Source organism: Chitinophaga filiformis (assembly GCF_021646545.1).
Taxonomy (GTDB): Bacteria; Bacteroidota; Bacteroidia; order Chitinophagales; family Chitinophagaceae; genus Chitinophaga; species Chitinophaga filiformis_A.
Window position 1 is genome coordinate 115,343 of the sequence record NZ_JAKIRP010000007.1, and the last position, 57,671, is coordinate 173,013.

At 45.8% G+C, this 57,671-nt stretch carries 48 protein-coding genes (1 of these 48 cut by a window edge); 23 read left to right on the plus strand and 25 right to left on the minus strand.

The features are described from left to right. On the plus strand, positions 1–509 hold the 3' portion of the coding sequence (locus tag L3C95_RS18490; protein ID WP_236389697.1) for a helix-turn-helix domain-containing protein. Its footprint begins 397 nt before the window's first position; the window shows 509 of its 906 coding nt (coding positions 398–906); the start codon falls outside the window, past its left edge; its stop codon occupies positions 507–509. Positions 510–592: 83 nt separating this feature from the next. Beyond that, positions 593–1,480, plus strand: coding sequence for a subclass B3 metallo-beta-lactamase (bla, locus tag L3C95_RS18495; RefSeq protein WP_236389699.1), 888 nt, complete (start codon positions 593–595; stop codon positions 1,478–1,480). 134 nt (positions 1,481–1,614) lie between these two features. Here bla and L3C95_RS18500 read toward each other — a convergent pair whose 3' ends face one another. Then, entirely contained in the window at positions 1,615–2,712 is a 1,098-nt protein-coding gene (locus L3C95_RS18500) for an endo-1,4-beta-xylanase (protein ID WP_236389701.1), read from the minus strand. A 321-nt stretch (positions 2,713–3,033) separates the two neighbouring features. Here L3C95_RS18500 and L3C95_RS18505 point away from each other — a divergent pair, with 321 nt between their 5' ends. Both L3C95_RS18505 and L3C95_RS18510 read left to right on the plus strand, forming a co-directional pair. Further along, positions 3,034–3,555, plus strand: a complete 522-nt coding sequence (locus L3C95_RS18505; RefSeq protein WP_236389703.1) for a hypothetical protein — start codon at positions 3,034–3,036, stop codon at positions 3,553–3,555. A 72-nt stretch (positions 3,556–3,627) separates the two neighbouring features. Next, positions 3,628–4,143 (plus strand): hypothetical protein, encoded by a 516-nt coding sequence (locus tag L3C95_RS18510; RefSeq protein WP_236389705.1) that lies wholly within the window; start codon positions 3,628–3,630, stop codon positions 4,141–4,143. Between the two features lie 114 nt (positions 4,144–4,257). Here the strand turns inward: L3C95_RS18510 and L3C95_RS18515 are convergent, their stop codons facing one another. The 8 genes from L3C95_RS18515 to L3C95_RS18550 all read right to left on the minus strand — a co-directional run bounded on the left by L3C95_RS18515 (position 4,258) and on the right by L3C95_RS18550 (position 18,084). Next, on the minus strand, positions 4,258–6,024 hold the full coding sequence (locus tag L3C95_RS18515) for a RagB/SusD family nutrient uptake outer membrane protein (RefSeq protein WP_236389707.1): 1,767 nt from the start codon (positions 6,022–6,024) through the stop codon (positions 4,258–4,260). A 5-nt stretch (positions 6,025–6,029) separates the two neighbouring features. Continuing rightward, positions 6,030–9,044 (minus strand): SusC/RagA family TonB-linked outer membrane protein, encoded by a 3,015-nt coding sequence (locus L3C95_RS18520; protein WP_236389709.1) that lies wholly within the window; start codon positions 9,042–9,044, stop codon positions 6,030–6,032. Between the two features lie 608 nt (positions 9,045–9,652). Continuing rightward, a complete protein-coding gene (locus L3C95_RS18525; RefSeq protein ID WP_236389711.1) occupies positions 9,653–11,092 on the minus strand; it encodes a TolC family protein in 1,440 nt (479 codons plus the stop codon). Further along, on the minus strand, positions 11,079–14,252 hold the full coding sequence (locus L3C95_RS18530) for an efflux RND transporter permease subunit (RefSeq protein WP_236389714.1): 3,174 nt from the start codon (positions 14,250–14,252) through the stop codon (positions 11,079–11,081). The genes L3C95_RS18525 and L3C95_RS18530 overlap by 14 nt, the downstream gene beginning before the upstream one ends. Before the next feature lie 27 nt (positions 14,253–14,279). Further along, complete coding sequence (locus tag L3C95_RS18535) at positions 14,280–15,362, minus strand: efflux RND transporter periplasmic adaptor subunit (RefSeq protein WP_236389715.1); 1,083 nt, start codon at positions 15,360–15,362, stop codon at positions 14,280–14,282. A gap of 156 nt (positions 15,363–15,518) precedes the next feature. After that, positions 15,519–15,875: a hypothetical protein gene (locus L3C95_RS18540; protein ID WP_236389717.1), complete on the minus strand. Its 357-nt coding sequence runs from the start codon at positions 15,873–15,875 to the stop codon at positions 15,519–15,521. A gap of 251 nt (positions 15,876–16,126) precedes the next feature. After that, a complete protein-coding gene (locus L3C95_RS18545) occupies positions 16,127–17,203 on the minus strand; it encodes a porin (RefSeq protein WP_236389720.1) in 1,077 nt (358 codons plus the stop codon). Positions 17,204–17,415: 212 nt separating this feature from the next. Continuing rightward, positions 17,416–18,084, minus strand: a complete 669-nt coding sequence (locus tag L3C95_RS18550) for an NAD(P)H-dependent oxidoreductase (RefSeq protein WP_236389722.1) — start codon at positions 18,082–18,084, stop codon at positions 17,416–17,418. Between the two features lie 101 nt (positions 18,085–18,185). Between L3C95_RS18550 and L3C95_RS18555 the strand changes: the two genes are divergently transcribed. After that, complete coding sequence (locus L3C95_RS18555; RefSeq protein ID WP_236389723.1) at positions 18,186–18,569, plus strand: winged helix-turn-helix transcriptional regulator; 384 nt, start codon at positions 18,186–18,188, stop codon at positions 18,567–18,569. Here the strand turns inward: L3C95_RS18555 and L3C95_RS18560 are convergent, their stop codons facing one another. From L3C95_RS18560 to L3C95_RS18580, 5 genes are all read right to left on the minus strand, one after another. Then, complete coding sequence (locus L3C95_RS18560) at positions 18,570–19,481, minus strand: ADP-ribosylglycohydrolase family protein (protein WP_236389726.1); 912 nt, start codon at positions 19,479–19,481, stop codon at positions 18,570–18,572. 117 nt (positions 19,482–19,598) lie between these two features. Next, complete coding sequence (locus L3C95_RS18565) at positions 19,599–19,790, minus strand: hypothetical protein (RefSeq protein ID WP_236389729.1); 192 nt, start codon at positions 19,788–19,790, stop codon at positions 19,599–19,601. A gap of 284 nt (positions 19,791–20,074) precedes the next feature. Further along, positions 20,075–20,614 carry a hypothetical protein gene (locus tag L3C95_RS18570; protein WP_236389734.1) on the minus strand — a complete coding sequence of 180 codons (540 nt, stop codon included), beginning with the start codon at positions 20,612–20,614 and terminating at the stop codon, positions 20,075–20,077. Positions 20,615–20,916: 302 nt separating this feature from the next. Continuing rightward, positions 20,917–22,728: a RagB/SusD family nutrient uptake outer membrane protein gene (locus L3C95_RS18575; RefSeq protein ID WP_236389739.1), complete on the minus strand. Its 1,812-nt coding sequence runs from the start codon at positions 22,726–22,728 to the stop codon at positions 20,917–20,919. An 11-nt stretch (positions 22,729–22,739) separates the two neighbouring features. Continuing rightward, complete coding sequence (locus L3C95_RS18580; protein ID WP_236389741.1) at positions 22,740–25,850, minus strand: SusC/RagA family TonB-linked outer membrane protein; 3,111 nt, start codon at positions 25,848–25,850, stop codon at positions 22,740–22,742. 603 nt (positions 25,851–26,453) lie between these two features. Between L3C95_RS18580 and L3C95_RS18585 the strand changes: the two genes are divergently transcribed. Next, the gene (locus L3C95_RS18585; RefSeq protein WP_236389745.1) at positions 26,454–27,884 is read left to right on the plus strand and encodes a T9SS type A sorting domain-containing protein; all 1,431 of its coding nucleotides are present in this window, start codon (positions 26,454–26,456) and stop codon (positions 27,882–27,884) included. A 165-nt stretch (positions 27,885–28,049) separates the two neighbouring features. Here L3C95_RS18585 and L3C95_RS18590 read toward each other — a convergent pair whose 3' ends face one another. Then, the gene (locus tag L3C95_RS18590; RefSeq protein WP_236389746.1) at positions 28,050–28,784 is read right to left on the minus strand and encodes a hypothetical protein; all 735 of its coding nucleotides are present in this window, start codon (positions 28,782–28,784) and stop codon (positions 28,050–28,052) included. Between the two features lie 733 nt (positions 28,785–29,517). Between L3C95_RS18590 and L3C95_RS18595 the strand changes: the two genes are divergently transcribed. The 5 genes from L3C95_RS18595 (at position 29,518) to L3C95_RS18615 (ending at position 35,742) form a co-directional block, all read left to right on the plus strand. Then, positions 29,518–29,910 carry a hypothetical protein gene (locus L3C95_RS18595; protein WP_236389750.1) on the plus strand — a complete coding sequence of 131 codons (393 nt, stop codon included), beginning with the start codon at positions 29,518–29,520 and terminating at the stop codon, positions 29,908–29,910. A 483-nt stretch (positions 29,911–30,393) separates the two neighbouring features. Further along, complete coding sequence (locus L3C95_RS18600) at positions 30,394–32,271, plus strand: DUF4859 domain-containing protein (protein ID WP_236389752.1); 1,878 nt, start codon at positions 30,394–30,396, stop codon at positions 32,269–32,271. A 1,320-nt stretch (positions 32,272–33,591) separates the two neighbouring features. Continuing rightward, complete coding sequence (locus L3C95_RS35255) at positions 33,592–33,891, plus strand: hypothetical protein (protein WP_410683392.1); 300 nt, start codon at positions 33,592–33,594, stop codon at positions 33,889–33,891. Between the two features lie 164 nt (positions 33,892–34,055). Next, on the plus strand, positions 34,056–34,664 hold the full coding sequence (locus tag L3C95_RS18610; protein ID WP_236389754.1) for a DinB family protein: 609 nt from the start codon (positions 34,056–34,058) through the stop codon (positions 34,662–34,664). Between the two features lie 367 nt (positions 34,665–35,031). Continuing rightward, on the plus strand, positions 35,032–35,742 hold the full coding sequence (locus L3C95_RS18615) for a hypothetical protein (RefSeq protein ID WP_236389755.1): 711 nt from the start codon (positions 35,032–35,034) through the stop codon (positions 35,740–35,742). Positions 35,743–35,957: 215 nt separating this feature from the next. On the opposite strand, the gene L3C95_RS18620 is transcribed toward L3C95_RS18615, so the two are convergent. Continuing rightward, on the minus strand, positions 35,958–36,947 hold the full coding sequence (locus L3C95_RS18620) for a hypothetical protein (protein ID WP_236389758.1): 990 nt from the start codon (positions 36,945–36,947) through the stop codon (positions 35,958–35,960). A gap of 661 nt (positions 36,948–37,608) precedes the next feature. On the opposite strand from L3C95_RS18620, the gene L3C95_RS18625 reads away from it, so the two are divergent. The 3 genes from L3C95_RS18625 to L3C95_RS18635 all read left to right on the plus strand — a co-directional run bounded on the left by L3C95_RS18625 (position 37,609) and on the right by L3C95_RS18635 (position 39,450). Next, entirely contained in the window at positions 37,609–38,235 is a 627-nt protein-coding gene (locus L3C95_RS18625; protein WP_236389761.1) for a DUF4157 domain-containing protein, read from the plus strand. Between the two features lie 180 nt (positions 38,236–38,415). After that, a complete protein-coding gene (locus tag L3C95_RS18630; protein ID WP_236389763.1) occupies positions 38,416–38,829 on the plus strand; it encodes a hypothetical protein in 414 nt (137 codons plus the stop codon). A gap of 51 nt (positions 38,830–38,880) precedes the next feature. Continuing rightward, entirely contained in the window at positions 38,881–39,450 is a 570-nt protein-coding gene (locus L3C95_RS18635; RefSeq protein ID WP_236389770.1) for a Crp/Fnr family transcriptional regulator, read from the plus strand. 206 nt (positions 39,451–39,656) lie between these two features. Here the strand turns inward: L3C95_RS18635 and L3C95_RS18640 are convergent, their stop codons facing one another. The 5 genes from L3C95_RS18640 to L3C95_RS18660 all read right to left on the minus strand — a co-directional run bounded on the left by L3C95_RS18640 (position 39,657) and on the right by L3C95_RS18660 (position 44,744). Beyond that, the gene (locus L3C95_RS18640; RefSeq protein WP_236389773.1) at positions 39,657–40,448 is read right to left on the minus strand and encodes an ATP-binding cassette domain-containing protein; all 792 of its coding nucleotides are present in this window, start codon (positions 40,446–40,448) and stop codon (positions 39,657–39,659) included. Next, positions 40,445–41,224, minus strand: a complete 780-nt coding sequence (locus tag L3C95_RS18645) for an ABC transporter permease (RefSeq protein ID WP_236389775.1) — start codon at positions 41,222–41,224, stop codon at positions 40,445–40,447. The genes L3C95_RS18640 and L3C95_RS18645 overlap by 4 nt, the downstream gene beginning before the upstream one ends. Positions 41,225–41,297: 73 nt before the next feature. After that, positions 41,298–43,064, minus strand: a complete 1,767-nt coding sequence (locus L3C95_RS35125; protein ID WP_317207696.1) for an OmpA family protein — start codon at positions 43,062–43,064, stop codon at positions 41,298–41,300. A gap of 46 nt (positions 43,065–43,110) precedes the next feature. Further along, a complete protein-coding gene (locus L3C95_RS18655) occupies positions 43,111–44,103 on the minus strand; it encodes a hypothetical protein (protein ID WP_236389786.1) in 993 nt (330 codons plus the stop codon). 11 nt (positions 44,104–44,114) lie between these two features. Continuing rightward, the gene (locus L3C95_RS18660) at positions 44,115–44,744 is read right to left on the minus strand and encodes a hypothetical protein (RefSeq protein ID WP_236389788.1); all 630 of its coding nucleotides are present in this window, start codon (positions 44,742–44,744) and stop codon (positions 44,115–44,117) included. A gap of 791 nt (positions 44,745–45,535) precedes the next feature. Here L3C95_RS18660 and L3C95_RS18665 point away from each other — a divergent pair. From L3C95_RS18665 to L3C95_RS18690, 6 genes are all read left to right on the plus strand, one after another. Then, positions 45,536–46,111 (plus strand): Crp/Fnr family transcriptional regulator, encoded by a 576-nt coding sequence (locus tag L3C95_RS18665; RefSeq protein WP_236389792.1) that lies wholly within the window; start codon positions 45,536–45,538, stop codon positions 46,109–46,111. Between the two features lie 121 nt (positions 46,112–46,232). Then, positions 46,233–46,754, plus strand: a complete 522-nt coding sequence (locus L3C95_RS18670) for a YceI family protein (RefSeq protein WP_236389793.1) — start codon at positions 46,233–46,235, stop codon at positions 46,752–46,754. A 27-nt stretch (positions 46,755–46,781) separates the two neighbouring features. Continuing rightward, positions 46,782–47,000, plus strand: coding sequence for a tautomerase family protein (locus L3C95_RS18675; protein WP_089831844.1), 219 nt, complete (start codon positions 46,782–46,784; stop codon positions 46,998–47,000). 6 nt (positions 47,001–47,006) lie between these two features. Then, positions 47,007–47,741 (plus strand): SDR family NAD(P)-dependent oxidoreductase, encoded by a 735-nt coding sequence (locus L3C95_RS18680; RefSeq protein WP_236389796.1) that lies wholly within the window; start codon positions 47,007–47,009, stop codon positions 47,739–47,741. A gap of 1 nt (position 47,742) precedes the next feature. Beyond that, a complete protein-coding gene (locus tag L3C95_RS18685; protein WP_236389799.1) occupies positions 47,743–48,198 on the plus strand; it encodes a nuclear transport factor 2 family protein in 456 nt (151 codons plus the stop codon). A 7-nt stretch (positions 48,199–48,205) separates the two neighbouring features. Then, a complete protein-coding gene (locus L3C95_RS18690; RefSeq protein ID WP_236389800.1) occupies positions 48,206–49,288 on the plus strand; it encodes an NAD(P)H-dependent flavin oxidoreductase in 1,083 nt (360 codons plus the stop codon). A 67-nt stretch (positions 49,289–49,355) separates the two neighbouring features. Here the strand turns inward: L3C95_RS18690 and L3C95_RS18695 are convergent, their stop codons facing one another. Further along, positions 49,356–50,252: an alpha/beta fold hydrolase gene (locus L3C95_RS18695; RefSeq protein ID WP_236389801.1), complete on the minus strand. Its 897-nt coding sequence runs from the start codon at positions 50,250–50,252 to the stop codon at positions 49,356–49,358. A gap of 152 nt (positions 50,253–50,404) precedes the next feature. On the opposite strand from L3C95_RS18695, the gene L3C95_RS18700 reads away from it, so the two are divergent. Next, positions 50,405–51,589 (plus strand): acyltransferase family protein, encoded by a 1,185-nt coding sequence (locus L3C95_RS18700; RefSeq protein WP_236389803.1) that lies wholly within the window; start codon positions 50,405–50,407, stop codon positions 51,587–51,589. Positions 51,590–51,672: 83 nt separating this feature from the next. Here the strand turns inward: L3C95_RS18700 and L3C95_RS18705 are convergent, their stop codons facing one another. Next, a complete protein-coding gene (locus L3C95_RS18705) occupies positions 51,673–54,066 on the minus strand; it encodes a discoidin domain-containing protein (RefSeq protein ID WP_236389804.1) in 2,394 nt (797 codons plus the stop codon). A gap of 571 nt (positions 54,067–54,637) precedes the next feature. On the opposite strand from L3C95_RS18705, the gene L3C95_RS18710 reads away from it, so the two are divergent. After that, positions 54,638–55,090, plus strand: coding sequence for a DUF2059 domain-containing protein (locus L3C95_RS18710; RefSeq protein WP_236389806.1), 453 nt, complete (start codon positions 54,638–54,640; stop codon positions 55,088–55,090). 47 nt (positions 55,091–55,137) lie between these two features. Here L3C95_RS18710 and L3C95_RS18715 read toward each other — a convergent pair whose 3' ends face one another. Then, positions 55,138–56,367, minus strand: coding sequence for a CehA/McbA family metallohydrolase (locus tag L3C95_RS18715; RefSeq protein WP_236389818.1), 1,230 nt, complete (start codon positions 56,365–56,367; stop codon positions 55,138–55,140). Positions 56,368–56,659: 292 nt separating this feature from the next. On the opposite strand from L3C95_RS18715, the gene L3C95_RS18720 reads away from it, so the two are divergent. After that, complete coding sequence (locus tag L3C95_RS18720) at positions 56,660–56,797, plus strand: hypothetical protein (protein ID WP_236389821.1); 138 nt, start codon at positions 56,660–56,662, stop codon at positions 56,795–56,797. A 56-nt stretch (positions 56,798–56,853) separates the two neighbouring features. On the opposite strand, the gene L3C95_RS18725 is transcribed toward L3C95_RS18720, so the two are convergent. Beyond that, positions 56,854–57,594, minus strand: a complete 741-nt coding sequence (locus tag L3C95_RS18725) for an SDR family NAD(P)-dependent oxidoreductase (protein WP_236389822.1) — start codon at positions 57,592–57,594, stop codon at positions 56,854–56,856. Positions 57,595–57,671: the final 77 nt, after the last annotated feature.

Below are 57,671 nucleotides of genomic sequence, written 5' to 3' on the forward strand. Positions count from 1 at the left end.
ACGAAGAAGCGGCGGAAATGATGGTGACTTTTAATAAGATGTTTACTGAAATTGGCAGCGAATACAAATACAAGTACGACGTACTCCGCAACCTGGCCTTCGAATTGATCCATACGGCCCTCAAGATGCGGCCGGCATTGACGGTGGACGACCAGGAACGTTCCAATGCCCACGACAGGATCGTTTCACTCTTCCAGGAACTGCTGGAACGCCAGTTCCCTATTGAGTCGCCCAGGCAGCAGATTCATTTGAAGTCGGCGGGTGAATTTGCAAGCCAGTTAAACATCCATATGAATCACCTGAACCGGGTGCTGAAAGCTGCAACAGGAAAAACGACGAGTCAACTGATCGGAGAAAGGATCGCACTGGAGGCCAGGGCATTGCTCAAACATACTAACTGGAATATTTCAGAGATTGCCTGGTGTCTTGGCTTTGAAGACCCTTCTCATTTTATAAAAGTCTTTAAGAAGAATAGCCAAATTACTCCTAAAGGTTTCCGTGGTGAATGATATCCTCACTTGATAACGAAGCGCAGAAAATATCTGCGCCTTATCAATCGATGAAATATCTTTGCCGCCTACAATTCTAACAAATGCCAAAGATCTCGTTGAAAAACACCTTCCTCGCCACAGCCCTTTCACTTTCTGCGCTGATGGCCAATGCCCAGCATGTACATGAACCCAATCTCGACAAACCCGAATGGTCTGCACCATACCAGCCATTCCGGATAGCCGGCAACCTGTATTATGTAGGCACTTATGACCTCTGTAGTTATCTCATTACTACGCCAAAGGGGAACATCCTTATTAACACCGGTCTGGCTGCCTCTGCTCCAATGATTAAAGCCAATATTGAGGCATTAGGTTTCAAACTGTCTGATACAAAGATACTCCTCACCTCTCAGGCCCACTTCGATCATATGGGCGCCATGGCTGCTATTAAGAAGATGACAGGCGCTACATTAATGCTGGATGCCGGCGATTCAGCCGTGGTACGGGATGGGGGAAAGTCCGATTATGCTATGGGCGACAATGATACCATGCTGTTCCAGCCGGTGGAAATAGACCGTATCCTGCATGATAAGGATGTGATCAAACTGGGGGATATGCAGATCACTATGCTACATCATCCCGGTCATACCAAAGGCTCCTGCAGTTTCCTTTTTGATGTGAAGGATGATAAGCGCTCTTATAAAGTATTGATCGCAAACATGCCAACTATCATCACAGAGCGGAGCTTCTCTGACATACCAGCCTATCCTGCAATAGCCAGCGATTATGCATACACGCTGAAGGCAATGAAAGGGCTCAGCTTTGACCTCTGGGTTGCTTCACACGCCAGCCAGTTTGACCTGCATAAAAAGCATCAACCAGGCGATGCCTACAATCCGGCCGCCTTCATGGACCGAAAAGGATATGATGCACAACTGGCTGATCTGCAGAAAGATTATGACAAAAAAATGAATACCACAGGTAAATAAAAAGTTACCGCCGGAACTGTACCATGGTACGGTTCCGGCGGTAACTTTTTATTGCACGTAACTTCTTATGCCGTCCCCAGGCCGCCCCCCTTTCAGCTAGCGGAAAAACGTGAGAGAATGATGATGGCTAAACGTTAAAAGCTGACCACTGCTGTAAAAGCCTTCTTGGGCTGCAGGTTCCTGTCAAACAATAAAGGATAATCTTTCCTTCCCTCTACCGGGAAATTATCCAACCAGCTGCGCCTGTCAGACAGGTTCCAGAATGTCACGCCTGTCAGGGAATTTTTATACTTGCGGAATACTGCGAAACATCTCCGGTATTGTTCTGCCTGGCCATTCTCCCTTTCCGGACTAAAGCTGGTATCCGCATCACTGCCCTTCCGCCCTCTGGCTTCATGCTCTTTTGGATATACGGAAATATCCAGTTCTGTTATCTGCAGCGGCAGCTTCAAAGCGGCAAAGTCGGCAAAGGTCTTTTCCAGCTGCTCTTCCGAAGGTTCATTGAACGCCCAGTGTCCCTGCAAACCTATCGCCTGTACAGGTACTCCCTTCGCCCGCAGGTCTTTCACCATCCTGATGATCTTCGCTCGCTTTACCGGGTCTATCTCATTGTAATCATTATAGAACAGTAGGGCCCCCGGATCGGCTTCATGCGCCCACTGAAAGGCTTTTTCTATAAATTCCGGCCCGCATATACGCAGCCACGCGGAATTGCGGTAAAACTCTTCCTTTTTATCACTGATCACCTCATTCACCACATCCCAGGCATAGATTTTACCCTTGTATCTTGTCACCACCGTTGTAATATGGTCCTTCAGGCGTTTCAACAATACTGCTTTAGACACCGTGTCTCCTTTGTCATCTTTGAAGATCCATGCCGGCACCTGATTATGCCAGCAGAGTGTATGTCCCCTGACCTTCAATTTATTTCTGAGCGCAAAGGCCACAATAGAGTCGCCTCCCCTAAAATTGTACTCATTCTCCCGCGGATGAATAGGCCCCATTTTCATATCGTTCTCGGGAGTAACACTGTTGAACTGGCTGATGATCAGCTGTGCCTCACCACCCTGCAGGATGCGGGGAGAAACGGAAACGCCTACAGGGAAAAAGGACCGGTAATAGTCTTTCAGCCCCTGGCCGGATACTTTCTGCCCCAGGCAGGAAAGCGCAACAAAAATGCCTGACAGCAATAACTTTGTAATGTTTCGGGAATGTACTTGTCTGAACTTCATAACGTTTTAATTTTCCAGATATATAAACCCGTCGCGGGTATTAATTGCAGGGCAATCAAACAACGGGAACTTAAACTTCCATACGTGGTTACGATAAATGCTAAAGGATGGCCCGGTCCTCTACCCTGATAGGCACAAGCCCTGGCAGCCATCAATTGTAAATTTGACCTTTAATTTTTGAACAGTCAAATTTTTTCCATGGATGATTTCAGCCGCTGCTTCCCCTGTCTGATTCAGCCATCGCCCCCGGTCTGTACCGGCAACAGGTGCATACTAATTGCACATCTAAACGTATATTTGGACAAACTATATTCTTATACTATGAAGTCAATATTAACCGCAACATTTGCACTGTTACTCAGCATATCCGCATTTCTCGTACAGGCTCAGGACCGCCCCGAGTTCCCTGAGCTGAAAGTAAAGGAAGATTACGCGAAATCAGAGGCCCTGTTCCAACAGGTAACAGAATGGCTTACAGAGACCGACCTGGATACACAGGAAGCACTCCGTATGCGGTCTAATGCCTTTATGATGCAATGGGTGATGGGCTCCCCTACCGTGACTGTTGGAATAGGCGATCATCTTATGGTCTTATTTGAAAAGAATCCTCAGCTGCTCGCCATTTATATGGCCAATTACGCCAGTTTCTGTATCAGCAACAAGGAAAATAAAAGTACCCTTGAACCTGCCAAAGCAGGCCTGCAGGCAGTGGTGAAAGTATATAAGAAAGGAAAAGGTGTTAAAAAGAACAAGGCACTTGAAAAACTGGTAGCAGCCGTGGACAACAATGAGCTGGATAACTATATTACCGAGCACATAAAAGAAGAATCCAAGGCCCACTAACAGCCATTCGCCCCCCTTATTGTTGTTCATTCCATAATTGATTAACTTCCGGCCATATTGTCGGAACAACATATGAAATTACGAGACGAACTGCTGAAAGAGGCCAGCAAAGAAAATTGCATGCGCGTCGTACGCTGGATCGGTAATTCAGAAGAACGGTTTGCCCAGCTGGTAGATCTGTTTATCAACGAGGAATACCGTGTGGTACAACGGGCCGCATGGCCTCTAAGCTATGTGTTGCAGGATCATCCTGAACTTGCCGCCAAACATCTGCCGGTGCTGCTGGATAACCTGGACAATCCGGCCGTAGGATCTGCGGCAAAGCGGAACACCATCAGGGCCTTACAAACAGTTCCTATTCCTGAAAAATATCATGGCGTAGTGATGAACCATTGCTTTAATTACATCAGCTCTCCGACGGAGAAACCGGCAGTGAAGGCCTTCTCACTGACTGTTCTCGAAAACCTTTCGAAGATCTACCCGGACATTAAAGGAGAATTGAAATTTATCATTGAGGATGCTATGGATAATGAAAGCCCGGCATTTGTATCGAGAGCTAAAAAGATACTGGCGAGGATGTCGAAATGATCAGGTGAACGCTATCGAACAGTTCTGTCTCAGATATACTTCTTTAAAAGCAAATGGCTCACCAAGGCGAGCCATTTGCTTTTATGTTGAACCAACTTTCTCAGTCAGCCTTCATTAATATTTATCATTCTGCTGGAATATCTTAGTCGCGTCCATTGTAGACTGCGGAATCGGATAGATCCTGCGGAACGGCTGTGATACCGGCTTAGCTGAACCTGCGAGGGCAGCTTCGAATTTACCGAAACGGATGGATTGCTTCCTTCTCTGCATTTCCCAATACATTTCATAAGCAATCTCATTGTACAGGGTCTGCTCGGTCAGGGCAGTCAAAGCAACACCAGGAACGTTGTTGTACAGCGCCTCACGGGTTCTGGTGGTACGCAATTTATTGATATCTGCCAGTGCCAGATCTGTCTGACCGTTACGGAAATAAGCTTCTGCACGCAGACAGTACATACCACCCAGACGGATCAGCGGAATATCTACATTGCTGGTACTATTATCCTTTTCAGGATCGAACTCATATTTGAATATACGTACACCACGGTTGATCTGTGCCTGTGAGAACACAGATTGTGCCGGGTTATCAAAGTTGAGCTCAGGCGTAAAGTCCATTGCCAGTGTAGTGTTCTTTTCGCAGAAAAGTTTTGAAACTTTGATACGGTTAGCCGTCATTTCGAAACCAGTACCGGACAGTTTCGGTCCGTACTGCTGCCCTACCTGGAAACCGCGGTTGAAGTGGAACCATGGCAGACTGGCGCTGTTTGCCACGAGGCTGGTTGCAGGCACGCTTGTGTCAGAACCGTCGTTCATGAACCAGGTTCCGTCACTGTACTGATAGTGTCTGGCAAACCTTGGATCTTCATGATTGCCATCCCAGGTTTGGTAGAACTCAGGCGTAGTACAAACCGCGTTGGTACCCCTGTTAGCAGGTGAAGGCTTCTGATTTCTTTCCACCGGCATGTACGCGAAGTCGTTATCGCTGCTGCGCAGGTTATTGATATCCTGAGATACAACGAATACCAGTTCAGGTGCGCCGTTGTTGTCTATATCAAAGTTCTTGAAATAGTTAGTTTCCAGGTGGAACTGTGAATTGTTGATGATCTGGGTAGTGTAATAGATCACCTTATCCATATCAGTACCATTGTTGTCAACCGCTGCTTCCTTGAAGTTAAAGCCACCAGTAGCATAACGGTCTTTGAACACTGCGCGGTTCATGTACATATCTGCCAGCAGACCATACGCAGCCTGTTTGGTGAAACGTCCGTTGTGTGTGGATTGCTCTTTCAGGTTAGCCAGGTCAGGCAGGATGGTTTCCATCTCTTTGATCAGATCATCGATGGCTGTAGCGGCCTTTCTTACCTCCAGCTGAGCGTTTGTGTTATATGGATCTCTGTAGGGAGCCTGTCCGTAAAGGTCCAGTGTATGGTAAGTATAAAATGCCAACAGGGCTCTTGCCTCAGCGAGGAACAGCTTCTTATTGGTAAAATCAGGCTTGCTGTTGATAGTGCTGATAGCAGTCAGCGATTTGGTAATACCTGCGTTCAGGTTGTTCCAGGTGTTGGTCACCAGCGAGTTATCAGGTCCCCAGGTGAACTCGTGAATAGCACGGTATACACCGCCATCGCCCCAGTCACTACCGCGGGTAGGCAGCATGGCTTCATCGGTTGAATACTCCTGTAATCCGAACACGTTAGCATGATCCACAAAGGTAGCGTCACCCATTTGCCCGTATGCCGCAGCCAGTGCGTTTTCAGGATTTGAATTGTTAGATCCCAGTACCTCGTCGATCACTTGTTCCTTCAGGTCTGTACATCCCACCATGGTCACGGTGAGCGCTATGCAAGCTAATTTATGCAGTTGTAATGATTTCATTCTCATAATCTCTAAAATTTAACGGTTGCACCTAACAGGAATGTTTTTGCTGCCGGATAGGTAGTATAGTCAACACCCAGGGACTGGTTTCCACCTACTGTCTTGGTAGTGTTCACCAGCGGATCATAACCGGAATAACCGGTGATGGTCATCAGGTTCTGTGCGCTCACATATATGTTTAATGATCTCAGCCATGCCTGTTTAGCCAGGGTCAAAGTGTATCCCAGACGCAGGTTGCTTAAACGGATGAAGTCAGATTTCTCCAGGTATAAGGAAGACAGCTGTACCTGGTTGGCAAGGTTTGCACCGTCTTCGTAATACTTCCGCAATACGTTACGGTCAGATGCCAGGCTGTTGATGTTCAGGTCAAGAGCAGTGTTGTTCACCAGGTATCCGCCGGTTTGTCCGATGAAAGAGAAGCCCAGGTCAAATGCCTTGTAGCGCATCTGGCTGTTGAGACCAAAGTTAAAGTTAGGAATAGCACCCTCGAAGATCTGCCTGTCGTTGGTATTGATCACACCATCGCCGCTTTTATCTTCAAAGATATCCTTACCGTCCTTGTCATAACCCAGGTGTTTCAGCATGAAGAATGAACCAGCTTCGTAGCCATTCTTATAGATGTTGGCATTCACACCAGAAAGGCCCGGACCGGAAATGCTACCTGAGTACAGTTCAGAAACAGGCAGGTCTTTAATTGTATTAGACAGTGTAGATCCGTTCACATCGAGCGACCAGCTGAAGTTCTTCGTACGGATCAGCGTAGTTCCCAGCGTGAATTCAAAACCTTTGTTCACGATCTGCGCATCTACGTTCTTCCAGACAGTGGTGGTAGGGCTCAGCGGACCAGAAGGAATGTTCAGGATAGGATCTTTAGTGGTCTTGTTGTAGTATTCGAATGAACCATACAATTTACCTTTCCAGAGATCGAAGTCAGCACCGATGTTGTACTGCTCTACCAGCTCCCATTTCAGACCTGGGTTAGCGGTACGGTTTACGAGCACACCGTTGATCAGTGTATGGTCATCATACAGGTAGTAACCTGCCGTTGGTGACAGTGAATAGCTTGCCTGGGTGATCTTGTTGGTCACTTCCTGGTTACCGGTCTGACCCCAGCTGGCGCGGAGTTTCAGGTCCTGGATAGCGCTGATGTCTTTCAGGAAGTCTTCGCGGGAAAGGGTCCAGCCCAATGCGAAGGATGGGAAGTAACCGTATTTGTTATCTTCACCAAAACGGGTAGAACCATCCGCACGTAAGGACGCTGTTACCAGGTACTTGTTGTCGTAGTTATAGTTCACACGTCCGAAGAAAGACTGCAGTTCGTTTTCCTGTGCATAACCGCTTGGTGCAGTTGGTGTTCCGGAATAACCTGGGTTGTACTCAGGATCTACGCCTTCACCCTGTTTGGTGATACCCTGTGTACCAAAGGCAGTTCCCGCAAACTGGAACTTCTGGTAAGAGAAACCGCCCATTACTTCCAACTGGTGTTTGTTGAAAGAACGGTTGTATGTCAGGTACTGGTCCAGCAAAGTGGTGAGTGATGACAGGTTGTTCTGTACATAAGCCCCCAGTGGCGTTCTGTCCGTGATGTTCGGATAGATGGTGGAGTTACGCTCAGAGGTAGACTTGTCAATACCGTAGTTGATGCGGTAGTTCAGGCCTTTTAAGATCCTGAACGCAGCTTCAACGTTACCCAGTACGCGGAAGGTATTGGTCTTATCTTTATAGATGCTCAACAGGTACGCCGGGTTGTAGTGGGCGTTCATGTTGAAATTGGTGTAGTTGCCGGCAGAATCGAACACAGAACGTGTAGGATTTGCCATTAAAGCATGAATGATCAGCTGACCATCAGAACCTGCGGTATTACCGTTAGGGATACCGGTTTCGTCGATGTTACTGGCTGTCAGGTTCATCTTAACAGTCAGACGTTTGTCGTCGAAGAACCCTTCTTCAGCGTTCAATCTTGCGGTTGTCCTTTTGAAGGTGCTGGTTTCCACGATACCATCCTGGTCCATGTGAGACACTGATGCGAGGAAGCTACCGGTATTGGAGGTCTTGGCAAAAGACAGGTTATGGTTCTGTACAAATGCGTTACGGTAGATCACATCCTGCCAGTCAGTGTTACCGCCATGGTCGTAGACCGGATCCTTAATTGCCTTACGGTATTCGTCAGCAGAAAGCACGTCCAGCTTCTTGATAACAGAAGAAGTACCGATATAGGTATCATAAGTTAAGGTAGGAGCACCTTTGCTACCACGTTTGGTAGTGATCAGTACAACACCGTTAGAACCCCTTGCACCATAGATAGCTGCCGCAGAGGCGTCTTTCAGGATGGTGATGGTTTCGATATCGCTGGTGTTCAGGAAGTTCAGCGGGTTTTTAGGTTCAGAGCTACCCAGACCGAAGTTAGGACCGCCTGCGCTCACGTTATCGTTACTTAACGGCACTCCGTCAACAACGAAGAGTGGTGTACTACCGCTACGGATAGAGCCCACACCACGGATGAACACATCCACCCCGGCGCCTGGTTCACCGCTGGACTGGGCGATACGCACACCGGATACTTTACCCTGGAGCATGTTATCAACAGAGACGTTGACACCCTGCTTTATATTATCAGCTTTCAGCTGCGTCAATGCACCTGTAACGTCGGCTTTGGTCTGGCTACCATAACCCACTACTACCACTTCTCCCAGCTGGCTGCTGCTTGCGGCCAGCGTAATGCGCATAAATGAGCCGCTGGCTGCCACTTCCTGTTGGGTGAAACCGATAGAGGAGATGACTAATTTTTCGCCTTCGGCGGCCTGCAGAGAGAACTCCCCGCGTTCGTTGGTGGTTGTCACCCGTTTGGAAGACAGTGACTTCACAGATGCACCTGGTATAGGAGTACCGTCTGTGCCGATTACCACTCCCTTGATGGGTTCCTGCCGGATTACCCGATCATAGTTAAGATGGCTTACCGTATTAGCCACGGAAGGGCTTGCGGCTGAAAGCCATACTGCTACAATTAAAAGAAACTGATTGTTCATTGGCAATCTACTATTATGCTTGAATGTAAAAAGAAGTACTGTTTATGGCCTGTCGGCCACCCTTTCTGAGAATTGTATTATCCTGGCTAATGGTTATACGCAACGTGGTTCTGTCTGGAGGATATCCATGCAATATATAGGCTTTACAGCAAAGTCAGCGAAAATAATAAAGACAGAACGAAATATACCAGATTGTGCGTAAAAATCCCCCATAGGCTATAGTGTCTTTTAAAATCGGGTGCAATGATAAGCCGCTTTCCGCAATTTGTTGTTAACTCCAGGTTATGTTTATTTTAAAATTGTGTATTAGCAGACGCACCGGAGGGCCATTCACGGTGATAGGCCGCCGGGTCGGGCCACATGTCTATTGCCCGGCGTATAGGTCAGGAAGCCATTAGCGGCGAAAGGGTCCGGAGGGAGGCATATGTTTGTAGCCCAGGGGGTACATAGGGAAGCCATTCGCGGCGATAGGCTCCGCAAGAGCCATGTGTTTGTAGCCCGGGGCGCGACCCCTGGACCGAATGAGGTGCCCCCTCCCCAGGGCATATAAAATAAGAGAGCCGGTCAGTCATCTGCCGGCTCTCGTTGCGATTTAGACTATAGGGTTATTATCTCCAGCCCCCTCCGAGGTTCCTGTAAATATTTACAACAGCATTCAGCTGTTCCTTCTGGGTTTCAATCAGTTCGAGTTTAGTCTCCAATGCGTCACGTTGTGTCAGCAACACTTCTAAATAGTCAGCCCTGGCAGACTTGAAGAGGTCATTGGAAATATCAATGGACCTGGTCAGGGCATCCACCTGTTGCGATTTCAGCTCATAACTTTTCTTCAGGTTATTGATATTAGACAACTGCGTCGATACCTCCAGGAAGGCATTCAGGATGGTACGCTCATAGTTATATAAGGCCTGCAGCTGTCGGGCGTTGGCACTGTTAAACTCTGCCCTGATCGCGTTTTTATTAATGAGCGGCGCCGCCAGATCTGCAGCTGCGGAATACAATAACGATTCCGGAAGCCTGAACAGGTAGGATGGCTTAAATGCCTGGAACCCCACCCCCGCGGTGATACCCAGTGAAGGATAGAATTCCGCGCGGGCTACCTTTACATCCAGTTTTGCGGCTGCCAGTTCGAGCTCCGCCTGTTTGATATCAGGACGGTTGGCCAGTAACTGTGACGGGATACCGGTGCTGACCATAGGAGGCATGATACTCAGGAAATTGCTCTTATCCCGGAAAATTTCCTGGGGATAGCGGCCCAACAGGAAGTTGACCCTGTTTTCCGTTTCCCTGATGCGCTGCAGGATGTCGTACTCGAGGCTCTGCGATTTCAATACTTCCGCCTCGAATTTCTTCACGGCCAGTTCTGTTACCCTGCTGGCTTCCTTCTGTACTTTTACTATCTCCAGCGCATTTTTTTGCAGGTCGATGTTCTGCCTTACGATCGTGAGCTGGTTATCCAAAGCAAGCAATTCGTAGTAGGAATTAGCTATTTCTCCTATCAGGTTGGTCAGCACGAAATTCCGCCCCTCTACCGTAGCGAGGAACCGGGTAACCGCCGCTTTTTTGGAATTATGCAGCTTGTTCCAGATATCTACCTCCCAGTTCGCATAGGCGCCGATGGTAAAATCGGCCAGCGGGTCGGGCACCTCTTTTCCCGGAGTGATCTCCGTAGACGCGTCGCCAGCACCCTGACTGGTATATCTGCCCACTTTTTCAAGGCCTGCTCCTGCCCTCACACCTACAGAGGGCAGTAACAGTGCCTGACGGGACCTGATATCATTTCGCGCGATCTCAATCTCCTGTAAAGTGATCGCCAGCTCCTGATTGTTCTTCAGGGCTGTATCGATCAGGTTTACCAGGTCTTTATCTTTAAAGAATTCACGCCATTGTACGGCGGACATATTAGTCGTATCCTGGCTGTTGCTGTATGTCGCAGGCACGGGCTTTGCTCCAGGCGGCGCGATGATCTTCGGCACCTTACAGCCAGCCACCACCAGGCAGGCGCCCAGTGCACCAGCCCATCTCTTCTTCCTCAATTTATACATATACATTATGATCAATTTCTTCGGTTAAAGGATTCTCTTCTTCTTCTTTCACAAGCATGCGTCTTTCTGCGATCTTGCCGAATATGTAGTACAATCCGGGTATGATCAGCACACCGAAGATGGTTCCGAAAAGCATACCACCGCAGGCGGCAGTACCAATAGTGCGGTTACCGATCTTACCGGGTCCCGTAGCCAGTACCAGCGGGATCAGACCCGCAATAAACGCAAAGGAAGTCATCAGGATAGGACGGAACCTCACCTTGGAACCTTCCATGGCAGCCGCGAGTACGGACGATCCTGAACGATGCTTCTGTACGGCAAACTCCACGATCAGCACCGCGTTCTTACCCAGCAAACCAATCAGCATTACCATCGCTACCTGGGCATAAATGTTATTTTCCAGACCCAGTACTTTCAGCAGGAAGAAGGCGCCGCAGATACCCGCCGGCAGGGAAAGGATCACCGCCAATGGCAGGATGAAGCTCTCATACTGTGCAGCCAGGATCAGGTACACAAAACCAAGACAGATCAGGAATATGTAAATAGCCTGGTTGCCCTGCGCCACCTCGTCTTTCGAGATACCCGCCCAGTCTATACCAAATCCTCTCGGTAAGGTTTTCTTTGCCACTTCATCAATGACCTTGATGGCCTGACCACTACTGTAACCCGGAGCGGCAGAACCACTGATCTGCGAGGAGTTGTACATATTGTACCTGGTGATCTCCGACAAACCATACACCTTTTCCATTTTCATGAAAGCGGAGAATGGCACCATCTCATCACGGTCATTCTTTACATACAGTTTCAGGATGTCTTCAGGCAATGCCCTGTACTGAGGTGCCGCCTGTATGATCACTTTATAAGGGCGGTCAAATTTGATAAAACTGATCTCATAGTTACTTCCTATCAACGTAGAAAGCGTGTTCATTGCGTTGTCGATCGTCACCCCTTTCTGCTGCGCAATGTCGTTGTCAATACGCATCATGTACTGCGGGAAGCTGGCGCTGTAGAAGCTGAACACAGACGATAGCTCCTTGCGTTTACTCAGTTCTTTTACGAACTCGTTACTTACCGTTTCCATTTTCTTATAATCACCCGAACCGCCTTTGTCCAGCAATCGCAACTCAAAACCACCGGCGGCACCATAACCCGGTACGGCGGGTGGCTGGAAGAATTCAATATTGGCGCCTGCGATGTCTTTGGTCTTTTCTTCCAGCTCTTCCATGATCTCCAGCACAGAGTGTTTCCGCTCTTCCCAGCTCTTCAGGTTGATCAGACAGGTACCGGAGTTAGCGCCGGTTCCTTCCGTCAGGATCTCATAACCCGCCAACGCAGAAACAGACTGCACACCGTCGATCTCTTCGCAGATCTTCTGTAGTCTTTCCGCTACTTCGTTCGTCCTTTCCAGCGATGAACCGGGAGGCGTCTGGATGATGGCGTATAACATCCCCTGGTCCTCATTCGGAATAAAACCCGACGGCACGTTACCGTTCAGGTACCAGGTACAGACACAGAAAAAGGCCAGCAGACCAAAGGTCACCACTCTCCTGTTGACGATGGCGCGCAGTACCTTCATATACTTGCCGGACATTTTATCAAAGCCCCGGTTGAAGCTGTCCAGGAATTTATCTACCAGTGACTTCTTCTTATGTTTTCCATGATGATTCTTCAGGATCATCGCACACAGTGCAGGCGTAAGCGTCAACGCCACAATACCGGAAAGCACGATCGCTGTTGCCATGGTGATGGAGAACTGGCGATAGAAGATACCCACCGGCCCTGACATGAACGCCACCGGCACGAATACTGCCGACATCAGGAAGGTGATAGCGATAATCGCGCCCGCTATCTCATGCATGGCCGCTTTCGTGGCCTTCAGCGGCGATAAACGTTCTGATTCCATCTTCGCATGGACGGCTTCAATTACCACGATGGCATCATCCACCACCACACCAATGGCCAGTACGAGTGCAAACAGGGTGATCAGGTTCAGTGTGATACCGAAGAACTGCATGAACACAAACGTACCGATCAGCGATACCGGTACCGCCATTGCTGGGATCAGGGTAGAACGCCAGTCGCCCAGGAAGAGGAATACCACGATACCCACCAGTATGAAGGCTTCCACCAGCGTATGTACCACTTTCTCAATGGAGGCGTCCAGGAATTTGGATACGTCGTAGCTGATCTCATAATTCATCCCTTTAGGGAAAGAATTGGCTTTGATCTCCTTCAACTTCTCCTTTACATCCTTAATAACCTGGCTCGCATTACTACCGTATGACTGTTTCAATACGATAGCCGCCGAAGGTTTACCATTCAGGTTGGAATAGATATCGTACATCGAACTTCCAAACTCCACCTCAGCAACGTCTTTCAGACGTAGTATCTCACCATTGGGACTAGATCGCAGGATGACATTCTCATACTGTGATTTATTATTGAACCTCCCTGAATATTTCAACACATATTCGAATGACTGCGACCTTTTGCCGGAGCTTTCACCTGTCTTACCCGGAGAAGCTTCCAGGCTCTGTTCATCCAGTGCTTTCATCACTTCATCCGCAGAGATCTTGTAAGCCAGCATACGGTCAGGCTTCAGCCAGATCCTCATGGCATATTCCCTGTTACCCAGGATGTCAGCAAATCCGACACCATCTACCCTTTTTAATTCAGGCAGAATGTTGATGTCGGCGAAGTTGAAAAGAAATTTCTGGTCCGCATTCGGATCGTCGCTGTAAAGGTTCACGTACATCAGCATGCTCGATTCCACGCGGGTCACTTTCACACCCTCACGTACAACCAGCGGAGGGAGTTTATTCACCACTGAAGCCACGCGGTTCTGTACGTTGAGCGACGCCTGGTTTGGGTCGGTTCCCAGGTTGAATACTACCTGCAGGGTAGCCTCACCATCGTTACCTGCATCGGAGGTCATGTATTTCATGCCCGGCACACCGTTCACGGCCCTTTCCAGGGGAATGAGCACTGATTTTACCATCAACTCACCATTTGCACCAGGGTATTCCGCCGTAACGTTCACCTTAGGCGGTGAAATGGAGGGGAATTGCGTCACCGGTAACTGGGTAATGGCAATCGCACCCAGAAATACGATGATAAGTGATATAACTATTGAGAGAACAGGTCTCTGTATAAACTTATTAAACATGGATTCTCGCTATTAGTAATTGAACTGCTATTCCGCTTTTAACCGCAGGTGGGAAATAACCTCTTCCGGCGCCAGGTATTCGTAGCTGATCTTATCATCATCTTTTACTTTCTGAATACCTTCGAGCAGGATACGGTCACCCTGAGATATACCACTTTCAACTACATACAGGTCAGGCATCTCACCTCTTACGGTAATATTCTTTGACTTCAGTACATTGTTCTTGTCGACAACAAAAACATACTTCTTATCCTGGATCTCGTAAGTAGCTTTCTGCGGAATAACCAACGCATCTTTAAGCGGCATACTCATCATCACCTTACCTGTTTCACCGTGTCTTAAAAGCTTGTCCGGATTGGGAAATTTGGCCCTGAAGGCGATGTTTCCTGTTTCGTTATCAAATTCGCTTTCGATTACCTCTACTTCACCTTTGTAAGGCAGGGGGCGGTTGTTGGCCAGCAGCAGGTTCACTTTGTTATCGCCACGGCTCTTTGCGTTTGTCTGGTATTCCAGGTACTCAGGTTCAGACACGTTGAAATAAGCAAACATTTCGCTGTTGTCTGAGAGACTGGTCAATAGTTCACCTTCATCAATAAGACTTCCCAGTTTTTTAGGGATACGGTCGATCGTACCTGCAAACGGCGCTCTGATCTCCGTAAACGACAGGTGGAGTTTTGCGAGCGCGATCTCGGCCTTCGCCTGATCAAGCTTAGCCTGCGCCATTGCCTGCTCATTTTTGGAAACAATGTTTTTGTCGGCCAGGGTTTTGGCGTTCTGCAGTTCTATTTCTGCAGCTTTGGCTTCCGCCTCTGCCTTCAGTAACTCTGCCTCATATACTTTCGGCATGATCCTGAACAATACCTGCCCGGCTTTCACAAACTGCCCTTCATCTACATATATATTCTCCAGGTACCCCTTTTCCTGGGCCCTGATTTCAATGTTCCTGATAGAGCGTATCTGCGAAACATATTCTTTGGTAAAAGAAGTATCCATTACTACCGGGCTGGTAACGGTATACTTGTTAACTTCTTCCTTTTCTTCTTTGTGTGGCTTGCAGCTGGTGTGCCACAGTAGCGCACACAGGCTGGTGTACATGACGATTTTCTTCATGATATTAGTTAATAAACGATAGGTGTCCTGTAAGCAAAAATTGCGGGAGAATGTTCAACCGGCGATAGTAAGGTCATGCAGGTGAAAGCGGGAAATATACATCCGCCTGGCATGCATAAGGCATACCTCCGCGTTCGCTGATGTATATTATTTTGATCAGATCCTTAATACTCCCTGCAGGAGATATTTATAAGATGCCTGATCCGACAATGTTGTGGGAGATTTTAAATATCTGCGATGGTATTTTAAAGCAGATAAGGACGCATGTGCCCGGCCTCTGGCCAGTAATTTATATTTATAAGCGAAAGTATTGGGATCTTCGTCTTCGACCTCTTCTCCTATAAAGTATTCGTCTTCTGAGATGGGACGGGTATCTTTTATAACAGAACAGTTCCAATGGTTGCTAGTGAGAAGTTCCCGGTGTTTTTCCTCTGCCTCCTCCGTAGCAAGCGCGTAGCCGACGCCACTATAATATGTGCGTGACTGGGGGTTTTCAATCCCCTTTACCAGCATCAAGCACAGACATAGAAAAAATACAGCTACTCTCATTTGGGTACCAAAGCTAGGAAAAGTTTGAAACCGGCAAAAGGAAGAAGGGAGTTAAGGGCAAATTTTAAGGACATTTTAAAGTCGCCTCCCCTGCCATGGCTATATGTAATAAAAACTGTATGTTTTTAGTAAGTGCAAAACACCCCTACTTGAATCAGTAGGGGTGTTTTTTTTATATCGGGTGTGCTTTCCAGTGATAAATACAGGCAAATCTCTTAAAAAGATATTGAGAGAGAAGTCGTTAAGGAAAAGTTATCTGTCACGGGCCGGGATTCCTTTAAAAAGACGGCATCTTTAGCTGAGAAACCCCTTCCTTCTACCCGGAACAATACATTATCCATAAATGCGTAGTCCGCATTCAGGGAGTAGCCCCAGGTCTGAAATCCGTTAGGGGTACCGGTGCTTGTAATAACCCCATGTTTATCATTATAATACTCCCCTCTGGCAGCAATTGCCAATTTCGTGACAGGCGTATATCTCAATATAAGTACGGGAGAATACCAGGTATTATAACGATCGCTGCCTTTTTCCTCCTGTTCGGCGCCGATATCAAATCCTGCTGTTATGCCGAATTTTTCAACCAGCTGCATCTGTGTGTAAAAGTTATGGAAGTAGCGCATCTGCCTGATACTATCGGGTTTGTCATTGCCAATGAAGGAACTGCTGTTGAACGTAAGTTGACCAGTTGGTTTAAAAGTCACCTGGTGTCCGAATGCAGGGGTGTTGTTACCGTCTGCACGTTGTATCCGCTGCCATCCGTTGAGCACCAGTGCGCTCAGGAACCATTTTTCACTGGGCGAGGTGTAGGATACCTTCACGCCACTCTCATAATAAGGACTGTTATCAGCAGGCATACTTCTCGTCAGTGTCCAGCAATCTTTTCCAACAGCGCTCTCAAAACCGATATGGGAAGCGAAAATACCGGCGTCCACCCAGAGGTTATGGTGCTTAGCTATCTTAATACCAGCATTTGCCTCGTAGATGTTTTTTATCACCCCTGGCTCTGAAGCCATATTGGCATTTGAATAAGTACCCGTCATCAGCGCCAGGTTAGCCCTTACATTATTTTTCTCATATGCGGCCTTTATAAAGCCCAGATTAAGATTGACCTCATTATGACGGTTAAAGGAATACATAAAGTCCGGTCTTCTGTGATCTGCTGGCTTCCCAAAATCATAGGCATAGTAGACTTCAAGGTAACCGGTTATTTTTAACGGATGCTCGGGCAGGGTATCCTGCGCATATAGGTGGAAGATGTTACAGGTTAACAGTAAGCAGAATAGTTTTTTCATCGATGAATTGTCTTTTAGTTGTGTTAAGCAGCATCGGCCTCATGCCCAATGCAGCAGTCGGGACGCCCGAAAAGGCCGTCAAAATTAGACAAAACTGTCGATGTGTGCATCAGCTATAACAAATTCACTTGCTTCAACAGGGGTACCGTTGAATGTTATGTAAACAACAAAACAGGTCATCTTTAGCAAATGACCTGTTACCTTACGAGTTACTAATAAACGTCAACATCTATCGGTTGTTCATCAAAAATATGCTTCAGTCTTTTTGCCCATTCGGCCAGTTCCAGTTCTCTTTGTGCCGTCGTCTGCCGGACAGGAGCGTATACCACCTGCGGACGAAGTACATCGAAGCCTGTAAATTGCAGCATACCACGGTGGATGGGTCTAAGCACACCATACAGATCTCCATGGAGCCCATTTTTGAGATACGCGTTTTCATTAGCGCCAACGGTCAGGGATAAAAAAGCCTTCTTACCTTTGAATACGCCATTTTCATAGAATCGCTCATTGCCATAAAACCGCCCCATGGCAAAAACACGGTCTACCCAGCCTTTAAGGATCCCTGGTACGGTAAACCACCACACGGGGAACTGCCAGATCATCAGGTCACACCATTCTACCTTTTGCTGCTCTATTTCTATATCGTCAGCAAAACCAGCGGTTTCCGTTGCATGTAGTTCTTCCAGCTGCTGCTTAAAAAAGCCAGCGTCGTAAGTGGTTTTGAAATTATTTCGCCCTGACACGGGATTAAATTCCTCCCGGTAGAGGTCTGATACTTTAACTTCGTGTCCTTCTTCTTCCAGTGTTTTAATAGCCTGTTTAAACATGGCGCCATTCATACTCTGCATTTCCGGATGGGCCAACACAATTAGTATTTTCATAATTTTATGTTGATTTTTCTGTTAACGCAGCAAAGGTAAATTGCGGTCAGTTACACTGTAACAGTACGGCTGATTGTATGTCTCACACAAAATTGTAAGTAATGGGTAAACGCAAGCCAACATCCACTAATGCACACAATCTTAAGAACCTGGTTGATTTTTGCGGAGCTGTATATGCCATAGACGTGCTGGGTGGCAGGTGGAAACTGGTTATTCTTTATAAACTGGAGAAACGAACGATGCGCTTCAGCGAACTGAAGGAGCATATCCCTGATATTTCTGACCGCATGCTCACACTGCATCTGCAGGAGCTGGAGAAAAGTGGTCTGATTATCAGAACAGTGTATGCGGAAGTACCTCCCAGAGTAGAATATACTTTATCGGAAAGCGCGCGGAAATTAGCGCCTATCTGGCAGCAGCTGGAAGAATGGGGCTTGCAGCACCGTGCGGTAATGGAGGAGGCTGGGGCGGTCCATCCAGACTAACTACTTCCAGAAAGGAGCCGCCTCCACCTTTTCCGTCTGCCTAACCCATTGTTGCGGAACAGTGTCGTCGGGAGCTGACAAAACCACAATGCTTCCTACTATCGCGGCAATAGTATCTCTGTCACCTAGTCCGCTTACAGCAGTCCAGATAGCTGCGGAAAAATCAAACGTGTAATTGGCCGCACACCATAATGCAAAAGGCACAGTGTCTTGGGCTGTTAGCCTTGTTCCATTACCTAATATCGATACGATAGTTCTGATGTCATAACTTATGGGAAGCGTCGCCGCTTTCTTCAGTTTGTATTTTATATCGCTTTCCGGGGTAAGCGCCACTACAAACTCGAAAAACTGCGCAGCGGAAAATGCTCGATCTAATTTCCCTTGTACACAAAAGCACGCCGCCAATGCGACAGCTATAGCGCCGGCAATCGCTTCCTCATGAGCATGCGTAACTGCTGCTGCAAGTCTTGCCTGTTCAGTCACCTTCTCAAAATCGTCATAGAAATACGCCCCAATCGGTCCTGAGCGCATAGCTGCGCCATTGCCCATTGAGCCCATGCCATCAAAGACAGCACGGCTGACTTCAGACCAATGTTCACCTGCTGCAATGGCTTTTAAAATAGTATGAGCAGTTCCGCCATAACCACGATAATCATCCAATAGATAATTATCAGCAAATTCTTTCGCCAACAGGTCCTGATCAATATGCCCATTTTTTGATAAGATATTGTAAACGCCGATACCCATTACCGTATCATCGGTAAAAAGCCAGTCGCCTTCCTGCAATATTTTCTCTTGTATCCTATTCGAAATTGTCTCCTCACGACCAAAGAACGTTTCGCCGAAGGCGTCTCCTATAGATAATCCGAGGAGAGATTGCCTGGCAAGATCGAGTCTGTCATTATGTGTCATACCCGATCAAATTATATCTTATTTACTTAATATCAAACTATCCAACATTAAAAGCGATGCAAAACGAAACATTCCGACACACGTTCAGAATTGTATCAAAACTCAGACGATGCCTGACTAAGCCACCTTCATGACACCAGGTCCTATTGCCCAGCTACCTGCTTCCACAAGTTTTATTCTGAACTCTTCATCATTTCCCTTATCTCCAATCATAATTGAATGCGCAATATTATTAGGCGCACCCGCCATTTCCGGATCACAGTAGATCGGATCATGCGCTATTTGTTGTTCTCTCCCGGGAAAGTTCATATTGCGAACAGCTCCTACGTTAAACTTATAGATACAAAATTTGTTCGGGTCTTTGGGTCTGCCAGTCCTAGTGTTAAACTGACGCCCAATTAGCGCCCGGGACGACTCTGCAGTGCAATACCTATCCCAGTCACAGCTTAAATTGTTACCTGTAACCGGAGTATTCCTAAATGCACTGGCCCTGGGCTTATGATCTTTTGAACTGATAAAATCCACGCCTACCCGACAGAAAACGTGGTCTTCATTTGGGATAAATAGTTTTTCCATATGTTGGTTACAAACAGTTACAAACAGTTTTTCATCCAGATAGCTAAATGCTCTTTTACTTCCCTGATGTCAACATTCCCTTTAATACTATCCTCATTTGCATATCTGTCACCATAAAATGATGCTTTTTGAGGATTTCTATTATTAAAGTTAATCAGCAATCTTCCCTTAGAAGTTCTCCATTCAAGGTCCATTGACCCATCCCGTAAAGGATTTATCTCTGGAAGTTCTAAAGGAACCTTATAATGCTGATTAATATAGCTGACATATGTCCTTAAAAAGGAGGTAGCATTCTCCCAGATAGCTTTATCTATCGGCAGCGCATCTTCTTCATCCCATCCTTCTTTGAGGCTTAAGATGTACCTGGATTGGTCAATAAGTTCGTCAACTTTGGATTTGTGCGTATATGCAACCTTTATTTCACCATCCTTTAGTTCTTGTTGCGGAGGAATGGGCGCCGGATGGTGCCAGAAGCGATACAGAGGAAAATTTGCCCGGGTAAAATTTCTCCACCCCTTTAAGAGAAATGAGCTGATTGTTGTTGTAATTTCTATCATAAAACTAAATTTTCTTTTTTAGAATTACTAGAATCTAACAAACATACATCTCATTCAAAGCGAAGCGATGATAATATTCCACAATATTAAATCTATCTAAACATAAAACAAAAAATAAAATAAATTTTTTCCCAACAATTTCAAGCGCGCACCATCTTGTACCTGCTTCACAATTCCAAACCCCGAATCACCTCTGGCTAATCGTAAATAAACTAAAGCCCTCCGGTCTGTACAGCCACGCTTTTCCATACAGTAAAAAAAAGGCCCGGCAGTTTTTGCCAGGCCTTTTTGATCATCTACCATCAATAATTTGGATTCTGATAATAGCTTCCTCCTGACTCCAGTGTATTCAGGAACTCCGTGGGAATAGGCCGCACTTCATGCTGATTATCGGTAAAGAACTGACCAACATCCGGATTGGTATTCATCAGGTAAGCCTTATTCAGTTTCTTAGTTCGTTTCAGATCATAGAACCTTACATATTCCCCGCATAACTCCCGCGCGCGTTCATCCAATACCGTCTGAACCGTTACAACCCCGGATACCGGAATAGCGCCTGCCCTGGTCCTGATCTTATTGATATATTGCGCTGCATTTCCCCCTCCATTGGCGTATATATCAGCTTCTGCAGCGATCAGATAAACTTCCGGCATCCGCATCATAAACGTCGCGTTTAAGTTACCATAGCGGTTATTTGATGCATTATTCGTATAGTAGTTACTGCTATTATGCTTGCTGAGGGACGGGTAAAAGCTGAAGAAAGGATTTGTAGTTAATGTTCCTCCGCCATCCAATGGCCTGTTCACCCGGTTGTACTGCATTTTCACCGATTTCTTTGCGGCGTCATAAACATCTGCATAATCCACGATGAGGTATGGTTGAGAGAGTTTGTCTGCCACCCTGGTAGCATAATCCGGATCATTCGGATGAACGAAATCAATAGCCGGATCTCCCTGGGCAAGTGCAGTGCTGTTCGTTATTGCCGTGGAACGGTCAAAGATCTTCAATGCAGCATCTGTCCATGTATAAGAGGGCTTATTGACCGTCCATGAAGTCTGAAATGATTTATGATACCGGGGATCCAGCGTTCCATTTTCCTGTATATATAAGTTCAGCAAATGGGCGCTCGGCATGAACTGTCCGCCGGAACGACGGCCCCACGTCGTATAGTCTGCTCCCTGTTGCTGTATGGCGCCAAAATCCGTTACCACGCAATAAAACAACTCACTGTTCATATTCATATTCCAGGCACTATTGCTTACACCTCCCACCACATAACGATGTGACCATAAAGCTTCCCTGTTGCTGTAATTATTCGCTTCCAGGAACACCTCATCGAATGTAGGATAGAGGTAAGTATTATACTTGCTGCCGCCGCTTTCACAATCATCAATGAGCAGTTTCGCTGTCTCAAGTGCTTTCGCTGCCATCGACTTTGTTTCATCGTATTCAACGGTCTGCAGATAAGCCCTGGCCAGGAAACCCAGTGCAGCCTTTTTGGAAGGCTTCGTGGTCCCATTGTTAAGCGGCAGCCACTCCACAGCAAATTGCAGATCAGGAATGATCAGGTTCTTATAGATATCCAGCGGGGCTGCTCTTTCGGGATGCAGATTGACAGTAGCAACGGGCGCAGTAGTGAGCGTTACGCCACCGAACTGCTCCACCAGATTATAATAGTACATCGCACGCAGGAAATAGGCTTCTGCTACCATTTCATTCTTCTTTTCCGGCGTTGTGAACGGAGCAATATCAGCATATTTGATAGCAGTATTGCAGGAACCTATTCCGTCATAACAGGCATTCCATACCCCATTTCCCATGGTCAGGCTCATGGCAGCGCCAGCGCCGTATTTAAAGAACTGGGCGAATTGTACGTTGTTCTTCTGATACGTCCACAGATCAGTCCCTGCTTCACAGAGCATCATCCATTGGTTATACCCATATAACTGGCGCTCCATACCGAAATAACAGTTGTTGACCAGATTCCTGTATCCATCAACGGAGGATGCAGCTACCGATTCTATCGTAAATCCGGATGGGTTCACTTCTTCCAGCGAGCAGGAAGAAAGAACGGTGAGCATTGAGAACAGCAGTAGTAATATTTTATGTTTCATTTTTCGCAGCATTAAAAGGTGACATTCATACCAAATACAAAAGTGGCAAACAGCGGAAAGGAGTCTGAGCCTCCCGTTTCAGGGTCTGTTCCTCTTAAATCCTTATTCTTAGTATATATCAGCGGATTGTAGGCAGTGGTATAGATACGGCCTTTTTTCATGTGTGTATATTTCATCACCCTTCCAGGGAAGGTATAACCTAATGTAATTGTCTTCACTTTAATGAAAGATCCGTCCACATACCTGAGAGAGGCTATCCCGGTTGTGCTGCTGATACCAGGACGAGGGTAACGGGCAGATTGATGCTCAGGCGTCCAGTAATCAATACCCGCTGGTTGTCCGTCGTCAGTAGTGGAATACCATCCCAGCAGACTGCTGTTGATCATTTGACCCCAACGTATCATTGTAAATAAACCCAGATCCAAGTTCCGGTAAGTAAAATTGTTATTGATGCCCAGCAGCCATTTAGGCACTGCCGAGCCGAGTATCATACGGTCATTGTCTGAATACGGATGTACGCCTTTATCACCCACCCCATTTGCGTCAAACTTTTCTTTAGTAGCAACCTTTACAAAGCCCGGCTTAGCACCGTATAAAGTGGCCGTGGCCTCCTCATTCGAAGACCAGATGCCGAGATATCTGTAGTCGTAGTGCGTGTCGATCGGTTCGCCGACAAACAGTTTTTCGGCAATTACATTGCCATTCGGCAGACTGACAATCTGCTCTTTATTCTTTGTAAAAGAAAAAGCGGTGTTCCATTCAAAATTACGCTGGACGATGTTACGCGTTCTGAGCGTGATCTCCAATCCTTTGTTGTTCGTCTCTCCGATGTTCTGCCACATGGTCATCGGAGATGCCCATGCCGTCAGTCCGGAGGTGATGGGCAATGTACGTTTGAAGAGCAGCCCTTTGGTAGTAGTATTATACGCATCAAAGGCAAGGTCCACACGGCCTTTCCACAATGACAGGTCTATTCCGAGGTTCAGGTTATAGCTTCTCTCCCAGCTGATAAGCGGATTGGAATAGGTACCATAATTCTGGACATTGGGTACCAGCTGACCGTCCAGGGAGATCACCTGGTACATATAGGCTTGTGTTTTGGAAGAATATGCAGACATACCGCCCGAGTTACCGGTCACACCGTATCCCGCACGCAGTTTCAGGTCGCTGAGCCAGGTGGTCGTAGCGCTCATAAAAGGTTCATCTGAGATACGCCATGCTACAGCGGCTGCCGGGAAGGCGCTCCATTTGTGCCCTTCGGCCAGATGAGAAACGCCATCCCACCTGTTGGTAAGGGTCAGCAGGTATTTTCCCCTGTAGCTGTAATTGATCCTGCCGGCGAAAGACATCCTTTGTCTTTGTTCATAGGAGGAGGCATTCCCCGTCTTCTGGGTGCCATTTCCAATGTTATAGAACAGATAATAATCCAGTGCCTGCCCCTGGCCGAGGGAATTGTTGTAATCGGCACTGTTCTTTGCCCAGGAGGTAATGCCGGTCAGCGTCAATTGATGGTCGGCCGCAAATGTTTTGTTGTAAGTCAGAATATTCTCCCAGGTATACCCATAACTGAATCCATTATAGATCGCCGCCAAAGGTGCGGCATAACCTGACACCACATTAGACACTGCCTGCTTACCCCAGTATTTCCCGTTCCGGTAGTTATTGAGCGTAGCACCCATCACAGAACGGAAAGACAGGTCCTTCAGCGGCTTAAGCTCTACATAACCATTCAGGTTGGCAAAAGTAGTTCTGGTATTATCTGCGAACTGATTGGGCAGCTGGTCGCCGAGCGGTGTTGTTTCACCGGTTACATATACAGTGTTGATATTCCCGTGCTCGTCGTAAGGATCTCCCAAAGGGAGCGCCGACAACGACTTTGTGAAGATGTTCTTCGCGCGCAGATTCGAAATCGTATAGTTCACGTTGATATTCGTACCTATCTTCGCCCATTTGGTGGCATCATGACCGAGGTTCATTCTCACGCCATAACGTTTCTGGTTCTCATTACTCAGTATGCCCTCCTCTTTGGTATAGATAAAGGAAGTGTATATCTTAGTTTTCGCGCTGCCATCTGTAAACGATAGATTATACTTCTGTTGTGTAGCAGCGTTGTCAGTGATCAATCCCACCCAATCGATCCATTTATTCCTGTTGTAGGCATCGAGTACTGCTTCGGTGGTAAAGACCTGCGACATATCCTGCGGGTATTCTCCATTTACAGTACGATACAATTCCCGGCGATATTTCACGTACTCATCTCCTGTCATGCCGTGGAAGAAATGCGGGCTGCCGCTCAGTCCATAAAAGACATCCAGGTTCATTGACGACTTGTTCGTCTTTCCCTTTTTTGTGGTGATGATAACAACCCCATTGGAACCTGCTGAGCCGTAAATCGCGGTGGAGGATGCATCTTTCAGGATGTCTATACTCGCAATATCAGAAGGGTTTATCTGGTCGTATGTACTCTGGATACCATCTACAATAAACAGCGGAGAGTTGTCGCCATAAATGGAGCGACTGCCACGCAGCAGGATATCCACGTTGGTACCCACGGCGCCGGAACTTCTCATGATGTCCATACCGGCCACTTTTCCCTGCAGGGCTTCCATCACGTTGTTGACAGGAGTAGCCGTGATATCTGCCGCTTTGATAGACACCACGCTACCTGTGAGGTCCCGCTTTTTTACAGTACCATAAGCGATAACCACACTTTCGCCTAATTCCTTTACTGTCGGGCTTAGTGTAATGTTCAGATACGGTTGCTCGCCGGCGGTCACCTGTAAACCATCCCCATCAGTATCTTTCACAGCCGCTGCTGTATATCCCTGGCCGGACCGGCTGACCGCAATCTCCATGACATTGTACCCTACACTGGATATTACCAGCAAAGCATTTTCCGGAACAGGAGAAAGTGTAAAAGTACCTTCTGTATTGGTAAGCGTTCCTACATTAGACCCTTTTACCCGGACGGAAACGGCGATCAATGGGTTGCCATCTTTATCGATGATCTTTCCCTTAACGGTTACAGGAGGATCCGCGGGTTGCTTAAGCGGAAGTGGTGGGCTGGCATAAGCGCCGAGGACGCAAATGGCCGTAACAAGCAGCATTGTTAGTTTTTTCATAGACGTTATTTTATTACTAGCATGATAAATTTGCATGGATCATCGCATGCGTATGGCATGGCTGGTTGGGCTATTTCCGTGGAATTACAGCAATAGGTTTTCTCATCCCTGATACCGGGCAACACTCATAACATGGAATTTCTACACGGCCTTATTCTCAAACGGCCCTTCTGATGATAAAAATAATAAATTGGGTGTAAATATGACACTCTTCGGACTAATTTTCGCTGTGGATGATAAGCGACGGCTTACGGAGAGATAGCCGGTCGCATACGGTACTGCCATATTACTGATATAAAAGTGGATTTTCAGACCTGATGTGATCCGGGCAAGCATCTTTTTATGTCTTATAACATATGACAGGCACCAACGGAACAGAAAAAAAGGGCGTCCTTTTGCGTTGAATATCAACCGCTGCAAATACCGCCCGTATCACCTGCTGTGTATGACAATGCTAATGTTAGCAGCTTTATTATACGGACTGTCCGCTGCAATAACATTACAGCAATAATTAGTAACTTACATGAGATATCCGTTCAGATCAACCTATAAAAACGTTCAACCCGAAACACTCACTTCACATAAACCCAAACCATCAATTTTATGAAAAAACTTTTACTCAATTTGTTAGCTATTGTATTCGCATGCACTTCCTTAAGGGCGGCGTCCAACATGGCAGATACGACCTTGCCCTGTGTATCTGCCTATGAGCCAAACAATACAGACGAAACAGCCGCATTGATACCGGTGAATACCGACATTCAAGGCGCGCTTCCTTCGGGCGATGCTGATACTTATTATATCAATGCCCCGGCTAATTCGCAGATACACATCACCCTGCATAATCCAGCCGCGAACACGTATTTTGGGATTTACAACAACGACACAGGAGAATATGACTGGGCACTTGATGAAGGTGTCGACGTCGCTCTCAATTTCAACACCATCGGAGGAAAATGTTATATCTATGTGACCGCATACGGGGAACCATCCGAAAGCTGCTATACATTGAATGTTGGACTGGCAACTCCCCCACTCTGCCCGGACACTTTTGAGTACAACGATGTATTGGATTCTGCGAAGACTATTGCTATCGGACAAACAGTCTCAGGTAGGATCTCAGATTACGTTGACAGAGATTACTTCAAATTTACGATCGACACGCCGTCCACCATTAGCGCGTATATGACTAATGTTGTTTCAGAATATTTACAGTTCGACCTTAAAAATGCTAATGGTATACTTCTCCGTTCAGGTGTATATGATGCAGCCAATAAAACCAAACATCTCTTCCAGTACGGATTATCTGCAGGCACTTACTACCTGGAAACCAGTAGTCAGGGATGGGCCATCAGTCCGGAGTGTTATCAGCTGACCGTCAACACCCAACCATCACAGGAATGTGCAGATTGGTACGAGCCTAATAATAACGACCTGGAAGCCCCCGAAATATCTCTGAATACTGACTATATTTCCAAACTACAGGATAATGACTTCTATCTGTTCTTTGTTCCTTCAGGCACACATTACTTTGAGGTAAGAGTGGATGGCCTCTGGCCCAATTGCCGGGTACACCTGACAGACTACTGGCTTACCGGAGTTGGATTCGATCATGTGGGATACAATGAAGATTATGGTTCTGTAGAAGTGTTCAATGGAGGAGGCGAGTATTATATCGTAGAAGTAGATCCTTACACAGGTGGAACATCATCCGATAAGTGTTATAAGCTGAGAATAAATGTGCCCGGAGCCGCCGCCCGGACAGCAGCCCCCATCGCCAGTGAGCTTATCACACCTGTTAAATTATATCCGGTACCAACGACAGGCAAAGTCTTTATGGAGATTCATACCAAAGGTGAAAAAGAAAAATATATCACTGTATCTGATCTCAGCGGCCGTGTTATCTCAAGGCAGAAGTATGGCGTGGCAGATGGTCTTAATAAGCTGGAAATCACATTGCCATCAACACTTGCCAATGGCGTCTACGTGATCTCCGATGGCAAACTATCAAAAAAGATCCTGGTGAGACGTTAATCATCTGAAATAATCACCTGTGCTGACGAAATAAGCAGGAATGCCTCCTGCTATTGAAAACTAAGTTAGTAGTGATATCAAAAATAAATAGCCATCTGAAAAATATCAGATGGCTATTTATTTTTTGCAATAAAATGTCTGTTATTATTGGGTAATAAGTAAATATTAAACCCTTTCCTTGTCCAGGAACCATTGTATAAATTCCCCCTCCTCGCCTCCTACTTCTATAGCATACTCAGTATATCTGTCACTATCTTCGGCTCCAACGGGATAGATAGTCAATGACTCATTGATAGGTTTATAATCTGTATAATCATATGCGTACCAGATCGTCTTGATCTCACTGAAATATCTGCTGATCAACTCATCTGCGGTCATTGTCTCTTTAAACCAGTTAGACCCCAGTTTAATGAGATAAGCCGTCCAGTCATATACCAAAGCTTTATCCCGTAGTTTATGTGCTTCCCGTATCAGGTGCAAGCCAAGATCATACTCGCTCATTAATTCCAGCGCTCCCTCATCTTTCCTTAACGGAGAACCATAGTCAATATAGATCTTGCGGGTTTCATTTTCCAGGTAAGCCACTACATCGTTCTTCTCACTCCATCTTTTCTTTATATCGCGGTTAATGAATACAATGTCATCTTTCTTCTTGAGCTGCTTTTCGAACCAGGCTTCATTTCCTTCATAATCCGGATGTTCCGTATAGTCAATTGCTCTTGTATACCCGGTTTTCAACAAGATGGGCATCACCCTGAAATTTGTAAACTTACAATCATATTGGTTCTGTATAGCATACAGGTTACCGATCAGTTGTACTTTATGTTCGTTTGTCCCTTCTGTCTTGTCCACAAAATTTATGCTTTCTTCTACCAGGGCTTCTATTTCCCACATTGACATGGCTGTATGCTTGCTGATTTAAACTTTAATAACGAAATATATTTATTTAGACGCGCTGCCGGCGCGGATTTTTCTAAGGATACCAGGTAAACACAAACGACAAACATGCTTGCTTATTCAATTCGTACCTTCTGATCACTTCACAAAAGTAAGCAGAAAAGTAATGCGGGTTATACGCATTTTACTACATCACAAAAGGAACTAATCAACTGATTTACAAATAATTAAAGGCCACACAATCTTAAAAGCTCCCAACAGCGACAATCCGGTTTCTGTTGGGTAAATATTCGAAAGCGGGGTTTGTCTTAGTCAGAAACCACGGGCGAGATTCGGTTGACCTTCGGTCGAGGTAGCCTCATCCTCCCTTCATCTTCCGTTCCGGAACGGAAGATGAAGGGAGGATGAGGCTACCTCGACCGAAGGTCAACTATATCTCAAATACATAAAAACAATCGGACTCACTTCGGTACCAATCCGGTACCAACGGTGTACCAATAGTCTCATCTTATGTTAAACTTACGTTCAAGACGTAAGATGAACATAAGATGAGACTATTGGTACACCGTTGGTACCGAAGTGGTACTCTAGAGATAACAAAAAACACCTCCATCAGCCATTGCGTAAAAATGACGAAATAAGTTTGCCAGGTTCAATATGTTTACGTATTTTCATTACGTCAAAAAAACGTAATAGTTTTTCAAACCCATTCCCCCACGTTTAAAAAATTCCATTTATGAAAAAATTAACTGCAATTCTTACCGTAGCTTTTTTTATGCTGTTTTCATTTAACGGTTATGCTCAAGCTGGCAACAAACCCGATTATTTCGTTGGCAAATGGGATGTAACCGTAATAGGTACGCCACAGGGCGATGCTGTCATGAAAGTAGATTTAAAACGAAACGAGGGGAAATTAACGGGAAACATCCTCACCCAATCTGGTACTGAGCCTGCTGCTATCAGCAAGATAGAAGAAGCAGATGGATCGGTTAAGCTCTATTTTACTGCCAGCGGGTATGATGTATTCCTCCTATTGCAGAAGAAGGACGATGATCATGTTACCGGTAATCTGCTGGAAATGTTTGAAGCAAAAGGCGTCCGGGTAAAAGCAGAAGAGACAAAATCCTAGCGTGTCATACACACGTTAACTAAACCCAATACCCATTTCAACGGTGGACACAAAGGCGAAAGGCGCCACAACCTGCCCAGCATTCACAAGACTTTCTTTACAATTGAAGCTACCTTACCGGTAGCTTTTTTCATTTTCGACTATAAAAAAAATCGATACGGCTACAGCTGCTTTTCGCCCGTTTCAGAGCTGTCTGTCATGGTGCACTTTGCTTGCCGATTGGCAAAAGTGTTAAGATATAGCTGTTAAGCGTTAAAATAATGGTTGATAGGTATATCCCTATTTTCTTAATTTCACACTAATCAAGTGTTGATCTGACATTTAATAATACTGACTTGTAGCTGCCTACGCTGGATATGTAACGAACAATAGAATCTTCATCACTGCCCTCAAGCTACTGGCCTGTTCCGACAAAACCCGGAACACCCGGCTGTGTTATTTAATATTCGGCCCAAATATATAACCCTTATCAATTTAATCTTTATGAAAATTAACCTTGTTTTTATCAATCGAAGAGGACGCGGCTTCCTCTGCAACTATTTACTGTATGCACTATCCTGCCTTGCTTTGCTCTTTGCTTCGTGTAAAAAAGATCCTCCGGAAAAAGCAGATGACAGCAATCCTAAAAAGCAAGAGCTGGCAGCGCTGTCCATTTACAAGCCGGCTGAATTTGGCAATATGGACTACAATGACAGCACAAGTACCTGGAGCTACAAACGTAGCCGGCAATCAACGCATTTTATTGTGTTCTGGGACAAAAAGTACCTGCACCATGACCCGGGATCGCAAAGTATCCCCAGCGCATATCGTGTAAATATTGATGATCTGCTGGCTAAGGCCGAGTCGTTCTATGAACATAATGTGACAGAACTTAAGTTTGCAGAAGTAGGCACAGGAAAATCGAACCTGGATAAATATAAAATAATGATCTTCCTGTACTACCAGGACCAATGGCTGGCTACCGGTGCAGGTTATGATGACGTGATCGGGGCGCTTTGGGTGAGTCCGAATACATGTCAGCCTGTAGGATCCACCATCGCCCATGAGATCGGGCACAGCTTCCAGTACCAGGTCTTCTGCGATATAAAGAACGGCTCCGGTTTCCGTTATGGTTTCGGCGGAAATGGCGGCAATGGGTTCTGGGAACAAACCGCACAATGGCAGTCATTCCAGAGTTATCCTAAAGAAGCATTTACATCCTATTACTTCGGCCAATATGTGCAGAATTACCATCGTCACATCATTCACGAATTGCCTCGCTATGCTAATTATTTCATACACTATTACTGGACGCATAAACGTGGCATCGAAATGATCGGTAAGCTCTGGCGTGGGGCGAGACAACCAGAAGACCCCGTTCAGGCATATATGCGGCTGACAGGTATAACAACTGAACAATTCAATGATGAGATCTATGACGCTGCCACCCGGTTGACAACGTTTGATATGGATGCCATCAGGGAGAATGGAAAAAATTACATTGGCAGGCATACCTATAAGCTGAATCAGCTGACAGACGGTAGTTTCCAGGTTGCGTATGACCATTGCCCGGGTACAACCGGCTATAATGTTATTCCTTTAAATGTTCCTGCCGGAGGAACAGTAATATCGGCCGCTTTTACAGGACTCCCCAATGCAGCGGGCTACAATCCGGTTGATGCCGGACGGGCCGGATGGCGTTATGGCTATGTGGCTTTACTTCAAAATGGTACAAGAGTATATAGCAGTATGTCACGAGGTACGGCTGGCAATGCATCGTTTACCGTTCCGGCTGGCTGCAGTAAACTATGGTTCGTCGTAACGGGTGCTCCCACGATCTATTCGCCTCATGCATGGGATGATAATGAGAGCAATGATGAACAATGGCCATACAAGGTGAAATTCAATTATACTAATGTATTAGGTTACATTGATCTGGATGAAAATGCAACACCTAAGGATACCACTTTTACCTATGATGTTAGCTTCCCGTTGGACATGACTGCTTACTCAGGAAAATCAGTCTCTGTCGATCTGACAAAATTAGCTACTGCTCTCGCACTGCAACCTTCCAGGATCACCGAACTAATGGGTAGTTCAATTAAATTCTATGCTGTTGAAAGTAATGGTGTGCTCAATGCCACCACAACGGCAAATGGTTATGGCCATTGGTTTAATGCACAGGGAAATGTCACCACCTGGGGAACCAATGCCCGTGTATTCTCTGAATATGATGCATCTGCCCATGTTTTCTCAATAGGTCAGTATCCCGGCCAAAATTCCGTCGGGAACAGGTACACCATCCGGCAGGCACTGGTCTACGAATATGCGCCAACGAAGAAAGCACAGGTCACCTTTACATTTAATGTCAGAATAGAATAGCCCATAGCTAATTTTGATGTGGCTTATCCTGGTTCGTTGTTACATTCCATGGAACCACGATAAGCCACATCAATATGCTTCCAGCCGTAGATCATAACTAACCGGGATTATACCGTTTTCCCGGCATCCGCTCTTTCCCCTGGAGTTCCCAACAGTCGCTGAAAGGATGTTATTGTGTTCTACCTTTGAACAATACCGGGTTTGCAGGCACAAATAAACATATAAAATTTTATCGCTTTGATACCATTGCAAAGTATCCATCTATCACTATCTTGCATTGAGAACCTATATTGATGTCAACTCCATATCAGCTACGATGGACACGCCAGCAAGAATAATTAATTTCAGCATTTAAATAAACGTATAATGTTTGACGAATCCGCAAAAGACAATCTACAGAAAGAATGGAACGAAAAAGGAGCAGCATATGCCAGGGCTGTAAATGAAATGGTTACATTCGGTGAACAACATGGCTGGGAAAATTGGAAAGGGAATGACCCCATAGATGAAAGAGCACACCTGGCAGATCAGGTTATCCAGCTTTTAAGAGACGCTAATGAAAAAGGAACAGTAACCGCATTCAGGAAAGCATTTCCTCCTGCCAGTGTCCCCCTTGCCCGCTACGTACAAAAACAAGGACAAGGCATTCGCGATATCCACTTTATTGAAGGCAGCAAGATCGTTTTCGTTACAGGGGCTCCCTATGAGGACAGGCAGGCCTATATATTGGACAACGACAACCTGATCAAGCTGGATGAGAGTATATATACAATAGGCAAGTCGAAGCAGGGAAATATTTTCGCTGTTGAAAGGGACAATACGATCGTGACTACACGTGGATGGCAGGGTGAGATCATCTGTGAATTTACGCTTCGTGAAACTGCAGATATCAACATTACAGAACTTGTGCCTTTCAATGATGGAAAAAAACTCTTACTCGTGAGTACCGCAGGGATCTTTCTGATAGATGAGAACGGGGAAAAACGCATTCATCCGGAAAATAACGGCAATAAGGCAGGCAAGACGCCCGACATTGACATGGAAAACGCCACCTTGTCCCATAATAACGATTTCATTGTGGTGGGCGATCAGGGCAGTGATCACAGAGTACTGGATACCGAAGGCAGGGCGATCGGCATTCTCGGTCCGCAATCATCCTATCCCCACTACTGTCTCTTTTCAAAAGACGATGAACAGCTTATTACCAACTCCTGTCATTTCTATAATGGTATTACCATCGGTGTTAAATCGGCGTTACTGAACGGACTAAAAATTGAACCCTATACGGAGAGTGATAAATATGTAGTGATTGACGAAGAAATGCGTGTATACGCGGGACTATCAACTGCTGATCATTACATCCTGGCCGATGCATACGGGTATATAAGAGCGATAGATAAGCAAGGCAAAAAGTTATGGCGGCATTATCTGGGCTCGACCATTTCTGGAATGGCAATATCGGATGATGGAACAACATTGTGGGTAGGTGCTTATTCCGGTATCCTGCATAAACTCAAATTGCAGGCAGGACAGGATGAACATACCATCGGAAACGGCAATCACCAGGAAGCCTTCCGGCTGCTGCTTTGGAAAGATGAACCGAAGCCGCTGTTCTGGTAAACCATACAAGTGTTAATTTATGCCGGGGCGTATCTGACTGGTTGCAGTGGAGACACTGGATACTATTTTGTCCGATTCGCCCCTTTTTTTGTCTTTTTCGCCCCATGCAGGAATCTGAATAAGGTGGTAACTTTGCTGCTAATAATCACCACCAATTGCTCATTATGAAAAAGATACTTTTCTTCGCAGTCACCCTGGCTGCATTTGCATTTATAGCTCCGGGCGATCCACTTACCAAAAAGGAAAGAAAGGAAGCTATCGATTTATTGAAGAGCACAGAGAACGATCTGCTGCAGGAAGTACAAGGACTCAGTGAAGCACAATTGAAATACAAACCTGCCCCTGACCGCTGGAGCGTGGAAGAATGCGTGATCCATATTGCTACCACAGAACAGATGTTATGGGAAACCACAGATGCCGGCATCAAGCAAGCGGCCAATCCTGAGAAGCGTTCGGAAATAAAAATGACCGATGAACAGGTTGTGAAGGGAGTAGAAGACCGCTCGCAAAAAAGACAGACATTCGATAAGCTGAAACCAGAGAACTCGCCTTTCAAATCCATGACTGAAGCACTGGAAAGTCTGAAAAACAGCCGTGAAAAGCTCACCAGCTATGTTAAGTCAACCCCCGACGACCTGCGCAGCCATGTGCTCACCATGCCGTTTGGCAGCCTGGATTCCTACCAGATGATCCTGTTCATAGCAGCGCATAATGCAAGGCATACGCTGCAGATCAAGGAAGTGAAGGCTGATCCGGGTTTTCCTAAGAGTTAAGTTTTTTTGATTTCGTTAGTGTTACAATCAGAGCTTCCGTTGTTGTTCCTTGCTACCGACAACGGAAGTCTTGCAATAAGTACCCCATCCTATCTATCATATAAATCCTGCATTAAGCACCCCTGCTGGAAGTGAATACCGACACGGCGAACGGCTACCGTATATTCAATAGCTATAACAGACAAAAAAGTGACATATATTTTCCCTAGCTTTATCCAATAATTTCCTGAACCTGTTTCATGTTACTTCCTGCCATTCTTTTGGCAGCTGTTAAACCCATCAGACTTTTCTTACATAAACAAAGCTGTAGTATCAGCTTTTTAGTACTTACAAAAAAGTTCACCCTATAAATAAAAATAAAATTTCCATGAAAACACTAATCAAGCTATTTGTCGTGTCAGGTCTATCTGCTTGCCTCTTCACGTCTTGTATTAAAAATGCCGTTAAGGATATCAGTATTAAAAACGAGACTACTGATAAAAGCACAATCAGCCCACCCACTATATTAGGAACATGTGATGCCGAGAATTTCTATTTTTTTGAAAACGGCGTGGAAGATCCACCGTTCTCCTTTGGTGTGCAGATCAATAGCACCGGCTGGAGTTCTGCAATTGTGGGTGTTAAAGAATACAACTCAACAGGCCCATTTACAAATTATCCCATTACAACGCCTACCAACAATATCGTAACTATAGCTACGGGAATAGACAATCTGAAGACGTATGATATTCAGCTAACACTCACTTGTTCCGATGGTACGATTAGCACATCCGCTATCCGGCACGACCAGATAAAGGGTTATGATGTAGGAACCAGTCCGACCAACAACGTTACGGTAACCACAAGTTCGTCGCCCGGATCGATCACAGTGAGGAACAATTTCAATTTTCCCATTTATGTAGGCTTGTCTCAGGTGATAAATAGTATGACAGTAGTCATAAGTGGTCCACAACAGCTGGCGGCAGGTGCACAGTTATCTTATCCTTCACTCGCTGCAAGCCGGTATGGAGTGATGCTAAATAAGTTTGAAACCTTCCCTGGCCAATCAGCTTTTACCCGGTTTGTAACTATTCGGTGATCTTTCGCGGATGAAGCCCTACGCAGGTATTTGAATAATCTTAGCCCTTTTGTTGTTCTTTCCTGGACTGGACAACAGAAGGGTTTCCCGCCCCAGGGATCTCCGCCTGACCAACTCGTGGAAATAGACGAAAGCTCCCTGGCGCGGGCTACATCCTGGCAACAGCCAGTAAACCGCTACTACGGCGGAAAACCCTGGCATAGTTGAAAATTAATTTATTTCGTTTTTTGAATTCTCATAGCGTATACTGTAGACTCTCCGCAATCCCATTGTTGACTGCTACCTGTTTTAAGAAGAGCACTACTACTGCTGAAACTCATGGAAGGATACATGCCGATGATCATCCTGCCGTATTGCCTGTATCTTGCTGCTCCCCCCGGACAAGTAAGTACCCATCCCTGAGGAATTTTAGCCTCAACAGAACCTTCATTTACTGACAGACACTGAGGAACTAAGGTCGCTATATCAGATCCAATATCTAAAGAACCAAAATTTGGGATGTCTTTCAAAATGCCAATTGCATAAGCCGTAATCGAAGCAGGTGCGCTTGTAATATGGTCTTTACTTGCAACGTACCAGGCATTTTCAGTACCAAAGGGATGGCTATCGGTTAGAAAATTGCCTGCACCACTCCAATTGACTTTAGCTCCACCACCTATCAAGGTGTATCCGGTACCTGTCAAACTTGCAGATGCCGATGGTTTGGATGCAACACCCGATGTAGCGGAAACCAGCTTTATATAATCTTTCAGCTGAGCACTTGATATCCCTTGTATTTTAAGACCTATAGCATAACATGCCAGATAATAAGGCGTTACACCTGGACGACCTTTAGACTCAATATACCATGTTTTCAGATCGCTGCCCGGATATGATGCTGTCAGGAAAGAACCCGGTTCGCCCTGATAATTATAGGCACCTCCTCCCACGAGCACGTAATCGTCGGGAACAGCAACATCTCCTTGAACTAAGTCGCCTGGTCCAACATCCTTTGAAACTAAAACAACACTGACTTTACCTGACCAATCAGAATATGGGCCGCCTATCGCTTTGACGCTGGCGTTCTTTTCCTCTTCGCTGTTCCCGTTGGTAGCATCATAATTACCTGACAAGCCGTTGTCCGTTCTAAGCTCTTTCCTGCAGCCGGCAACAGACAATGCTAATAACAAGCAGATGCCAATTGATAGTTGAATGTTTAATCTCATAAAATGAAATTTTAGGGTTTTAAGGAATTGTTAACTTAATTGAGAAACAATCTTGAAAATATCTGGGGGAACTTGTTGTAAAGCCCGACCAATGTCGAGCTGTTATCTTTCGAAGTTCAGTATTGATTTGCTACAGTTTAGGTCAACAACTAAGTGGTTAAAATTTTTGGGGGCTATTATTGTAGAAATAAAGATAATAAAAGTTATAAAAAAAGGATCGTTTGTGTTATGACTATGCTGTCATTTTCATTTACACTGCTAACTCATAGCATATTTTATTTGTATCAATACAAATAGGCTTACCTCTTTCCTGCAGTGCTATGTTTTACTATTCAGCTGAGAAGCTATTCCGGCTAATACCGATTATGTGATGCTACTGACGTATGCTCCAGCAATATAGCAGGCGGTGCATAACTCCTACGGTGAAAAAGAATGACTGGTCGGGAAGTACTCGAATTACCTGATGGCTGACAGCAGCAAAGAATTGAGATTTACCTGGCGTGCAGCAGCGAGAGTAGTGTTCGATGCAGTAATAAACTTTACCTGGCTAGCATTGTTTACCCTACTATCCTAAAAATCAACCATTTACAATCTTGTCCAAATTAACCCGCAAATAAACCCGAATATTTCTTAAATTTCAGCAGTAATTCCCTTATTGCTTATGTCCCAATCTTATCATACCCTCCAGAGAGAACAGGCTACCCGTCGTTCCGCTGCAGAAAATACCTCCTCCAACGGCATACAGTTCAAAGCCGTAAAACCTTTCCAAAAGAAAAGCAGTGATGCTCCTGTACAGGCGCAAGAGGATGAACTGCTGCAAGGTCGGTTTGTTACGCAACTGCAGGATGATATGGAAGAAGAAGTGCCCGCACAGTTTGTACTGCAGAAAGCGACCTTACCGGAAGAAGAACCGCCAGTAATGGGAAAATTCGCCGCACAGCTGAAACAGAATGATACCGGCATGCCTGACCAGTTAAAATCTGGGGTGGAGCAACTTTCGGGCATGAGTATGAATGATGTGAAGGTACACTACAATTCCTCCCAACCAGCACAATTGAATGCGCTGGCATATGCACAGGGAACGGATATCCATATAGCACCGGGACAGGAACAGCATTTACCTCATGAAGCATGGCATGTAGCCCAGCAAAAGCAGGGACGCGTGCAGGCTACCACACAGATGAAAACAGGTACGCCGGTAAATGATGATCCGGGACTGGAACATGAAGCTGACGTAATGGGCGCGCAGGCAATGCAGGTAGGAGCGCAAAGTATGCAGGTGATGTAATAACATCTTCTGAAAAAGATAAAAAGCGAAGGCCGTCTCAGATGAGGCGGCCTTCGCTTTTTATAAAACTACTTTAATTTTAATCTTATCGTAATCCCGTTACTTTGCTACAAACAATAAGGGATGCAGGCACGGCCGGGCCGGTATCCAATGTCCATAAACCAAATGTAGCAACGCACAATGAAAACAACGGAGATCAATAAATCAGCCTTACAGACAACAGGCACATTAGCGGCCAATGGACCGGTATATATGTTAAATTTGCTGCGCTATAAAGAATATGCGGATTATAACAATGCTGCAGGTGTTTCACCCTGTTCCGGCCGGGAAGTCTATATGCAGCGATATGTCAGGGAATTCAGGCGAATTACCGCTGATGATGATGTTAAATTACTGTTCCTGGGCAATGTAGGCATAAGCCTTGTAGCACCGGATGACGAGCAGTGGGATGATGTGGCGATTGTTGAATATCCTGATTTCTCCACATTCAGCCGTATTGTTAGCAGCAACGCGTATCTTACAGATGCCGAGCCACACAGGCTGGCCGCACTGGAAGACTGGCGGCTGATCGCTACCAATAAAGTGCTCCTGTAAAGAAATCACAGGATATCATAGCGCCACCCCCCTTTTAATAAACAGCAAAAGATGAACGAATCAATTCTGAAGAATTTCGAAAAACATATCTCTCTGGATCCCTCAGAAATTGAATATGTTCAGTCCTTATTGCTGTCTAAAAAAGTGAAGAAAAACACTATCCTCCTGAAAACCGGGGATATCAGCAGGTACATTTACTTTGTTGTAAAAGGTTGCCTGCGCATGTATAATACAGACGATAAAGGCGTCCAGCATATCGTCACCTTTGCCCCGGAAGATTGGTGGTCAGTTGATCTATCCAGCTTTTACACCGGAGGACCGGCCTTTTATACAATAGATGCATTGGAAGATACGGAAGTGCTGTTTCTTAGTAATGAAAGTGTAGAAATGCTGTATGAGAAAGTCCCTAAATTTGAACGCTTTTTCCGTATTTTCTTTGCGAATGGATTGGTATTGTACCAGCGCAGGATGACAGCCATCATTTCACAATCAGCGGAGGAACGGTATCTTCAGTTTCAAAAACGTTATCCGGGTCTTGAACAAAGAATTGCGCAAAAACATATTGCTGCGTATTTAGGTATCACACCTGTCTTTTTAAGCATGTTGCGGAAACGTCTCTGATATGGAGGATAAGACTCCGGGCGAACACGAAGCCGATGCAATAGGACACAGGCAGTGCAGGTAAACGTGTAGCATATGCAATAACATCCTCAGAAAAGAGAAAAAGCGAAGGCCGCCTCAAATGAGACGGCCTTGTTGGGTTAACAAATGCGCTTCTTGCGCAGGTATTTCAGGTAAGGGATAACAGGAGCTGACCCGTTATTAAATTATAAACTGGCCTTTATTTCATCCAACGTATCAGCGAAGGCCTTTTCACGCCGTACGTCTTTCTGCCATGCCAGGCCTCTTTCCAACAGGTCAATTTCCTGTTTTACAGTAGCACCTGCCTGTCCTTCTTCTTTTGCGAGAATGAAGACAGTATCGGAAATGGCTACGCTTGTTTCAATATCGTGCGAGACGATCACAAGGGTTTTTAATTCATCAGAGACAGATACCTGCAATAACATCTCCACCACTTTATCCAATACACAGATATCAAGTCCGGAAAAGGGTTCATCAAACAGGAGAAAGGCCGATCCTTTTAAAAGCTGCTGCACAATACTGGCACGCTGACGCTGACCGCCAGACAATTGCTGTGGGTATTTGTGCAGGATGTCTGTTATTTCGAATGCTTCAGCCCATTTTGCTATAGCATCCTTTTCATTTCCCTTTAAGGCAGGGTTCTGCCTGCAGGCCATCATTACCGACTGGTAAATGGTTTTCCATTCAAACAGGTAGTAATGCTGGAATACAACGCCCATGTCGCCTGCTTCCACTTTCTTATTACCATATATGGTAATAGTTCCTGCAGATGGTTGCTGCAGCCCTGCCATCAGGCGGAACAACTGTGTTTTACCAATACCGCTCCTGCCTAACAGAGACACCACCTGTCCCTGGCTCATACCAGGACGTACAATATTGCGGATGGTAAAATTGACGTCCCTTAAAATGGCACGGTCACCATAACTCAGGCTGACATGCTCCGCCTGCAAAAGCACCTCTTCTTTTGTGTACGTCATCGTGTTGTTTTTTGTGATCTGGTGTAAGGAAACAGCCAGCTACGGATGGTTGCCAGCAGGTAATCGAAGAACAATCCCAGCAGGAAGATAAGCAGCTGCAATGCCAGTACATTGGTCAGATCGTTATACTTATTGTATTTGATCAGCAGCGCTCCTATTCCGCCTTCACTCATACTAAGCCCTTCTACCATGGTGATCATCAGCCAGGATATAGCAAAGTTGTGCTGTATTATTTCCAGTACCTTGTCAGCCTTACCGATGATGATCACTTCGTATAAGATCCGCCAGCGGTTATAACCCAGCGTCTTGCACAGGTCATACTCCTGTTGGGGAATATGCACGATGACCGACAGAAAAGACGTAACAAAAAAGGGGACAATACCGAATATCAGCAACCATAGTTTAAGCGCACTTCCGTTCTGCGTAAGCAGCGTAAAAACGAATATGAGCCCTGCCAATGTGAGATACCGGCACTTCACAATAAACAGCGCGATACCTTTAAAAAACGGCAATACAGATAAATAAGCGATAACCAGTGTAATAGCAATGGAGTACAGCATCGCCTGCATGGTCAGTAAGAGACTCACCAGCACATTATCTATCAGCACTTTTGTGGTAGATAAGTGCGCCAGGGCGGCCAGCACTTTACCTGGCTGCGGCATTAATCCATCGGTGGTAAGATGCCACAGCGTCAGCGACAATACTACCTGTGCCACTACCATAATCAGAAATGTCTGCCTGCTAATGACGGCAAAAGGTTGAAATAACTTCTTCATGCAGATAATGTTTAAGACCGGGAAGAAAAAGATAGCCGCTGACTTCATGCCAGACGGCTATCCGGGCTAATTGTTACTGACCTAAGACGATTTCCACCCTTCTGTTTTGTCTTCTGCCAGCCTCTGTATCGTTATCAGCTACAGGTTTGGATGCACCAAAACCTTTTGCCTCCACACGATTTACAGAAAGCCCTTTCCTCACCAGGTAATCTTGTACCGCCGCAGCACGCTTCTCTGACAGCGGAATATTGGTAGCATCAGCACCCACGTTGTCCGTATGTCCGTATACACCTACCTTCAGACCTTCCGCTACTACGGCAGATTCGAAGATCTCATTCAGCATTTTGAATGAAGATGATTTGATCACAGCAGAGCCGGTTTCAAACTCTATGCTGTAAGACTTTGATGATACTTCTGAAGTGATCTCGGAAGCATACTTTGTCTCAATCGCTTTACCTTCCAGCAGTTCCGGGTGGTTTGACAACACGGAGAACAGGAACGATTTATCCACTGCTTTCTCATAAGGCATAAAGGAAGGCATCAGCGCAGGATACATCTTCACCATCAGTGTACCGAAGGTGTTGTACACCGCTTTATATCGGTCAATTTTGTCTTCACCCAATCCGAAGGTGTTGGCCATGTCCTGCAGGTTGAATACTGCGGATCCTCCCAATGTTACTTTCAGTCCCTGGATATCCTTTTCTTCCACACCATCGTAATACTTCAGCCAATAAGCAGCATCCTGCTCATTATATACTTCAGCACTTACTTTGGCAGCGAAGGCTTTTGCCTCATTGAAGGAACGTACCTGGTCGCCCGCCTGTGCCAGGGCGATGATCATATTCTCGATATCGGTCCTGTGATCGTATGCCCATTTTTTGATGGCGATGGTCTGGTTAGGCATCTGCGAAGCGTACTGCTTTGTGTTGGCGATAGTCACCAGTCCACCCTTCTTCACTGACACATTCACGTCGCCCGGTGTCCAGGTTGCAACAGCATCCACACCTACAGTAGTGTCCTTACCGGTAGTCTTACCGTTTACCACTACCTTGCGGCTTTCGGTATAACCGGTGATATACTTATTAGGCGCATCCAGGAAGTCGTTAGCGGCAATAATGTTGATAGCAGTAGCATCGTAGGTGGTTTCGTCAGGGTTTACCTTCAGACCATTGTCGCCCGCCCATTTCAACAGAATATTGATGTCTCCGTCACGCAGCACACCTGCCACGCATTTACCGATAGCGGTTTTAGGATCTGCCTTCCACTGCTGAGGACCCATTACCTGGTCTTCACCATATGATTTACCGTGTGTAACAGGTATGATCACAGGCTGATATTCAGGTCCGAGTGGTTCCAGCTCTTTTGACAGGGAAGTCATGAAAGCAGGCATACCGTCTCCCATAAAGGTGATCAACACACCCGGTGTATTGGCATCCTTTTTATAGTCCTGGGCAAACTTCACCAGGTCAGCCATCTGCTTGTTACAGTCGTCCTGCCTGATATAGGTAATGTCCAGTTTCGCATTATCAAACAAAGACCCCTTGGTAGTACGTACACCACCGTTGGCATACATTGCTGAGAACTGGCTGTTCCATGCCATACGTAACCAGGTGATCTGTGTACCGCCATTACCTGCGGGTTCACTGCCGGGTAAAGGGACTTTTACAGCGTTACCACTTAAAGATGCTTCAGGCGCGTCAGGCAATACTACCTTGCCTACTTCCAGCGATTCGCCCACCTGTTTCGGGCGACCCTGATACCATCTTACACCTAAGATACCGGCTGCTACTACGGCAGCAATAATGAAAAGTTTTCCTGCGGGTTTTAATTTGATTGCCATTTTATTTTGTGTTTAGTAAGTTTTAAAAATTGCGTTGTGATAAATATTAATCCAGTAAGCCTCTGTGCCTGTCTGGTGTTTGTACACCCTTCAATCTTCCGCTATCGCTGTTCCTGTTCAGGGCAGACTGCGTATAATTGAAATCGGAGTGTACATCGAAACTGTTGATCAGTTCTATTGCCTGTGCAGACTTAGCCTTGTCTTCCAGTACCTTATCGTCCATAAAGCGGGAGGTAACATCGATGGCCGATTTGATATGGCCGATCTTCTCCCCGATACGTACTTTCAGTATGGCCAGCGCCTTCTCAGCATCCTGGTTCAGACCATCGTCGCCCTTGAATGCCTTCATTGCACTGCTCACGGCCGATAAGCCAGTGGTAACAGAGTAGTACAGGTCTTTCTTCGCTTCCAGGTCAAGCTTTGCATCTTCCAGCATAATACCGCTCTCCTCGTATGCAGCGTCAGCGAAAGAAACCAGCTTGTTCAGGTCACCCACGATGGGCGTTACATTGTCGATGTATTCCCTGCAGCGGATCACGTTATTGGCGTACAGATCTATCTGCCTGTTGTTCTTACTTTCATTCTGCAGGATCTTCACCTTCTGAATGTTGAGCTGTAACTCCTTTTCTTTTTCTCTCAGCTTGTCCAGCAACTCGCTCTGCTTACCTTTCAGTTTCGCGCTTTGTTTGAACAGTGTGTTCCTGTCCTCATAACCCTGATCGATCTTTGCCTGCAGAATCGCAAATGGATTCAGTTCTATAGCGAGACCAATCGTGTAGTTGGCGATGAACTCCGAGAAATATTTCAGCGCGCGCCAGAACTTTTTGCTGGTGACCAGCATCAGTAGAAAACCGAGTATTACACCACCAATGACCAGGTTGATCAGGTTCCAGGTCACGGAAACAAGCCATGGCAGTACATAGGTTGCAAACGCATACCCTAAGCCGGCAAAAAGGGAAATACCTATGATGGCGGTGGCGACATTTTTAGGCTCGGAAAACCAGTTTGTTTTTACGGCCCTGTTCATTACTTCATTCATGTTGCATTGTTTTAAAGTATGTGTTGCTTTATCTTTTCTATGTCCTGCAGCAGTTTATTCCTGCTGCTGGTCATCGCAGCATCATAACCGCTGCTGTTGTTTTCGATCTTTTCCTCATTCTCTGCTATTTCCTGTGTGAGCACCCCGATCTGCTGCTGCAGGTTCACTATTTCCTGCGAGAGCTTTTGTATCTGTTGCTGCACCTGGTCCATCTCCTTTTTCTTGTTCTGCACCTTGTCCAGCAATGCCTGATCTACCGTGCTGTGAAAGGCCGCTGCATCTGCGTCCAGTATTTTCACATATTCCTGGGCAGAAGACAATAGCTTCTGTTTGTCCAGTCCCTGTGCCTGTAAACCGGCATAGGCAGCGCTAAAGCGGGCACTTTCATCTTTGATGACATGCATCGCTTCGATCATTTTAGCGAACTCGTAATAGTCCGGCCCTGGCAGGTTTGCATCTGCAAACAGCTTGTTGAAGTAATCGCTGAACTTGTTGTCAGCATCCGCAGGAGCACGTGTTTCCGTACTACGCGGAGGAGGCGAAGATGCTTGCACAGACTGCGTTCCGGCATCTTCCTCATTTTTTGTCTTATCCTCCACTTCAATGAAGGCGGATAAGATCTTTTTACCTAGTGAGGCCATAGTTTTGTGATTTATAAGGGTGAATGAATCGCTGTGTAATGGGCATAGCTCCGCCTCCACGACTTTTAATCGTGTTTTTTTCCTAAAGCCTTATCGGGGGAAAAAGCAGACAGACGATGCCTGTCATGCGGGGGCAAATAGCTATGACGCCAGTATTACTGACATGTAGCCCGTTGTTTGTGATGACCTACGAGAGTGCCTGCAATGGCAATCTATATAGCCAACGACTGTAAGTTTTACATTGTAAATTGGAAATTTGTACGAATGAATAAAACCCAGGTCATGTACCTGCTGAGCCGCTTCGCAACTCCGTTAAATTCTGTACTGTAGGTTCGTGTTACAGGGTGGGAATTTCCGGTGGTTATAGCTCTTCAATGAAGGCGAGCTATCATCTTATCCGAAAAAGTGTTTGTCATTTTCTTTGGAGATATACTCCGTTTTGTTTGATGACGTAAAGATATGACGGGGTTAACATTTCCTTCACAGATACCAATACGAACGGTAATTTTTGTTTCACGAATGGTAGCCGGAATTGATGAACGGCAAAATAGAGGTATAAGCGAAAATATAGGAGGTTGAACGGCAGATATCCAATTTGAACGGAGGCCCAATAATGACCTTACAATCAAATAATTGTAAGGGTAGCCCGTATTTGCAAAGCCCCATAAACTTATCAAGCGGGGAAAGAAAAACACGGCGGACGCCCCTCTTCAAAACCAGCAGTAAGATACTGAAAATCACCAATTTATCCACCAATTTAAATTATCACCACAGATTCCTATCTTTAAAACATGAATAGCCGGGAATTACTAAAACAGCACATTTCGAAAACCGCAACGCTGACTGACGAGCAGTTTGACTACTTCTTTTCTCATTTTACGCACCTGTCCTTTAAAAAGGGACAGACTATCATTAGTGAGGGTGATGAGGTAGACTGCGAATACTTTGTGATTTCCGGCTGCCTGAAGGCATTTTTCATCAATGACGACGTTAAGATGTACATCCTGCAGTTTGCTATGCCTACATGGTGGACATCTGATTATAACGCGCTTTATAGTCATACCCGTGCTACCATCAACGTTGATTGTATCACAGATGCCGAAGTACTGTGCCTGAAAAGTGAAGACCGCGAAAAGCTCTGTGCTGAAATACACCAGGTGGAACATTTCTTTCGCTGGCGAACAAACAGGGGTTATGTAGCTTCACAGAAAAGGCTCCTTTCCTTCATGAACAATGATGCTAAAAAACGTTATGAAGAGTTGCTGACCCTCTACCCCGAATTATATAACCTGGTACCCAAGCACCTGATAGCCGCCTATCTGGGCATCTCACGTGAGACCCTCAGCAGGCTTTATAATGCCCGTTAACCCTCCCGATGTGATCTATGTCACATAATTACTGAATGTGATGTACGTCACGTAACCACCTTGAAATTCCTTCCGTTCTTTGTGTTGTCAATTCAAACATAAACAATTAAACATACACAAAATGGAAACGAAAAAATTTCAAATCGTAAATGCACAAAGTAATATTGATTGGATCGGTCGTAAAGTAACCGGCGCACATAATGGAACCATCGGTATCAAAGAAGGTACTCTGATCTTCACTGATGGCAAATTATCAGGTGGTAACTTTGTAATAGACACTACCTCCATCAAGATCCTGGACGTAACAGATCCGGCTACAAATGCACAATTTGCCGGTCACCTGGCTTCAGACGATTTCTTCTCTATCGATAAATACCCTGAAGCTACCCTGCAGATCACAGGCGTATCCGGCAAACACGTACAGGGCGACCTTACCATCAAGGGTATCACTCACCCGGTTAGCTTCGATGTAACTGTCAATACCGACCATGGCGACGTAGTGACCGCATACGGAAAGCTGGTAATAGACCGCACCAAATACGGTATTAAGTTCCGCTCCGGTAACTTCTTCAAAGATCTCGGCGATACACTCATCTACAATGACTTCGATCTTCAGGTAACGATTACTGCTAAAGCTGCCTGATATTCATCACCCCTAAAAATTTAAAAAATGCCTTACGTAAAGATAGAACTCACCCGTGAAGGCGTCACCCGTGAGCAAAAGCAACAACTGATCAAAGGTGTAACAGACCTGATCACTGATGTACTCAATAAAGATCCTCAGCTGACACATGTTGTCATACAGGAAGTGAACCTGGACGATTGGGGATTTGCAGGCGAACAGGTATCTGTTCTCCGTGAAAAAGGAATCACAGCAGATAAAAAATAAGCAACAATGAAAAAGCAAACAATCATAGTGACCGGTGCATCATCCGGTATTGGTAAGGAAGTAGCAAGGTACTTCCTGGAAAGAGGAGATAACGTAGTCATCAATTCCACTACTACAGACAAGCTCGAAGCAGCATTTAAAGAACTCGGCGGAGGCAGCAACCTGGCTATGGTAGCGGGTAACGTGAGCGATAAAAAGACAGGTGAAAAGCTGGTAGCCACTGCAGTTGAAAAATTCGGTTCTGCGGATGTACTGGTAAACAACGCCGGTATATTTGAAACCAAACCATTCCTTGAAGTGGACGAAGCTTATCTGGACCGCTTTCTGAACACTAACCTGAAAGGTACCTATTTCACTACGCAGGCGGTTATTCCACAGATGCTGAAACAACACGATGGCGTAGTGATCAACATCGGCACTCCGTTGGTCTACCATGCGCTGGGTGGTGTACCCATCACCGCACCGATGTCCAGCAAAGCAGCTATTCATGCACTTACACTTCAGCTGGCAGCTGAATTCGGTAAAGACAACATACGGGTAAACACCGTCGCGCCAGGCACGATCCGTACGCCTATGCATGGCGAAGATGCTGATAAAACTGCCGGTCTTCATTTATTGAACCGCATCGGTGAAGTGACAGATGTTGCGGAAATGGTTTATACCGTGGCAAAAAGTAACTTCATCTCCGGCACCATCATCAATGTGGACGGTGGCGCAGGCGCCGGACATCATCTGAATTAATATGAAAAAACTATTATTAATACTCGCTTTTATGGTCAGCGTTCCGCTGACCATAAAAGCGCAAAAGACAAATCATATGGACACGCAAAAAGCTGATGTAGCAGCTATTTCCGAAATACTGGAGGGCTCCTATTTCAAAGGCATTTATGAAGGCAATCTTGATCTTTTGAAGCCAGTATACCATTCCGGAACTTTACTTTTCGGAGATGTAAAAGGACAGCCTTACGCTAAAACGCTTGATCAATACCTGGATGGTGTGGCCAATCGTCAAAGCCCTAAAGATTCAGGAAAGCCGTTTAAAGGAGATATTATATCCGTTAATGTTGTAAACTCTATTGCGGTGGCTGAAGTAAAGGTAAAAATGTATGACTTTAATTATCACGAGTTTTTATCTTTCCATAAGATAGATGGCAGATGGTTCATCGTCAATAAAATGATCAGCGACGTACAACAATAGTTTAATCATGTGGTATAATACAAAAGTAACGGAGCAAGTGGGTATTGCATACCCTATCTTTCAGGGCCCTTTCGGTGGTCGCCTTTCATCAGCCGAACTGGTGGCTGCTGTATCAAATGCGGGCGGACTTGGCGGCTACGGAGCCTATACACTGACGCCACAGGAGATCATCACTATAGACCAAGAGATCAAAGCACTTACTGACAAACCTTATAATATCAACCTGTGGGTTTCAGATACGGACGCCACTAATGGAGCAGTCTCCGAAACCACATATGAACAGGTGAAAGCACTTTTCCGGCCTTACTTTGACGAAGCAAACGTTCCTTTCCCTGAAAAGCCGGCGCCATTTAAAAGCAGGTTTGAAAACCAGGTACAGGTCATCCTGGATATCCGCCCGAAGGTTTTCAGCTTTGTGTTTGGTATACCATCAGCAGACATACTGGAACAGTGCCGTAAGCTGGGCATTATTACTGCTGGTGCGGCCACTACGCTGGATGAGGCCATCGCACTTGAAAATGCCGGCGTAGACCTGATCGTTGCATCAGGCTTTGAAGCCGGCGGGCACCGGCCCTCATTCCTGAGCTCAACGGAGTCTTCTTTCACCGGTACCTTTGTATTGCTTCAACTGATAAGGGAAAAGGTAAAAATACCTGTTATCGCTGCCGGAGGTATTGCTAACGGCAAGGGTATCGCTGCAGCGCTGACGCTTGGCGCAGACGCGGCACAAGTCGGGACCGCCTTCCTGGCCACAGATGAGTCTAACGCGCTGCCTGTTCACAAACAAATGTTATTCTCTGATGCCGCAAAGTACACCACATTGTCGAAGGCCTTTACCGGCAGGCTGGGCCGGGGTCTGGCCAACAGGATCACCAGAGAGACCGGCAACGAAAACGCCTACCTCCCCTTTCCCCTCCAATCCACATTTATGTCGTCATTGAGAAGTGCTGCTGTTCAACAGCAAAAATGGGACATGGTTTATTTCTGGGGAGGACAGATAGCCCCCATACTAAAACATACTAAAGCCACGATACTGATGCAAACGTTAATAGAAGAAGCTTCTGCCTGTTTCAATGATCTGAAGGTTTAACAACTCACAGGCAGATGGTCAACCAGATGTAAGCAAAAAGGCTACGTGATGTAGTCTTTTTGCCGTTTTATGGCTCTTTACGCGAAGCAGCTATTTTGCTGATTGCCGCTGTTAGCACCGCGTTGAATCCCGAAGGATCTTCATTCATGGGATAATGTCCTGTTCCATGCATCGGCAACAGCACATATGAAATGCCTTTTTTCATCAGGGCAACGGTATCTGTGGATGTGTAATCGCTGTTAATTAAGTAGATCGTCTTTTTCAAACCAGCCAGCTTCTCAATACCCGGGTATTGCTCATTCCTCTCCAGGCAGTCAATAGCAATGACAGTATCAACACTGGTGATGTCATTCAAAACCCTTGCCTTTATCAGCGAATCCGTGGTGGACGAGAATAAATATTGCCTGGCGAAAGGCAATATTACCTGCTTATAATTTCGCCTGGCGCCTTCGAAGAAGCGAACAGTTTCCGTATCAGGTTGCGGCGGATCCCATCCTGCATTCTTGAAATTGTCCACGCCCACCAGTCCGATCACCCGGTCTTTATTACGCAGCGCCGCCTCAACAATGATAAAACCACTCATCGAATGCCCGACCAGGATAACGTTCTTTAAATCCAGCTGTTGGATGACTGCCGAGAGATCTTCCCCATATGCCTCTACCGTCCATTTTTCCCTGTTCTTACCAGAAGCCCCGAAACCAGGAAGGTCCACCGTCACTACACGGTATTTTATTTGGAAGAAGCCAAACTGATCTTTCCAATAATCTTTATTGATACACCAACCATGCACAAAAAGCAGGGTGGTATCACCCTTCTTACTGTCATCATAGTTAATATTCACCCCCTTGTTGTCTATCTTTACTGCTTCACCGGCTGACGCTTCCTTCCGATGCGCTGTCTGATGGCAGGAGAACAGGATAGTTGACAGTAATGTCATCAAGGTTACAGGAAGATAGTGTTTCATAGATGTATGCTTTCGGATGTTTACCGGCAAATTAATGAAAATCTGGTCAGATCATCAGTATCATGCAACTTTCTGACGCTGGTTACGACTTTAATACAGGCTATTTTGCAATATTCAACTTGTCAACATAACCGTTTCAGGTCACACTAAAAATGATAAAAAACATTCAACGCGACACATGGGTAGACTATTTACGGGCTACGATCACTGTACTGGTGGTTGCACATCACTCGAGTCTTGCTTATACGACATTCGCTAATTTCAACAAGGAAGCCTACATCAACTCCACTCATCCAATTGTTGATAACAAAAGATGGATAGGACTGGATATTTTTGAGAACTTCAACGACATATTTTTCATGTCGCTTATGTTTTTCATCGGAGGACTATTCCTTACAAAAAGCATCGCGAAAAAAGGCACAATGGCTTTTATCAGGGACAGATGCCTGCGACTGTTCATACCTTTTATTTTCATTGGAACCCTGTCAAATCTTATTGCCCATTTTCCATCTTTTTATTTAGCTCATAACGATATCAGTATCAAAGCATATGTAGTTGACTTCTTTACCGTTGAAAAATGGCCTGTTGGTCCTCCCTGGTTCATTTGGGTACTGTTTGCGTTTAACCTGCTGTTCGCACTGATATATTCACCAGCTAAAAATTTCTTTTCCAACACGGGCAACAGGATCGACCGGCTTGGTAACCGTCCACTGCTTTGTTTCCTTTTATTAGCCTTACTGACGTGGATATTATATGTACCGGTAGCCTATAATATAGGGGCCGGCACATGGACAGGCCGGGGACCTTTCGACTTCCAGCTAAGCCGCATCCTGCTATACTTTGGTTATTTTATGACCGGCGCCATTATCGGGAGTTCAAATTTCCATAACGGCATCTTTGCAAGGGATGCAGCACTGGTCAGCAGATGGAAGACATGGATAGCACTGGCACTGATCACCTATGCGGTCCTGACAGTGAGCGGCGAATATAATGTGCTGAAGAACCTTGTTGTAAAAGGTGTATTACCTGAATTTACAGCCTGGATGATCTACTATACCGTTTATGTACTTTCCTGTACATTGAGCAGTATAGCCTTCCTGACCACCTTCAGAGCCCTGGCTAAGACTCCTGTGTTATGGATGGATTCATTGTCTGCCAATGCTTACCTGATATACTTAATTCACTACATCTTCGTGCTCTGGACACAACTGTTCCTGTTAGATCTTGCAACTCCTGCATTTGCCAAATTTCTCATCGTATTTTTTAATGCACTGGCGCTTAGCTGGCTGGCAGGCATCTTTTTAAGAAGATCTCGTTTTGTAAGAAAGTACCTGTAAACAGCTTCGTCATCATAAAAAAAAGAGACCGTCTGCCTGGATAGGGAGACGGTCTCTTTTAAAAAAGGATCTATTTGTTACACTTATTCTACAACCACTTTCTTAAGGCTGTTACCTACAGAAATAATGTAAATTCCTTTAGGCCAGTTAGAAATGTCTACCTGCACCTGGTTAACGTTGCCATTAACCCTGGTCTGATAAACTTCTTTACCACTGATGTTATAAACCTTCAGCAAAGATGACTGCGTAGCACCTTTCAGCTGTACGTTCATGATGTTAGTTGCCGGGTTTGGAGATACGTTCACAGAGAGGCTGTTTTCAATACTCTTCACAGGAGCAGCCATTGCAAGTCTTCCTGCTGCCGGTGCATCTGCATACACTTCAAACTCCCAGATGGAGAAGCCATATGGGGTCGATCTCTTCAGGCCGTGTACTCTTACATAACGGGCATTAACAGCCGGGAAAGTAAGGTCTTCCGTACCACCAACACCGGTTGTTACAGTTCTCTGTACCGTCCAGTTGACAGTATCATTGGATGTTTCGATAGTGTAAGATGTTGCAAAAGCCGTTTCCCATTTCACCACTACTCTTGAAACATTCTGAGCGGCGCCCAGGTCAACAGCTAACCATTCATTGTCTGTATAACCGGATGACCAGCGTGTTGTGGTAGCGTTACCATCAACAGCGTATGCAGCAGGGAAATCTGGTGTTTCAACAGAAGAAGCCCACACGGTTTTATTGATAGCAATGTTGTTGGATTGGGATTGCTGTACAAAGTTGATCCAGTTGAAGTTGAACTCATTGGAATCAAATACAACGCGCAGTACTTTCTGACCGGCGGTCAATGCCGGTGTAGTTACATTTACAGTAGCCCAGGTCTGCCAGCCGACAGTATTGGGTACGGTAATAGTACCGGAGATGTTCTGTCCGTTCAGTTCCACATGGAATGTTTTTCCGGCAGCAATTGCAGCTACTCTTGCCTGGAGGGTGTATACACCTGCCTGTGCAACGTTCACTGTATATTCCAGCCATTCGCCCGTCTGAATAGTACCTACATTATATCCACCTTCAGTGGCAGACTCAATATCAACACCTTCTGTAGTACGGTACTGTCCCTGTGTATTGGTCGCTGTCAGATCATGATAGGCAACCCCTTCGCCACCATCATCATAGTTCTCCGCTTCGATCTTTCCGGGGATTGCCCATGCAGTTCCTCCATGAGGAGCCTGTGCTGCGGCGCCATATACTTCCAGTTCGAAGATAGAATAACCGTAGGTAGTGGCTCTTGACAGACCATGGATCCTTACGTAACGGCCATAACCCGTTAAACCAGTCAGGTCATTTACCAGCGTAGTATTACCGCTAACCGATTTTACTTTTACCCAGTTGCCGGTGCTTGTTGATATTTCTACATCGTAGGCTGTAGCGTAAGCAGCTTCCCATGTAATTTTTACCCTGTTGATGTCATAGTTGGCGCCCAGGTCTACATACAACCATTCGTCATCCGTGAATCCGGATGACCAGCGGGTACCATAGTTACCGTCGGTAGCATTAGCTGCCACCAGGTTCTGTGTGGTATTTACTTCTGTGGAAGATACAGTCACCTGTTTGCCGGAGGCCAGATTCTGCGGCACAGGCGTACCACCGTTACAAACATTACCTAATGTGTTGTAAATAGCGTTGATATCACCAAACTCTGTGGCAATGTCCCAGATCATGATACCACCTGCTGTTGATTTTGCAAGATTAGCTTTCCTGATATGTTCCGGCGTATTGTTGTCAGCACTGTAAAATGGCACCCCCAGCATTCTTTTGCTCTGTGGCACGCCACGTGCAGTCCAGTAAGCCATGGCACTGCTGGCCAGCTGATCGCCACCATAACACATGATGTTCACCAGGTCTAACATGGAAACGTTGTCATAGTTATCACCATTGTTGTTAGCGCTTTCAGATACAGCTGCTGTAAACAGTTTACCCATACCATGGAATCTGTTGCCGAGTACAGTAGCCACAGCATTCCACCTTGTTTTTGAAGTCGGATATTCCCAGTCCAGATCAATACCATCCAGGTTATACCTGGTGATCAGGTTAGCGAGGGCATTTGACAGGTTGTTGATTGCAGTAGGATTGGTTGAAATTTGTTCAAACGGCGTATTGCCCGGGGAACGGCCGTCAAGCCAGCCACCGACTGACAAAAGTATTTTTACATTGTTGGCATGACACCTGTTTACCAGGTCAGTCAATACAGCTCCATTATCAACCGAGCCGATATTGCCGTCTGTACCCGGAATTACAAACGCATAACAAATATGGGTGTACTTAGTATAATCAACCTTTGAAGGACTGTTGATATAGGCGTCTCCGCCCTCCACCCATGAAGGATAGTACCCTACTATATTATAGCATGATACCTGTGCAAAACTGGCTCCGGAAAGCATGAGGAGCCCCGCAAGAAATAATTGTTTAATTCTCTGCATAATTGGATTTTTAATGATTATATGAAGGATAAATCTCAATGAGGGAGCGATGCCATTGGCAGATACTTGTAGTCATAATAAATTGCATATCCCGGACGGCACCGTGAAAAGATCAGGTGCTGGTCAACAATTAGACGTGCTTGAATGGCATCAGTGTAAATGTCCTGTGCTGAAAGCTACAGGCCTGTTGTAATGGAAATCAATGTGTGCAAATTGTAATGGAATTTTAATTGGTTATTCTGATAGGTTTTCTGCCGGCCGACTAATGTAGTCTTTTAATAATATAAAGATATATCTAAATCGAATGTCCGCCAATAAGATGTTTATCTTTTTTTACATAGCAGGCATGCAAATCTGTACGCATGTATGCATTGAGTTGATAATTAATCTGATAAGGCTATACGTCATTAATACACCAGCTCAACCATGGTCATCAACATGCACGTCCCGGTTACGCGCAGACTAAGTATTTCCATACGACGGCGCGCCATTCCTCACTAATATGGGTATCTTGTTTTCTCTTTTTATTCTATCTTTCCAGCACCTATATCATTTTACTAAAAACATCAACATGAAAAAAATTCTCGCTGCACTGATATGCCTGGCCTTTGTTAGCAATGCATTTTCTCAGACAACATCCAAGGAAAAGAAAATAAAGGAAATGCTGGAACTGGTCGGCTCCGGTAAATTAGGCGTACAGGTAGCACAGCAAATGCTCAGCAATTTCCAGGAGCGGTTCACTTCCGTGCCGGCTGAGTTCTGGGAAAAAATGAAAGCAAGCATTCATGCAGAGGATCTCGTCAACCTCACCATACCTGTCTACGCGAAGTATTATACGGAAGAAGACCTGGACCAGGTGATCGCTTTCTACAAAACACCGGCGGGCCGTAAAGTCATAGCGGTAACACCACAGATCGTGCAGGAGTCAATGGTATTGGGCCGGGAGTGGGGACAGAAGCTGGGAGAAAAGATCCTCAGCGAAATGAAGGCCAGCGGTTATGACCCCGAGAAAATGGAGAATTAATACAAAAAAGGGCAGCCGCTTCCTGTGCAGACTGCCCTTTTTTATGTTTAAAAGTTAGGATCGAAGTTGAAGAAAATAGGATTAGACAGGCCCACCATATTTCCACTCAGCTTCATGGACTCCGGCACCTGCGGATAAGGAGTAGCCGGACCTTCTACCGTCACCCGGTAATAAGTCCTGCCCACGGTAGCCGGGGTATCTGTAAATTCAGCAACAGGGTTTTTACCCGTCACTTTTAGGGTATCGAATTTATTCCCATTCTTCACAATGCTGATGGCATATGTTTCTTCCGGAACCGTCTTTCCTGTCAGCTGAATACGGAACTTAACCGGCTTACCGGTCGGCTTGGTGTTATCCCCCATCATCATATCCATTTTACCATCCTGGTCGAGATCTGCATAGAACTCAACACGTGGTGCATAAGGATTTGCGCTCACTGATACCCTGCCGTTGGTCAATGCATCCACAACGGCCTGCGGCGTCCTTGCTGTAGCGTATACCCAGGTGGTAGGTGTCGCTACATAATTAGCTTTCGCCTGTACGCTGTTCTTCGTCGCCTTATCGGGTGTATCGGGCGTGCCATGATGGGCATCACTTCCTCCCCTGCCGGTCAGTTTACGGCCGGATGAAAGCATGTCATCCCATATCATGATCGCATTTTCATTCTTTGACCAGATAGCGGAGTTCCATACTTCTATTGACTCGATCATGTCATAGGAATACCCAAAGTGGTCCTTACCACTGGGATGATTGGCTGACAGATGTACCCCCAACTGCTTTTTCACGGCGCCAATTACAATGTCCCGCTGATCACGAACGTCATATAAGCGCTGGTGGTCGTAAGGTTTAGCAGAAAACACGTTACCATGTCCGCGGGTGGTTGTCCACTCGGCGCCATACAGTAACAATACGGAATCTGATTTAAATTCAGGATCTGCCCATGTATTATGCGCCACATCACCATCCACATGATTATCGTGGTCGGTGATGCAGATATAATCAACGCCTGCAGCTTTGGAGAAAGCGATGATCTTGGCAACAGGATTATTGGAAGACTCTTTACTATGCCTGGAATGCAAATGCAGATCCCCTTTCAGCCATACACCGCCTTTGAGGCTTGCTACAGACGGCAGGTTGTTAAGTTCTGCAGGCGCCCACGGGCTAACGTGAGCAGACTGCCCCATTGCAGCATTTGTAAAACAGCCGGCTATCGCTACCAGCAATCCGGTACTCGCAACTTGCTTCAACAACATTTTTCGGTCATTCTTGAACATCATATTAAATTATTATGGTAGTGCATTAAAAAGCTTAGCCGCATATAGGAAGAGGAACATGACATGTGGCCGCAAAGGTATACATCGGCAAAAGCCGCGGGTGTTAAATTTAGATCAAGAGATCATTAAATGTGATAACCGGTTTGGTGATTTAAGGCGCATTACGGGCGTTAACAGTAAATAACAGTCACTGGCAGGATCTGGCATAGTTTTATCATTATTAAAGCTGAAAAGGAAGTTTAAACGGACTGCAGACGCTTAACTCAACATTTATCACGCTAATAAACTTCACAACATGAAAGCTTTAAAATATTTCGCCATAACCGCCCTACTTATTTCCGGGTTAAGCAGCTGCCTGGTGGTCCGCGACAGACCGGGATACTATCATCCCCGTCCTCACCACCACCATCATGGACATGGACATTACAGATAATAATGCCAAAAAGCCCCTCGTTCAGAGGGGCTTTACTTTATCACCTGGTTTTGGCATCAGGAAACAGACAGACCTCCATCAACAGGTAATATCACACCTGTTACCCAGGTAGAACCGGCTGTTACCAGCATCGCAACATGCGCAACGATATCCGCTACATCGCCTCTCCTTTGTAAAGGAATGGATGTTCTTTCACTTTCGTGAATGGCCTGGATGATTTCCAATGGCAGTCCTGCGTTAGCCAGAACAGGTGTATTGGTAGGGCCGGGTGCAACTGCATTTACGCGGATGCCCAGTGGGGCCAGTTCCAGCGCCCATGTTTTTGTCAGCATATTAATACCTGCTTTTGCTGCGGCATAAGCGCTGATCTCCGGATACACTTTAATACCATGACTGCTGCTCACATTGATCACATGTCCTTTGGTAGCTGCCAGGAAATCAATACAGCCTGAAGTAAGCAGTGTGGGAGCGATTACATGTGTCTGGTACATAGCTTCCATTGATCTGCTGCTGATACCTTTCAGAGGCGTCAGTTCTACATGGCCCGCATTATTAATCAGTACGTCCAGTTTACCTTCCCAGTTGACACGGATGAACTCCAGTAATTTCTGTTCATCGCCCGCTATCTGCGTATCATATTCCAGTGTATGCAGCTCCGGCAGCTCATTCGCTAAGGCAGCCAGTTTTTCTTTATTACGACCTGTTACTAAAACCTGCCATCCGATGGAATAAAAATGCCGTGCTATTCCTTCTCCAATACCCGAAGTACCTCCGGTGATCAAAATGTTCCTATTCATAAACTCACTAATTTTGTGCAAAGGAAAGCAGCGATCAGGTTTTTATGAAGAGCTTACGCCAGGGTAAGTGAGTGGCA

What these genes read in the sequence shown, in the direction of transcription:
- bla (WP_236389699.1), top strand. Translation starts at nt 593, where the DNA reads ATGCCAAAGATCTCGTTGAAAAACACCTTCCTCGCCACAGCCCTTTCA.
- L3C95_RS18500 (WP_236389701.1), bottom strand. Translation starts at nt 2,712, where the DNA reads ATGAAGTTCAGACAAGTACATTCCCGAAACATTACAAAGTTATTGCTG.
- L3C95_RS18505 (WP_236389703.1), top strand. Translation starts at nt 3,034, where the DNA reads ATGAAGTCAATATTAACCGCAACATTTGCACTGTTACTCAGCATATCC.
- L3C95_RS18510 (WP_236389705.1), top strand. Translation starts at nt 3,628, where the DNA reads ATGAAATTACGAGACGAACTGCTGAAAGAGGCCAGCAAAGAAAATTGC.
- L3C95_RS18515 (WP_236389707.1), bottom strand. Translation starts at nt 6,024, where the DNA reads ATGAGAATGAAATCATTACAACTGCATAAATTAGCTTGCATAGCGCTC.
- L3C95_RS18520 (WP_236389709.1), bottom strand. Translation starts at nt 9,044, where the DNA reads ATGAACAATCAGTTTCTTTTAATTGTAGCAGTATGGCTTTCAGCCGCA.
- L3C95_RS18525 (WP_236389711.1), bottom strand. Translation starts at nt 11,092, where the DNA reads ATGTATATGTATAAATTGAGGAAGAAGAGATGGGCTGGTGCACTGGGC.
- L3C95_RS18530 (WP_236389714.1), bottom strand. Translation starts at nt 14,252, where the DNA reads ATGTTTAATAAGTTTATACAGAGACCTGTTCTCTCAATAGTTATATCA.
- L3C95_RS18535 (WP_236389715.1), bottom strand. Translation starts at nt 15,362, where the DNA reads ATGAAGAAAATCGTCATGTACACCAGCCTGTGTGCGCTACTGTGGCAC.
- L3C95_RS18540 (WP_236389717.1), bottom strand. Translation starts at nt 15,875, where the DNA reads ATGCTGGTAAAGGGGATTGAAAACCCCCAGTCACGCACATATTATAGT.
- L3C95_RS18545 (WP_236389720.1), bottom strand. Translation starts at nt 17,203, where the DNA reads ATGAAAAAACTATTCTGCTTACTGTTAACCTGTAACATCTTCCACCTA.
- L3C95_RS18550 (WP_236389722.1), bottom strand. Translation starts at nt 18,084, where the DNA reads ATGAAAATACTAATTGTGTTGGCCCATCCGGAAATGCAGAGTATGAAT.
- L3C95_RS18555 (WP_236389723.1), top strand. Translation starts at nt 18,186, where the DNA reads ATGGGTAAACGCAAGCCAACATCCACTAATGCACACAATCTTAAGAAC.
- L3C95_RS18560 (WP_236389726.1), bottom strand. Translation starts at nt 19,481, where the DNA reads ATGACACATAATGACAGACTCGATCTTGCCAGGCAATCTCTCCTCGGA.
- L3C95_RS18565 (WP_236389729.1), bottom strand. Translation starts at nt 19,790, where the DNA reads ATGAACTTTCCCGGGAGAGAACAACAAATAGCGCATGATCCGATCTAC.
- L3C95_RS18570 (WP_236389734.1), bottom strand. Translation starts at nt 20,614, where the DNA reads ATGATAGAAATTACAACAACAATCAGCTCATTTCTCTTAAAGGGGTGG.
- L3C95_RS18575 (WP_236389739.1), bottom strand. Translation starts at nt 22,728, where the DNA reads ATGAAACATAAAATATTACTACTGCTGTTCTCAATGCTCACCGTTCTT.
- L3C95_RS18580 (WP_236389741.1), bottom strand. Translation starts at nt 25,850, where the DNA reads ATGAAAAAACTAACAATGCTGCTTGTTACGGCCATTTGCGTCCTCGGC.
- L3C95_RS18585 (WP_236389745.1), top strand. Translation starts at nt 26,454, where the DNA reads ATGAAAAAACTTTTACTCAATTTGTTAGCTATTGTATTCGCATGCACT.
- L3C95_RS18590 (WP_236389746.1), bottom strand. Translation starts at nt 28,784, where the DNA reads ATGTCAATGTGGGAAATAGAAGCCCTGGTAGAAGAAAGCATAAATTTT.
- L3C95_RS18595 (WP_236389750.1), top strand. Translation starts at nt 29,518, where the DNA reads ATGAAAAAATTAACTGCAATTCTTACCGTAGCTTTTTTTATGCTGTTT.
- L3C95_RS18600 (WP_236389752.1), top strand. Translation starts at nt 30,394, where the DNA reads ATGAAAATTAACCTTGTTTTTATCAATCGAAGAGGACGCGGCTTCCTC.
- L3C95_RS35255 (WP_410683392.1), top strand. Translation starts at nt 33,592, where the DNA reads ATGCGTGTATACGCGGGACTATCAACTGCTGATCATTACATCCTGGCC.
- L3C95_RS18610 (WP_236389754.1), top strand. Translation starts at nt 34,056, where the DNA reads ATGAAAAAGATACTTTTCTTCGCAGTCACCCTGGCTGCATTTGCATTT.
- L3C95_RS18615 (WP_236389755.1), top strand. Translation starts at nt 35,032, where the DNA reads ATGAAAACACTAATCAAGCTATTTGTCGTGTCAGGTCTATCTGCTTGC.
- L3C95_RS18620 (WP_236389758.1), bottom strand. Translation starts at nt 36,947, where the DNA reads ATGAGATTAAACATTCAACTATCAATTGGCATCTGCTTGTTATTAGCA.
- L3C95_RS18625 (WP_236389761.1), top strand. Translation starts at nt 37,609, where the DNA reads ATGTCCCAATCTTATCATACCCTCCAGAGAGAACAGGCTACCCGTCGT.
- L3C95_RS18630 (WP_236389763.1), top strand. Translation starts at nt 38,416, where the DNA reads ATGAAAACAACGGAGATCAATAAATCAGCCTTACAGACAACAGGCACA.
- L3C95_RS18635 (WP_236389770.1), top strand. Translation starts at nt 38,881, where the DNA reads ATGAACGAATCAATTCTGAAGAATTTCGAAAAACATATCTCTCTGGAT.
- L3C95_RS18640 (WP_236389773.1), bottom strand. Translation starts at nt 40,448, where the DNA reads ATGACGTACACAAAAGAAGAGGTGCTTTTGCAGGCGGAGCATGTCAGC.
- L3C95_RS18645 (WP_236389775.1), bottom strand. Translation starts at nt 41,224, where the DNA reads ATGAAGAAGTTATTTCAACCTTTTGCCGTCATTAGCAGGCAGACATTT.
- L3C95_RS35125 (WP_317207696.1), bottom strand. Translation starts at nt 43,064, where the DNA reads ATGGCAATCAAATTAAAACCCGCAGGAAAACTTTTCATTATTGCTGCC.
- L3C95_RS18655 (WP_236389786.1), bottom strand. Translation starts at nt 44,103, where the DNA reads ATGAATGAAGTAATGAACAGGGCCGTAAAAACAAACTGGTTTTCCGAG.
- L3C95_RS18660 (WP_236389788.1), bottom strand. Translation starts at nt 44,744, where the DNA reads ATGGCCTCACTAGGTAAAAAGATCTTATCCGCCTTCATTGAAGTGGAG.
- L3C95_RS18665 (WP_236389792.1), top strand. Translation starts at nt 45,536, where the DNA reads ATGAATAGCCGGGAATTACTAAAACAGCACATTTCGAAAACCGCAACG.
- L3C95_RS18670 (WP_236389793.1), top strand. Translation starts at nt 46,233, where the DNA reads ATGGAAACGAAAAAATTTCAAATCGTAAATGCACAAAGTAATATTGAT.
- L3C95_RS18675 (WP_089831844.1), top strand. Translation starts at nt 46,782, where the DNA reads ATGCCTTACGTAAAGATAGAACTCACCCGTGAAGGCGTCACCCGTGAG.
- L3C95_RS18680 (WP_236389796.1), top strand. Translation starts at nt 47,007, where the DNA reads ATGAAAAAGCAAACAATCATAGTGACCGGTGCATCATCCGGTATTGGT.
- L3C95_RS18685 (WP_236389799.1), top strand. Translation starts at nt 47,743, where the DNA reads ATGAAAAAACTATTATTAATACTCGCTTTTATGGTCAGCGTTCCGCTG.
- L3C95_RS18690 (WP_236389800.1), top strand. Translation starts at nt 48,206, where the DNA reads ATGTGGTATAATACAAAAGTAACGGAGCAAGTGGGTATTGCATACCCT.
- L3C95_RS18695 (WP_236389801.1), bottom strand. Translation starts at nt 50,252, where the DNA reads ATGAAACACTATCTTCCTGTAACCTTGATGACATTACTGTCAACTATC.
- L3C95_RS18700 (WP_236389803.1), top strand. Translation starts at nt 50,405, where the DNA reads ATGATAAAAAACATTCAACGCGACACATGGGTAGACTATTTACGGGCT.
- L3C95_RS18705 (WP_236389804.1), bottom strand. Translation starts at nt 54,066, where the DNA reads ATGCAGAGAATTAAACAATTATTTCTTGCGGGGCTCCTCATGCTTTCC.
- L3C95_RS18710 (WP_236389806.1), top strand. Translation starts at nt 54,638, where the DNA reads ATGAAAAAAATTCTCGCTGCACTGATATGCCTGGCCTTTGTTAGCAAT.
- L3C95_RS18715 (WP_236389818.1), bottom strand. Translation starts at nt 56,367, where the DNA reads ATGATGTTCAAGAATGACCGAAAAATGTTGTTGAAGCAAGTTGCGAGT.
- L3C95_RS18720 (WP_236389821.1), top strand. Translation starts at nt 56,660, where the DNA reads ATGAAAGCTTTAAAATATTTCGCCATAACCGCCCTACTTATTTCCGGG.
- L3C95_RS18725 (WP_236389822.1), bottom strand. Translation starts at nt 57,594, where the DNA reads ATGAATAGGAACATTTTGATCACCGGAGGTACTTCGGGTATTGGAGAA.